The organism is Streptacidiphilus sp. EB129, assembly GCF_041262645.1.
In the GTDB taxonomy this organism is placed as follows: Bacteria; Actinomycetota; Actinomycetes; order Streptomycetales; family Streptomycetaceae; genus Streptacidiphilus.
Genome location: NZ_JBGCCS010000019.1, coordinates 56,718 through 113,426, shown reverse-complemented (window position 1 = coordinate 113,426; position 56,709 = coordinate 56,718). Strand labels below are relative to the sequence as shown.

General features: G+C 72.3%; 52 protein-coding genes and 1 pseudogene (2 of these 53 running past the window's edge). 27 read left to right on the top strand and 26 right to left on the bottom strand.

Going from position 1 to position 56,709, the window contains the following annotated elements:
• Positions 1-910, top strand: partial view of an LCP family protein gene (locus tag ABH925_RS23125; RefSeq protein ID WP_370150717.1) — the 3' portion only. The gene continues 470 nt to the left of window position 1, outside the view; the window shows 910 of its 1,380 coding nt (coding positions 471-1,380); its start codon lies off the left edge, out of view; its stop codon occupies positions 908-910.
• A gap of 5 nt (positions 911-915) precedes the next feature.
• Here ABH925_RS23125 and ABH925_RS23120 read toward each other — a convergent pair whose 3' ends face one another.
• Positions 916-1,653 (bottom strand): GntR family transcriptional regulator, encoded by a 738-nt coding sequence (locus ABH925_RS23120; protein WP_370150716.1) that lies wholly within the window; start codon positions 1,651-1,653, stop codon positions 916-918.
• Positions 1,654-1,951: 298 nt separating this feature from the next.
• On the opposite strand from ABH925_RS23120, the gene ABH925_RS23115 reads away from it, so the two are divergent.
• The 8 genes from ABH925_RS23115 to ABH925_RS23080 all read left to right on the top strand — a co-directional run bounded on the left by ABH925_RS23115 (position 1,952) and on the right by ABH925_RS23080 (position 10,429).
• The gene (locus ABH925_RS23115) at positions 1,952-3,115 is read left to right on the top strand and encodes an ABC transporter substrate-binding protein (protein WP_370150715.1); all 1,164 of its coding nucleotides are present in this window, start codon (positions 1,952-1,954) and stop codon (positions 3,113-3,115) included.
• Between the two features lie 65 nt (positions 3,116-3,180).
• Entirely contained in the window at positions 3,181-4,047 is an 867-nt protein-coding gene (locus ABH925_RS23110) for an ABC transporter permease (protein ID WP_370150754.1), read from the top strand.
• Positions 4,035-4,931: an ABC transporter permease gene (locus tag ABH925_RS23105; protein ID WP_370150714.1), complete on the top strand. Its 897-nt coding sequence runs from the start codon at positions 4,035-4,037 to the stop codon at positions 4,929-4,931. Before ABH925_RS23110 ends, ABH925_RS23105 begins: the two co-directional genes overlap by 13 nt.
• Before the next feature lie 96 nt (positions 4,932-5,027).
• Positions 5,028-6,140 carry an ABC transporter ATP-binding protein gene (locus ABH925_RS23100; protein ID WP_370150713.1) on the top strand — a complete coding sequence of 371 codons (1,113 nt, stop codon included), beginning with the start codon at positions 5,028-5,030 and terminating at the stop codon, positions 6,138-6,140.
• 181 nt (positions 6,141-6,321) lie between these two features.
• Entirely contained in the window at positions 6,322-7,083 is a 762-nt protein-coding gene (locus ABH925_RS23095) for an HAD family hydrolase (protein ID WP_370150712.1), read from the top strand.
• Positions 7,084-7,140: 57 nt separating this feature from the next.
• Positions 7,141-7,464, top strand: a complete 324-nt coding sequence (locus ABH925_RS23090) for a multidrug efflux SMR transporter (RefSeq protein WP_370150711.1) — start codon at positions 7,141-7,143, stop codon at positions 7,462-7,464.
• A gap of 148 nt (positions 7,465-7,612) precedes the next feature.
• Positions 7,613-8,740, top strand: coding sequence for a low temperature requirement protein A (locus ABH925_RS23085; protein WP_370150710.1), 1,128 nt, complete (start codon positions 7,613-7,615; stop codon positions 8,738-8,740).
• Between the two features lie 171 nt (positions 8,741-8,911).
• A complete protein-coding gene (locus tag ABH925_RS23080; RefSeq protein WP_370150709.1) occupies positions 8,912-10,429 on the top strand; it encodes an aromatic amino acid ammonia-lyase in 1,518 nt (505 codons plus the stop codon).
• A gap of 53 nt (positions 10,430-10,482) precedes the next feature.
• Here the strand turns inward: ABH925_RS23080 and ABH925_RS23075 are convergent, their stop codons facing one another.
• A complete protein-coding gene (locus tag ABH925_RS23075) occupies positions 10,483-10,671 on the bottom strand; it encodes a hypothetical protein (RefSeq protein ID WP_370150708.1) in 189 nt (62 codons plus the stop codon).
• Between the two features lie 92 nt (positions 10,672-10,763).
• Positions 10,764-12,155, bottom strand: a complete 1,392-nt coding sequence (locus ABH925_RS23070; RefSeq protein WP_370150707.1) for a lipase maturation factor family protein — start codon at positions 12,153-12,155, stop codon at positions 10,764-10,766.
• Between the two features lie 157 nt (positions 12,156-12,312).
• Here ABH925_RS23070 and ABH925_RS23065 point away from each other — a divergent pair, with 157 nt between their 5' ends.
• The 3 genes from ABH925_RS23065 to ABH925_RS23055 all read left to right on the top strand — a co-directional run bounded on the left by ABH925_RS23065 (position 12,313) and on the right by ABH925_RS23055 (position 13,966).
• Entirely contained in the window at positions 12,313-12,780 is a 468-nt protein-coding gene (locus tag ABH925_RS23065) for a MarR family winged helix-turn-helix transcriptional regulator (protein ID WP_370150706.1), read from the top strand.
• A gap of 2 nt (positions 12,781-12,782) precedes the next feature.
• Positions 12,783-13,271, top strand: coding sequence for a hypothetical protein (locus tag ABH925_RS23060; RefSeq protein ID WP_370150705.1), 489 nt, complete (start codon positions 12,783-12,785; stop codon positions 13,269-13,271).
• A 68-nt stretch (positions 13,272-13,339) separates the two neighbouring features.
• Positions 13,340-13,966 carry a GDSL-type esterase/lipase family protein gene (locus tag ABH925_RS23055; RefSeq protein WP_370150703.1) on the top strand — a complete coding sequence of 209 codons (627 nt, stop codon included), beginning with the start codon at positions 13,340-13,342 and terminating at the stop codon, positions 13,964-13,966.
• 65 nt (positions 13,967-14,031) lie between these two features.
• Here ABH925_RS23055 and ABH925_RS23050 read toward each other — a convergent pair whose 3' ends face one another.
• The gene (locus ABH925_RS23050) at positions 14,032-15,195 is read right to left on the bottom strand and encodes an acyl-CoA dehydrogenase family protein (protein WP_370150752.1); all 1,164 of its coding nucleotides are present in this window, start codon (positions 15,193-15,195) and stop codon (positions 14,032-14,034) included.
• A 172-nt stretch (positions 15,196-15,367) separates the two neighbouring features.
• Between ABH925_RS23050 and ABH925_RS23045 the strand changes: the two genes are divergently transcribed.
• From ABH925_RS23045 to ABH925_RS23025, 5 genes are all read left to right on the top strand, one after another.
• On the top strand, positions 15,368-16,699 hold the full coding sequence (locus ABH925_RS23045) for a UDP-glucose/GDP-mannose dehydrogenase family protein (RefSeq protein WP_370150701.1): 1,332 nt from the start codon (positions 15,368-15,370) through the stop codon (positions 16,697-16,699).
• 130 nt (positions 16,700-16,829) lie between these two features.
• Positions 16,830-17,252, top strand: a complete 423-nt coding sequence (locus ABH925_RS23040) for a CoA-binding protein (RefSeq protein WP_370150699.1) — start codon at positions 16,830-16,832, stop codon at positions 17,250-17,252.
• Between the two features lie 10 nt (positions 17,253-17,262).
• Positions 17,263-18,147, top strand: a complete 885-nt coding sequence (locus ABH925_RS23035) for an ATP-binding cassette domain-containing protein (RefSeq protein WP_370150698.1) — start codon at positions 17,263-17,265, stop codon at positions 18,145-18,147.
• Complete coding sequence (locus ABH925_RS23030; protein WP_370150697.1) at positions 18,144-18,815, top strand: ABC transporter; 672 nt, start codon at positions 18,144-18,146, stop codon at positions 18,813-18,815. The genes ABH925_RS23035 and ABH925_RS23030 overlap by 4 nt, the downstream gene beginning before the upstream one ends.
• Positions 18,816-18,930: 115 nt before the next feature.
• On the top strand, positions 18,931-20,310 hold the full coding sequence (locus ABH925_RS23025; protein WP_370150696.1) for a discoidin domain-containing protein: 1,380 nt from the start codon (positions 18,931-18,933) through the stop codon (positions 20,308-20,310).
• A 71-nt stretch (positions 20,311-20,381) separates the two neighbouring features.
• Here the strand turns inward: ABH925_RS23025 and ABH925_RS23020 are convergent, their stop codons facing one another.
• From ABH925_RS23020 to ABH925_RS23010, 3 genes are all read right to left on the bottom strand, one after another.
• Positions 20,382-21,647, bottom strand: a complete 1,266-nt coding sequence (locus ABH925_RS23020; RefSeq protein ID WP_370150695.1) for a dipeptidase — start codon at positions 21,645-21,647, stop codon at positions 20,382-20,384.
• 5 nt (positions 21,648-21,652) lie between these two features.
• Positions 21,653-22,180: a 5-(carboxyamino)imidazole ribonucleotide mutase gene (gene purE / locus ABH925_RS23015; RefSeq protein WP_370150694.1), complete on the bottom strand. Its 528-nt coding sequence runs from the start codon at positions 22,178-22,180 to the stop codon at positions 21,653-21,655.
• Between the two features lie 97 nt (positions 22,181-22,277).
• Complete coding sequence (locus ABH925_RS23010) at positions 22,278-23,420, bottom strand: 5-(carboxyamino)imidazole ribonucleotide synthase (protein ID WP_370150693.1); 1,143 nt, start codon at positions 23,418-23,420, stop codon at positions 22,278-22,280.
• A gap of 253 nt (positions 23,421-23,673) precedes the next feature.
• Between ABH925_RS23010 and ABH925_RS23005 the strand changes: the two genes are divergently transcribed.
• Entirely contained in the window at positions 23,674-24,237 is a 564-nt protein-coding gene (locus ABH925_RS23005; RefSeq protein ID WP_370150692.1) for a GtrA family protein, read from the top strand.
• 46 nt (positions 24,238-24,283) lie between these two features.
• Here ABH925_RS23005 and ABH925_RS23000 read toward each other — a convergent pair whose 3' ends face one another.
• On the bottom strand, positions 24,284-25,537 hold the full coding sequence (locus ABH925_RS23000) for an ATP-binding protein (protein WP_370150691.1): 1,254 nt from the start codon (positions 25,535-25,537) through the stop codon (positions 24,284-24,286).
• Between the two features lie 8 nt (positions 25,538-25,545).
• Positions 25,546-26,220 (bottom strand): response regulator transcription factor, encoded by a 675-nt coding sequence (locus ABH925_RS22995; RefSeq protein WP_370150689.1) that lies wholly within the window; start codon positions 26,218-26,220, stop codon positions 25,546-25,548.
• Between the two features lie 185 nt (positions 26,221-26,405).
• Between ABH925_RS22995 and ABH925_RS22990 the strand changes: the two genes are divergently transcribed.
• On the top strand, positions 26,406-27,905 hold the full coding sequence (locus tag ABH925_RS22990) for a peptide MFS transporter (RefSeq protein WP_370150688.1): 1,500 nt from the start codon (positions 26,406-26,408) through the stop codon (positions 27,903-27,905).
• A gap of 212 nt (positions 27,906-28,117) precedes the next feature.
• Positions 28,118-29,638 carry a peptide MFS transporter gene (locus ABH925_RS22985; RefSeq protein WP_370150687.1) on the top strand — a complete coding sequence of 507 codons (1,521 nt, stop codon included), beginning with the start codon at positions 28,118-28,120 and terminating at the stop codon, positions 29,636-29,638.
• Between the two features lie 87 nt (positions 29,639-29,725).
• Here ABH925_RS22985 and ABH925_RS22980 read toward each other — a convergent pair whose 3' ends face one another.
• The 12 genes from ABH925_RS22980 to hutH form a co-directional block, all read right to left on the bottom strand.
• Positions 29,726-31,252, bottom strand: a complete 1,527-nt coding sequence (locus tag ABH925_RS22980) for a hypothetical protein (protein ID WP_370150685.1) — start codon at positions 31,250-31,252, stop codon at positions 29,726-29,728.
• Between the two features lie 3 nt (positions 31,253-31,255).
• On the bottom strand, positions 31,256-32,470 hold the full coding sequence (locus ABH925_RS22975) for a hypothetical protein (protein WP_370150684.1): 1,215 nt from the start codon (positions 32,468-32,470) through the stop codon (positions 31,256-31,258).
• The gene (locus ABH925_RS22970) at positions 32,467-33,579 is read right to left on the bottom strand and encodes a WxL protein peptidoglycan domain-containing protein (RefSeq protein ID WP_370150682.1); all 1,113 of its coding nucleotides are present in this window, start codon (positions 33,577-33,579) and stop codon (positions 32,467-32,469) included. Before ABH925_RS22970 ends, ABH925_RS22975 begins: the two co-directional genes overlap by 4 nt.
• A gap of 141 nt (positions 33,580-33,720) precedes the next feature.
• On the bottom strand, positions 33,721-35,067 hold the full coding sequence (locus ABH925_RS22965; RefSeq protein WP_370150681.1) for a WxL domain-containing protein: 1,347 nt from the start codon (positions 35,065-35,067) through the stop codon (positions 33,721-33,723).
• A 293-nt stretch (positions 35,068-35,360) separates the two neighbouring features.
• Positions 35,361-36,077 (bottom strand): LPXTG cell wall anchor domain-containing protein, encoded by a 717-nt coding sequence (locus ABH925_RS22960; protein WP_370150680.1) that lies wholly within the window; start codon positions 36,075-36,077, stop codon positions 35,361-35,363.
• Positions 36,078-36,279: 202 nt separating this feature from the next.
• The gene (hutI, locus tag ABH925_RS22955; protein ID WP_370150679.1) at positions 36,280-37,449 is read right to left on the bottom strand and encodes an imidazolonepropionase; all 1,170 of its coding nucleotides are present in this window, start codon (positions 37,447-37,449) and stop codon (positions 36,280-36,282) included.
• A 67-nt stretch (positions 37,450-37,516) separates the two neighbouring features.
• Entirely contained in the window at positions 37,517-38,872 is a 1,356-nt protein-coding gene (locus tag ABH925_RS22950) for a formimidoylglutamate deiminase (RefSeq protein WP_370150678.1), read from the bottom strand.
• Positions 38,863-40,053 carry an allantoate amidohydrolase gene (locus ABH925_RS22945; protein ID WP_370150751.1) on the bottom strand — a complete coding sequence of 397 codons (1,191 nt, stop codon included), beginning with the start codon at positions 40,051-40,053 and terminating at the stop codon, positions 38,863-38,865. Before ABH925_RS22945 ends, ABH925_RS22950 begins: the two co-directional genes overlap by 10 nt.
• A 56-nt stretch (positions 40,054-40,109) precedes the next feature.
• Positions 40,110-41,780 carry a urocanate hydratase gene (hutU, locus tag ABH925_RS22940; RefSeq protein WP_370150677.1) on the bottom strand — a complete coding sequence of 557 codons (1,671 nt, stop codon included), beginning with the start codon at positions 41,778-41,780 and terminating at the stop codon, positions 40,110-40,112.
• 226 nt (positions 41,781-42,006) lie between these two features.
• Positions 42,007-42,570, bottom strand: coding sequence for a hypothetical protein (locus ABH925_RS22935; protein WP_370150676.1), 564 nt, complete (start codon positions 42,568-42,570; stop codon positions 42,007-42,009).
• A gap of 90 nt (positions 42,571-42,660) precedes the next feature.
• Positions 42,661-43,545: a MurR/RpiR family transcriptional regulator gene (locus ABH925_RS22930; RefSeq protein ID WP_370150675.1), complete on the bottom strand. Its 885-nt coding sequence runs from the start codon at positions 43,543-43,545 to the stop codon at positions 42,661-42,663.
• A 185-nt stretch (positions 43,546-43,730) separates the two neighbouring features.
• Positions 43,731-45,326 carry a histidine ammonia-lyase gene (hutH, locus tag ABH925_RS22925; RefSeq protein WP_370150674.1) on the bottom strand — a complete coding sequence of 532 codons (1,596 nt, stop codon included), beginning with the start codon at positions 45,324-45,326 and terminating at the stop codon, positions 43,731-43,733.
• A 96-nt stretch (positions 45,327-45,422) separates the two neighbouring features.
• On the opposite strand from hutH, the gene fdhD reads away from it, so the two are divergent.
• Positions 45,423-46,244: a formate dehydrogenase accessory sulfurtransferase FdhD gene (fdhD, locus tag ABH925_RS22920; protein WP_370150673.1), complete on the top strand. Its 822-nt coding sequence runs from the start codon at positions 45,423-45,425 to the stop codon at positions 46,242-46,244.
• A 48-nt stretch (positions 46,245-46,292) separates the two neighbouring features.
• Here the strand turns inward: fdhD and ABH925_RS22915 are convergent, their stop codons facing one another.
• The 4 genes and pseudogenes from ABH925_RS22915 to ABH925_RS22900 all read right to left on the bottom strand — a co-directional run bounded on the left by ABH925_RS22915 (position 46,293) and on the right by ABH925_RS22900 (position 52,289).
• Positions 46,293-48,044, bottom strand: a complete 1,752-nt coding sequence (locus ABH925_RS22915) for a hypothetical protein (RefSeq protein ID WP_370150672.1) — start codon at positions 48,042-48,044, stop codon at positions 46,293-46,295.
• Between the two features lie 777 nt (positions 48,045-48,821).
• Positions 48,822-49,931: pseudogene (locus ABH925_RS22910) on the bottom strand (diguanylate cyclase domain-containing protein); the annotation flags it as partial.
• A 226-nt stretch (positions 49,932-50,157) separates the two neighbouring features.
• Positions 50,158-51,345 (bottom strand): adenylate/guanylate cyclase domain-containing protein, encoded by a 1,188-nt coding sequence (locus ABH925_RS22905; RefSeq protein ID WP_370150750.1) that lies wholly within the window; start codon positions 51,343-51,345, stop codon positions 50,158-50,160.
• An 86-nt stretch (positions 51,346-51,431) separates the two neighbouring features.
• A complete protein-coding gene (locus ABH925_RS22900) occupies positions 51,432-52,289 on the bottom strand; it encodes a biotin--[acetyl-CoA-carboxylase] ligase (RefSeq protein WP_370150671.1) in 858 nt (285 codons plus the stop codon).
• A 148-nt stretch (positions 52,290-52,437) separates the two neighbouring features.
• Here ABH925_RS22900 and ABH925_RS22895 point away from each other — a divergent pair, with 148 nt between their 5' ends.
• The 5 genes from ABH925_RS22895 to ABH925_RS22875 all read left to right on the top strand — a co-directional run bounded on the left by ABH925_RS22895 (position 52,438) and on the right by ABH925_RS22875 (position 56,012).
• Entirely contained in the window at positions 52,438-54,033 is a 1,596-nt protein-coding gene (locus ABH925_RS22895) for an acyl-CoA carboxylase subunit beta (protein ID WP_370150670.1), read from the top strand.
• 29 nt (positions 54,034-54,062) lie between these two features.
• Positions 54,063-54,269, top strand: coding sequence for an acyl-CoA carboxylase subunit epsilon (locus ABH925_RS22890; RefSeq protein ID WP_370150669.1), 207 nt, complete (start codon positions 54,063-54,065; stop codon positions 54,267-54,269).
• A gap of 181 nt (positions 54,270-54,450) precedes the next feature.
• Complete coding sequence (mmpB, locus tag ABH925_RS22885) at positions 54,451-54,576, top strand: morphogenic membrane protein MmpB (RefSeq protein WP_370150668.1); 126 nt, start codon at positions 54,451-54,453, stop codon at positions 54,574-54,576.
• Positions 54,577-54,611: 35 nt separating this feature from the next.
• Entirely contained in the window at positions 54,612-55,205 is a 594-nt protein-coding gene (locus ABH925_RS22880) for a nucleoside triphosphate pyrophosphatase (protein WP_370150667.1), read from the top strand.
• A gap of 57 nt (positions 55,206-55,262) precedes the next feature.
• Positions 55,263-56,012 carry a hypothetical protein gene (locus ABH925_RS22875; RefSeq protein ID WP_370150666.1) on the top strand — a complete coding sequence of 250 codons (750 nt, stop codon included), beginning with the start codon at positions 55,263-55,265 and terminating at the stop codon, positions 56,010-56,012.
• Here ABH925_RS22875 and ABH925_RS22870 read toward each other — a convergent pair.
• Positions 55,951-56,382 carry a hypothetical protein gene (locus ABH925_RS22870; RefSeq protein ID WP_370150665.1) on the bottom strand — a complete coding sequence of 144 codons (432 nt, stop codon included), beginning with the start codon at positions 56,380-56,382 and terminating at the stop codon, positions 55,951-55,953. The genes ABH925_RS22875 and ABH925_RS22870 overlap by 62 nt on opposite strands.
• A gap of 185 nt (positions 56,383-56,567) precedes the next feature.
• Between ABH925_RS22870 and ABH925_RS22865 the strand changes: the two genes are divergently transcribed.
• On the top strand, positions 56,568-56,709 hold the 5' portion of the coding sequence (locus ABH925_RS22865; RefSeq protein ID WP_370150664.1) for a biotin carboxylase N-terminal domain-containing protein. The gene runs 1,604 nt beyond the window's last position; the window shows 142 of its 1,746 coding nt (coding positions 1-142); its start codon is at positions 56,568-56,570; its stop codon lies off the right edge, out of view.

Here is a 56,709-nt window from a genome sequence, read left to right as displayed (position 1 = left end):
CTTCTGGGCCGGTTCCAAGATCAACCACAACAACGTCCTGGTCGACTACGCGGGCCGCCCCCCGGCCGGCAAGGGCACCAACTGGCTGATCCTCGGCTCGGACAGCCGCCAGGGCCTGAGCCAGCAGCAGATGGACCAGCTGCACACCGGCTACGACACCGGCGCCCGTACCGACTCGATGATGCTGCTGCACACCGGCGGCAACGGGAACACGCTGATGAGCATCCCGCGCGACTCCTACGTCACCATCCCGGCCTGGACCGACAGCAAGGGCGTGTCGCACAGCGCGGCCAGGCACAAGATCAACGCCGCCTTCGCCGAGGGCGGCGGCCCGCTGCTGGTGCAGACCCTGGAGTACAACACCGGGATCCACATCGACCACTACGCCGAGATCGGCTTCTCCGGCTTCGTCAGCGTGGTCGACGACCTGGGCGGCGTCGACATGTGCCTGGACAAGCCGATCGTCGACCAGGCCTCCGGCGCGAACCTCAAGGCGGGCTGCCAGACGCTGAACGGTCAGCAGTCGCTGGCCTTCGTCCGCGAGCGGCACCAGGAGGCCACCCAGGACCTGGCCCGGATGCAGCACCAGCAGCAGTTCCTGGCGGCGCTGTCGCACAAGGCGACCTCGATGGGCACGCTGCTCGACCCGTTCGTCCTCTACCCGACCCTGGACAGCGGCCTGTCCATGCTGACGGTGGACAACAACACCGGGCTGACCGACCTGAGCTCGATGTTCTTCGCGATGAAGGACGTCAAGGGCGGGAACGGCAAGACCATCACCGTGCCGATCGCCACGGCCAACCTGCAGACCCCGGCCGACGGAGTCGCCGTCAAGTGGAACATGACGGAGGCTCAGCAGGTCTTCGACGCCTTCAAGAACGACACCGCCGTCCCCACCTTCTCCGGCTGACACCGCTACTCCGCGTGCCGCACCAGCGGGTTGGATCCGATCGAGTTCGAGACCGCGAAGCTCACCGAGCCCGAGCGGTAGCGGTCGTCGGACCACTCGATGGGGCGGCCCGCGTGCGTCGTGGTGGTCCGCCGGATCCGCAGCAGCGGGCCGCCACGACGGATGCCGAGCAGGTCGGCGTCCTGCGTTCCGGCGGCCACCGCGTCGATCACATGCTCGCCGTAGGCGAAGATGATCCCGATGTCCTCGTAGAGCGCCTGCACCACCGACTCGCAGTCCACCGGCAGCCGTTCCACCGCCTCGGCCACCCACAGCGGGTAGACGTTCCGCTCGACCAGCACCAGTTCGCCGTCGAGCCCGCGCACCCGCAGCACCTGCAGCACGTCGTCGCCGATGGCGATCTGCAGCCGTTCGGCGTCCTCCGCGGTCGCCGGCCGGCGGAACTGCTCCACCACCCGCCCGCTCGCGGTGCGGCCCATCGCACCCGCCCACTGGGCGAAGCTGCGCAGTTCGGCGAAGCTCTGGCTGCGCTTGTTGCCGAGGACGACCCTGCGGGCGCCCTGGCGGGAGCCGATCCGGCCCTCCGAGGTGAGGGCGGCGACGGCCTGACGGACCGTCCCGCGCGAGACCTGGTAGCGGGAGGCGAGATCACTCTCGGTGGGAAGGGTGCCGCCGACGGGGTACTCGCCGCGGTCGATGGCGTGACGCAGCTCCTCGGCGATCTCCTCGTGGCGTGCGGCCACAGTTCGGCGTCCTTCCATCGATCAGGCTTCCGGGGTCGGGCTGCGCACACCGGCACCCTGCGGGAGCGATGGAGTGCAGCCGGTACATACCAAGCGGCGTGATCGTACCGTTACCTGCACCATGAATGAAATTCCGGTCCGACAACCAGAATAACGACAGACAACGGCACGCGTCCGTATGTGTCCTGTTCACTATCCCGTCACCATTGTCGGGCGTACTGTCATCGACTTGTCCGAACAAGTCCCGCTGGACCCCCTGTTCTCACTCCCTTGCTCAGACGCCTCTTCAGGAGACATCGTGACCCCCTCCCGTGCCCGGGCCGCCGCCCTCACCGGCGTCCTGGTGGCCGCAGCGCTCACCATCAGCGCCTGTGGCTCCGCGACCTCCACCAAGACCGCCGGTAGCGGTTCCAGTGGCAGCACCAACGCCGCCACCGCTGCTTCTGCTGCCGCCTTCGGCGGGATGGACGCCCTGGTCAAGGCCGCGCAGCAGGAGGGCTCGCTGAACGCGATCACCCTGCCCCGCGACTGGGCCAACTACGGCGCGATCATGGACGGCTTCACCAAGAAGTACGGCATCAAGATCAACGACGAGAACCCCGAGGGTTCCAGCCAGGACGAGATCAACGCGGTCACCACCCGCAAGGGCCAGGGCCGCGCCCCCGACGTGCTCGACCTCGGTGGCGCCTTCGCGCTCAGCGGTGCCCAGCAGGGCCTGTTCGCGCCGTACAAGGTCGCCACCTTCGCCCAGATCCCGGCCGGCCAGGCCGCCACCGACGGCAGCTGGACCTACGACTACGGCGGCTACGTCTCCATCGGCTGCAACGCCACCAAGGTCACCACCTGCCCGAAGACCTTCGCTGACCTGCTCAAGCCCGCCTACCACGGCATGGTGGCGCTCAACGGCGACCCGACGCAGGCCGGTGCGGCGTTCGCCGGCGTCTACGCCGCCGCGCTCGCCAACGGTGGCAGCCTGGACAACATCCAGCCCGGTCTGGACTTCTTCAACAAGCTGAAGAAGGCCGGCAACTTCAACCCGGTGCAGGCCAAGCAGTCCACCGTCGAGTCGGGCGAGACCCCGATCACCATCGACTGGGACTACCTGAACGCCGGCTACTCGGCCGAGTTCAAGTCCAAGGGCATCAACTGGCAGGTCAACGTCCCCACGGACGGCCTCTACGCCAACTACTACAACCAGGCCATCAACAAGTGGGCGCCGCACCCGGCCGCCGCACGGCTCTGGGAGGAGTACCTCTACAGCGCTGAGGGCCAGAACCTCTTCCTCGGCGGCTTCGCCCGTCCGGTCGAGATGGGCGCCCTGCAGACCGCCGGCACCCTGGACACCACCGCCGCCGCGGCGCTGCCCGTGGTCAGCGGCACCCCGACCTTCCCGACCCAGGCGCAGATCACGACCGCCAAGGCCACCCTGGCCTCCGGTTGGGCGAAGGCCATCAACGGGTGAGCACCGTCGACCCCATCTCCACTGCTGGGGCCGACCGGCCCCGTCGCTCCCCGCGCAGCCGCCGGCTGCGCGGGGGCGCGGCGGGGCGCGCCGCCGTTTCCCTGCGCGGCAGCGCCACGGTCCTCCCCCTGATCCTCTTCGTCGTCGTGGCCTTCGGCGTGCCCGCCGTGGCCATGGCCTATGGCGCGTTCACGACCAACACCCCGGGAACGCCGGCCACCTACACCTCCGGCAACCTCAGCGCCTCGCTCTCCGGCGGCTACCTCACCGCGCTCCTGGGCAGCGTCAAGCTGTCCGCGACGTCGGCACTGGTCGCCACCGTGGTCGGGCTGCTGCTGGCCCAGGCCGTGGTCACCTCCCGGTTCAAGGTCCTGCGCAGCGTGGTGCTCAGCGCCTCGGGCGTGCTCGCCAACTTCGGCGGCGTGCCGCTGGCGTTCGCGTTCATCGCCACCCTCGGCAACGCCGGGGTGCTCACCACCCACCTGCACCTGGACAAGGCCGGCTGGAGCCTCTACACCTTCTGGGGCCTGACCCTGGTGTACCTCTACTTCCTGATCCCGCTGATGGTGCTCAGCGTCATCCCGGCGCTGGACGGCCTGCGCCGCCAGTGGCGTGAGGCCGCGCAGAACAACGGCGCGACCACCTGGCAGTACTGGCGCCACGTCGCCCTGCCGGTGCTCGCCCCGTCGCTGCTCGGCGGGTTCGTGCTGCTCTTCGGCACGGCCTTCGCCGCGTACGCCACCGCGGCCGCGATGGTCGGCGCGTCCGTGCCGCTGATCACCCTTCAGATCGCCAACGCCCTGAACGGCAACGTCTCCGCCGACGCCGGGAACGTCGCGTTGGCGATGAGCCTGGACATGGTGGTCATCGCCGCCCTGGTCATGGCCGTGTACCTGCCCCTGCAACGCCGGAGCGCCCGATGGCTGGTGTGACCACCGCCCTGTCCAACCTGACGGAACCCCAGCCCGCCGAGGTCCTCGCCGGTGCGGGCCGCCGCAAGCCGCGCCGCTTCGGCCGCGCGGCCGTACTGGTCATCTGCGGCGTGTACTTCGCCGTGCCGCTGCTCGCGACGCTGCTGTTCACCGTGGACAACGGCAACCAGGGCTTCTCGCTGAGCGCCTACAGCGACATCTTCAGCGTCGCCGGCCTGTGGCCCGCGCTGCAGCTGTCGCTGGAACTCGCCGCGGCGACCATCGTGGTGGTGTTCCTGCTGCTCATCCCGGCCGTGATCGCGGTACGGCTGGGCGGCCAGCGGCTGCGCATGGTGGTCGAGATCACCTGCACGCTGCCGCTGGTGGTGCCCTCGATCGCGCTGACCGCCGGCTTCAGCACGGTGCTCCGCTGGGGCGCCGACAACCTGGCCAGCACCCCGTTCTTCCAGACCCTGAACGACATCCAGGACCCCAACTTCCCGGTGGTGCTGCTGCTCGCCTACGTGGTGATGGCCCTGCCGCTGGCGTACCGCACCCTGGACGCCGGTATGCGGGTGCTGGACGTCCGCACCCTGCTGGAGGCCGCGCAGAACAACGGCGCGGGCCGGCTGCGTGCGATCGTCACGGTGATCCTGCCGAACCTGCGCGGCGCGCTGCTGAACACCGCGCTGCTCACCCTGGCCCTGGTGCTGGGCGAGTTCACGGTCGCCTCCATCCTCGGGTTCACCCCCTTCGCGGTGTGGATCGTCAACGGCAACTCCGCCGGGCAGGGCCCGGTCACCGTCGCCGTCTCCATCGTCAGCCTGCTGCTCACCTGGGCGCTGCTGCTGGTGGTCTCGATGACGGCCGGACGGCGCCGCGGCGCCCCCGCCGACCCCGCCTGACCAGCACGTCCGACCCGCACGCACGATCCGCACGCACGACCAGCCGAGAGACCCGCAGAACCCGCCATGCCTACCAGCTCAGAGGGAGCCACCCCCATGTCGAATGCGGCCCCCACCGTCGCCTCAGTCGTATCAGCCGGCACTGACACCAGCGCCAGCGCCACCGTCGAGTTCCGCTCGCTGCGCCGCAGCTTCGGTGCGACCACCGCCCTCGACGGCCTGGAGCTCACCGTCCAGCCCGGCGAGCTGCTCGCCCTGCTCGGCCCGTCCGGCTGTGGCAAGACCACCGCGCTGCGGATGGTCGCCGGCTTCGAGACGCCCGACTCCGGCGCGGTCCTGGTCGACGGCGAGGACATCACCCGGATCCCCGCGCACCGTCGCGACGCCGGCATGGTGTTCCAGTCCTACAGCCTCTTCCCGCACCTCAACGCCCGCGACAACGTCGCCTTCGGCATGCGGATGCGCAAGACGCCGACCGCCGAGCGCCGCAAGCGCGCCGACGAGCTGCTGGAACTGGTCGGCCTGCCCCAGTACGGCGACCGCTACCCGCACCAGCTGTCCGGTGGCCAGCAGCAGCGCATCGCGCTGGCCCGCGCGCTGGCGCTGCGCCCCCGGGTGCTGCTGCTGGACGAACCGCTGTCGGCGCTGGACGCCAAGGTCCGGCTGACGCTCCGTGAGGAGATCCGCCGGCTGCAGCAGGAGCTGCGGATCACCACCCTGTTCGTGACCCACGACCAGGAGGAGGCGCTGTCCATGGCCGACCGCGTCGCGGTGATGCACGCCGGACGGCTGGAGCAGTGCGCCACCCCGGCCGAGCTCTACGCCCGCCCGGCCACCGCGTTCGTCGCCGAGTTCGTCGGCACCATGAACCGCCTGGCCGGCCGGATCGGCGACGACACCGGCACGGTCGAGGTCCTCGGCCAGCGGGTCCCGGTGGACGGCTCGCCCGCCGCCGCGACCCCGCACACCGACGTGGACGTCCTGGTCCGCCCGGAGAACCTGGTGCTGGAGGCGCAGGGCGGTGGCGGAGCCATCGTCAGCGGCAGCACCTTCCTCGGCGCGGTCACCCGGCTCTCGGTCCAGCTCCCGGACGGCACCGTGCTCAAGGCGGACCTGTCCACCCACGACGCCGCCGCGCTGCCGGCCGGCACCGGTGTCACCGTGCGACTGCCGGAGCGCCCGGTCCTGGTGGACCGCCGCACCGTCTGACGGGTCCGGCCGACCGGACCGGCCGGCGTGCGGACCGGCCCAGTCGGTCCGCACCGGTGCGCCTACGATCGACCAGGCCGCACCGGGCCCGCACCGCGCCGTCCCGTTCCCCATCGTCCCGACCCCGGGCGACACCGTCCCGAGCCCTTCCCACTCCGAGCGACAGAGAGCAGCAACAACCGTGCCGACCCGCGTAACCCCCGCCTCAGGCGGCCCCCTGCACGCCGTCCTGTTCGACATGGACGGCACCCTCGTGGACACCGAAGGCCTGTGGTGGCAGGCGGCGGAGAGCGAGGCCAGACTGCTGGGGCTGGTACTCGGCGACGCGGACCAGCCGCACGTCCTCGGCCGTGCGGTGGACGACACCGCCGCTCACCTGTTCCGCTCGGCCCAGGGCACCACCACCCGGACCGAGGCCTCGGTCGCGTCCGCGCTGGACCGCCGCTTCACCGCGCTGGTCGAGGCCCAGGTCGTGCCGCTGCCCGGGGCGCTGGAGCTGCTGGACGAGCTCAAGGCGGCCGGCATCCCGACCGCCCTGGTCTCCGCGTCGCCCCGGCACGTCGTCGACATCGTGCTGGAGGCGCTGGGACGGCGCCGCTTCACCGTCACCTTCGCCGCCGGGGAGACCCCGCAGACCAAGCCGGCGCCGGACCCCTACCTCGCGGCGGCCGACGCGCTCGGCGTCCCGGCCGGGTCCTGCGTCGCGGTCGAGGACACCCCCACCGGGATCGCCTCCGCCGAGGCGGCCGGCTGTTCGGTGGTCGCCGTCCCGTCCGCGACGGTGATCGAGGCGGGCCCGGGACGGGTCGTCGTCGGCAGCCTGCTGGACGTGGACCTGCCGCTGCTGCGCGCACTGGCCGCGGCCGGCGCCGGGACTGCGCAGTCCAGGACGCCGCTGCCCACGACGCCGCAGGCCGAGAGCGTGCAGGCCGGGGAAGCCTGAGCGGTCGGAGACCGTTGCACCGTCGAACACCTCCACCGCTCGGAAGGCCGCTGGTCCATGCCCTACCTGTTCCTCACCTTCGCAATCGCGAGTGAGATCTGCGCGACGGTCTCGCTCAAGTTCACCGAAGGGTTCAGCAGGCTGGTCCCCAGCGTGATCGTGGTGGTCGGCTACATCCTGTCCTTCGTGCTGCTCTCCCAGGCGCTCAAGCAGGTGCCGGTGAGCACCGCGTACGCGATCTGGTCGGGTGTCGGCACGGCGGTGGTCGCGGCGATCGGCTTCGCCTTCCTGGGCGAGGGCGTGAACACCTGGAAGCTGACCGGCATCGCCCTGATCATCGGCGGCGTGGTGGCCCTCAACCTCGGCGACGCCGCGCACTGACACCTCAGCACTCACGCCTGCTCCGGCGTCAGCCGCACGGGCTGGCAGGACGGCTGACGTCCCGTCCGTCGGCGCGGGGCAGGCTCCGGGCAGTGGCAGGATCTCCCGCAGGGCTCCATCGGGACTCCAGCGACAGGGGGCAGACCACGTGAGTGAGCAGCCGGACGCCGACTCCGAGGAGGAGTCGGAGAAGCGGGTCACCAACGCCGAGCTCTTCTTCGACCTGGTGTTCGTGCTCTGTGTCACCGAGGTCTCGGTGATGCTGCACGCGCACCACACCGGGGCGGGCGTGTTCCGGGCCCTGGTCGTGTTCGTGCCGATGTACTGGACCTGGGTCGGCACCAGTGTCCAGGCCAGCACCCATGACGTGGACAACCACCAGGACCGGCTGGCCATCTTCGCCATCGCGCTCTGCGGCATGTTCATGGCCCTGGCCGTGCCGCAGGCGTTCGGCTCGCTGGGGTTGCTCTTCGGCGCCTCGTACCTCGCCGCCCGGATCGTGCTCGCGCTGCGGATGGTCCGGCTCGGCGGAGTGCTGATGGGGCCGTACGGCGCGGGCGCCCTGGTCACCGGCCCGCTGCTGACCGTCGGCGGTCTGCTCCACGGCGAGCTGCGGACCGTCCTGTGGGCGGTCGCCGCCGTGACCGACCTGTCGACCCCGGCGCTGGCCCGGCGGCGGCTGGAGGCGGTCCGGATCCACCCCACCCATCTGCCGGAACGTTTCAGCACCTTCGTGCTGATCGCGCTGGGCGAGACCATCGTCTCGGTGGGCGCACCGGTCGCCGCCAACGCGCGGGTGACGGCCGCTGAAGTCGTCGCCGTCGCCGTGTCGTTCGTGCTGATCACCGGCCTGTGGTGGGTGTACTTCGCGTACGCGGCGGACGCGATTCGGCATGCGCTGACCACCGCCGCGGTCCGCACCGACATCGTCCGGCAGGTGCTGTCCTACGGGCACCTGAGCCTGGTCGGCTCGATCATCGCGGTAGCCGTCGGACTCACCGAGTCGGTGCAGCACCCCGGCCGGGTGCTGTCCACCGGCGGCGGAGCCCTGCTGGTGGGCGGCTGCGCGCTCTACCTGGCGACCTTCGGCTACACCCGGTGGCGGATGTTCCGGGTGCACTCGACGACCCGGCTGATCGTCGCCGGCCTGATCCTGGCGACGCTGCCGCTGGTCCCGCTGCTTCCCGCACTGGCCATGCTGAGCCTGCTGGCCGCGCTGCTGGTCGGCCTGAGCCGCTGGGAGTACGTGCGCATCCGGCGCGACGGCAGGAACTGACCCGGCACGCGGCAGCAGCGTCGGCAAGTCGCCGCGGTGCGCGCGGTGAGCCACACCCCGGCGGGACCGTCAGGAACCCCGGCGCACAGAGTCCGGCCGCGACCCCCGCTGCACCGCGCGGGGCGTTCCGGCCCGAGAAGACCGCCACCCGCTCCGGAAGGCAGCCCGCCCGTGACACCGCTGGTCGCGATACCCGCGCTCACCCTCGACGGAACCGCACTCACCCCCGCCGAGGTGGCCGCCCTCGCCAGAGGCGAGGCCCGCGCGTCCGTCGCACCCGCCGCCAGGGCCCGGATGCTGCGGGCCCGCGCGGTCGCCGAGGACGTCGCCGGCCGCCGCCAGGTGTACGGGCACACCACCGGCGTCGGCGCCAACCGCACCGTCGCGGTCCCCATCGCCGCCGGCCCGGCCGCCCGGCCCGCCGCCCCCGAGGCCGCCCGACCCGCCGCCAACCACGGCATGCGCCTGCTGCGCAGCCACAGCGGCGGCATCGGCCCGCTGGTCCCCGCCGAACAGACCCGGGCCATGCTCGCGGTCCGGCTCAACCAGCTGCTCCGGGGCGGATCCGCGATCAGCGCCACCGTCGCCGACCGCCTCGCCGAGGCCCTCGGCTCCGGGCACATCCCCAGCGTGCACGCCTACGGCTCGGTCGGCACCGGCGACCTGTCCGCACTCGCCGAGCTGGGCCTCACCCTGGCCGGGGAGCAGCCCTGGCGCAGCGGCTTCGGCGCCGGCCGGCCGCCCGCACCGCTGGCGCTGGACCACTGGGACGCGCTGCCGCTGATGTCCAGCAGCGCCCTGACCATCGGTCAGACCGCGCTCGCCCACACCGACCTGGCCGCGCTGCTCGCCACCGTGCCGCTGATCGCGGCGCTCTCGCTGACCGCCGTCCACGGCTCCACCGAACCGTACGCGGCGGTGGTGCACGCGCTGCGCCCGCACGCCGGGGCGGGCCGGGTCGCGGCCCGGATGCGCGGGCTGCTGGACCCGGTGCCGTGGACCCCGGCGCTGGTCCAGGACCCGTTCGGCTTCCGCTGCCTGCCCCAGGTCCACGGCGCGGCCCTGGACGCGGCCGACGGTCTGGAGCAGGTGCTCCGGATAGAGATCAACTCGGCCTCGGAGAACCCGCTGCTCTCACTGGACCCCGCCGACTACCACCACCACGGCGGCTTCCACCAGGCCTCGCTGGCCCTCGCCCTGGACCAGCTCCGGCTGGCCCTGCTGGGCACCGCACAGCTCTCCACCGCCCGCTTCGGCGTGCTGGTCTCACCGTCCTTCACCGGCCTGCCCTCGTTCCTGGCCCAGGACGAGGACGGCAGCAGCGGCATCATGATCACCGAGTACGCGGCCCAGTCCGCCCTGGCCCGGCTCCGCGGCCTGGCACAGCCGGTCACCCTCGGCCACGCGGTGCTGTCCCGGGGCGTCGAGGAGCACGCCAGCTTCGCGGCGACCGGCGCCCACCAGTTGCTGGAGACGGTCACCACGCTGCGCCTGGTGCTGGCCTGCGAGCTCGTCGCGGCGGTGCGCGCCCTGAGGATGCGCGGCACCTCGCTGGATCCGGCCGGCGCGCTCGGCCGGTTCCAGCGGGACGCCGGGGCGCTGCTCAGTCCAGGCACCGTCGACCGCGACCTCACCCCCGACGTGGAGGCCGCCGCCGGGTTTCTGGCCCGGCACCCCTCGGCCGACTGAGCCGGCGCGCGCCCGGCGGTCAGCGCCGCCTGGCGATCAGCGCCGCCCGGCGATCAGCGCCGCCCGGCGATCAGCCACGCCCACCCCAGCAGCAGCACGCCGACCAGCACCGCGACCGCGCCCAGCGCGGCGTACTGGCTGTGCCCGGTCATCATCGAGCCCTTCATCGCCCCCGTGCCCTGCGCGATCCACACTCCGCCGACCACGACCAGCAACGCACCCAGCACACCCCGGATCCACACGACCGCGCCTCCGTCTCCACCGCGTCTCCGCCGCCACGGACGCCCGCTCCAGGTCGGCCCAGTGCAGATACGCGCGCGACCCCCCGTCCGGTTCACTCGTTCGCGGATCGCCTCAGCACCCGGTGGTACGGGCCGACGAGGTCGCGGTGCCACCAGGCCCCGGTGGCGTGACGTTCGACCGGGGTGGTGAAGCGGTAGCGGTAGAGCGTGGCCCTGACCTGCACCGGAGGCCGGTCCGGGAAGGGGTTTCCGCGCAGCAGCCGCAGCGTGTCCCGGTCACCGGCCAGCAGCTTGCGCAACAGCGGCGCCAGCCAGGGCCGGGCGTAGCCGGGGTTGATCGCGGCGAACCACATCAGCCAGTCCAGCCGGAGGTGGTACGGGGCGAACTGCCGGGGTCGCGCCCGCGGGTCGCCCGGCTTCCCCCGGAACTCGTAGCAGAGCCAGGTGTGCCCGTCGGCGCTGCCTTCGAGGACCACCTCGTGCCGCACCCGGGTCACGCTGCCGAAGGCGCCGTAGGTGTTGACCAGGTGCAGCGAGTCGAACGAACGGTTCATCACCTGGCGCGGCGACAGCAGGTTGGACGCGGGGCGGTAGCTGAGCAGCAGCACCAGTACGGTCCAGGCCAGCACACCGGCCAGGAACCAGTCGGGGGTGGCCGGGTAGGCCCGCTGCGAGCCGGTGCTCACGGCGCTGAGCGCGAGGGTGATGGTCAGCCAGTTCAGCCAGGCGAAGTTGCCCGACAGCACCAGCCACAGCTGGGTGAGCACCACCAGCCCCGCCGCCACGGTCGCCACCGGCTGTGGCAGGAACAGCGCGACCGGCGCGCCCAGCTGCACCAGGTGGTTCGCCGCCGCCTCGACCCGGTGCAACGGACGCGGCAGATGGTGGAACCACCAGCTGAACGGCCCGGGCATGGGCTGGGTCTCGTGGTGGTAGTACAGGCAGGTCAGCTCACGCCAGCAGCTGTCCCCGCGCAGCTTGATCAGCCCGGCGCCCACCTCCACCCGGAACAGCAGCCAGCGGACCAGCAGCAGCACCGGCCAGGGCGGTGCGGTGTGGGCGTTCCCGAGGAAGACGGCGAGCGCGCCCGTCTCCAGCAGCAGCGACTCCCAGCCGAAGGAGTACCAGGTCTGCCCGACGTTGACGATGGAGAGGTAGAGCGCCCACAACGCGATCCAGAGCAGCATGGCGCCCCACAGCGGCACCAGGTCGGCCAGTCCCGCCGCGACGGCCGCGGCCAGCAGGACACCGGTCCAGGCGACGGAGGCGAAGAACCGGTCGGAGTAGTGCAGCCGGAACAGCGTCGGCGTCCGCCGCGCGGACGTCCGGACGAGATGACCCGGCACCGGGAGCAGCCCGTGCTCCCCGATCAGCGGCCGGAACTGCCGTGCCGCGGCCAGGAACCCCACCAGGTACACGCCGGCCAGGGCGCGCTGGAAGAGCAGCCGACCGAGCCAGTACCCGGAAGCGTCGAACCACCGCATGCCCCCACTCTGCCGGACCCGGCCCACCCCGGCCCGCAGAGGCACGAGCCTCCTCCCCCGGCCCCGGCGGCCCGGCTCCCCGCCCGGCCAGGAAGCGAGAAGACAGTAGCCATGTACTTAGTAGCCATGTACTTAGTAGCCATGTACTGTATCTCTCATGAGCGAAACGCACCCGCAGCCCACGCCCGGCTTCCTGGTCTGGCGGCTGTCGATGAAGTGGCGAGTGGCGATGGATCGGACCCTCGCCTCCCTGGGCCTCACCCACGCCCAGTACTCACTGCTGGCGTCGCTCTTCGGCATGCAGGCCTCCGGGCTGCGGCCGAGCCAACGCCAACTCGCCGACCACACCGGGCTGGAACCGCTCTACGTCTCGAAGCTGGCCCGCACCCTGGAAACCGCCGGATTCATCGAGCGCACCCCGGACCCCGCCGACACCCGAGCGGTACAACTGTCGCTCACCGACCACGGCCGCGAGGTCACCGGACCCGCGATCGCGATGGTCCGCAGGCTCCACGACCAGCTTCTGGCTCCGCTGGGCGGCCTGGACGGCCCGCGTACCGAGGTGTTCGCCCGCGAGCTGGCGGCCCTGCTCGACGTACCAGTTGATCCCTCGACCAAGGAGTAGCCATGTCCACCACACCGACCGCGTCCATCACGCCCGCTACGCCCGCCGCACCCGCCCCGCCCACCGTCAACGGCCAGGTCGTCGGCCTCGCCCACCACGCCACACGGGCCGTCCTGGAGCGCCTGCTGGCCCGCACCGGCACCACGTTCCAGCAGTCGGTGGCGCTCAACGCCGTCGCGGGCAGCGGTGCGCCCATCGACCGCGACCAGCTCGTCGCCCGGATGACCGACGCCCTGAAGATCGACGACTCGGCGGTGCTTGCGGCCATCGCGGAGCTGACCGCCTCCGGGCTGCTGGAGACCCTGCCCACCGAGGACTCCCGCCTCCGGCTCACCGACGCGGGCCAGATGCTGAGCCAGGAGATCCGCACGGGTGGCGCCGAGATCGCCGCCCGGCTGTACCGCGACCTGCCCGCCGACGACCTGGCGGCCGCAGCCCGCGTGCTGACCACCGTCACCGCCCGCGCCAACGCCGAGTTGGCCGAGGCGTAACCACCGGCCCGCGCGCGGCCTCCCGGCCCCGCACCGGCCCGCTGCGACGCAACTGCGAAGATCACTCCATGACTCGTGACCTCCGCATCTGCTTCGTCGGGGACTCCTTCGTCGCCGGCGTCGGCGACCCCCTCTGTCTCGGCTGGGCCGGGCGTCTGACCGCGCGCGCCTTCGCCGACGGGCAGCCGGTGACCGCCTACAACCTCGGCGTGCGGCGCCAGACCTCCGCCGACATCCTGGCCCGCTGGCAGGACGAGTGCGCCCAGCGCCTGCAGGAGGGCGACGACCTGCGGGTGGTCCTGTCGTTCGGCGTCAACGACGCCACCGGCGAGCACGGACGCACCCGCGTACCCGCCGAGGAGTCGTCGGCCAACCTGGCCCGGATGCTCGACCAGGCCGGCGCCCGGGGGTGGTCCGTCCTGGTGGTCGCCCCTCCGCCCATCCACGACGTCGAGCACAACGCCCGTACCGCAGCGCTCGACGAGCGGTTCGCCGACATCTGCCGCACCGCGTCCGTCCCCTACGCCCCGGTCCACCACCCGCTGCGCGACAGCGCCGCATGGATGCACGAGGTACGCACCGGCGACGGCGCCCACCCGGCCGCCGCCGGCTACGACGCGATCACCACCCTCATCACCCCCCACTGGCAAACCTGGCTCACCCCCGCCCACTCGACGGAGAGGCCCTCGCGCTGACGACCCCAGCGAACACGAGAGGCACCCCGTGGGGTGCCTCTCCATCGGTGGTGTGGGGCTGGGGGTTACGGGAGGTTGCGGGCCATGACGATGCGCTGGACCTGGTTGGTGCCCTCGTAGATCTGGGTGATCTTGGCGTCGCGCATCATCCGCTCCAGCGGGTAGTCACGGGTGTAGCCGTACCCGCCCAGGAGCTGGACCGCGTCGGTGGTGATCTCCATCGCGGCGTCGGAGGCGAAGCACTTGGCCGCCGCACCGAAGAACGTCAGGTCACCGTCACCACGCTGGGAGCGGGCGGCGGCGGCATAGGTCAGCTGCCGGGCCGCCTCCAGCTTCATCGCCATGTCGGCCAGCATGAACTGGATGCCCTGGAACTCGGCGATGGCCCTGCCGAACTGCCTGCGCTCCTTGACGTACCCGGCCGCGTAGTCCAGCGCGCCCTGCGCGATACCCAGCGCCTGGGCCGCGATGGTGATCCGGGTGTGGTCCAGCGTCTTCATCGCGGTCGCGAACCCGGTGCCCTCCGCGCCGATCATCCGGTCCGCCGGAATCCGCACATTGTCCAGGTACACCTCACGCGTCGGCGAGCCCTTGATCCCCAGCTTCTTCTCCGGCGCCCCGAACGACACCCCCGCATCGCCCTTCTCCACCACGAACGCCGAGATCCCCCGGCTGCGCAGCTCCGGATCGGTGACCGCCATCACCGTGTAGAACTCGCTCACCCCGGCGTTGGTGATCCACCGCTTGACACCGTTGAGCACCCAGAAGTCCCCGTCGCGCACCGCGCGGGTCTTCATCCCCGCCGCGTCCGAACCCGCGTCCGGCTCCGACAGGCAGTACGAGAACATCCCCTCCCCGCGCGCCAACGGCGCCAGGTACTTCCGCTTCAGCGCCTCGTCCCCCGACAGGATCACCGGCAACGACCCCAGCTTGTTGACCGCCGGAATCAGCGAGGACGACGCACACACCCGCGCCACCTCCTCGATCACGATCACCGTCGCCAGCGCGTCCGCACCCGCACCCCCGTACTCCTCGGGCACATGCACCGCATGCAGATCATTCGCCGTCAGCGCGTCCAGCGCCTCCCGCGGAAACCGCGCCTGCTCATCCACCTCCGCCGCGAACGGCGCGATCTTGGACTCCGCCAGCGAACGCACCGCATCCCGAAGCATCTCGTGCTCCTCCGAGATCCGGAACAGGTCAAAATCTGCGGAACCGTCGGCCGCCATCACGCTCACCCCATGTTATCTACCGTTAAGTAACATCCAGCCCTCCCCAGAGTCTATGGCTTCGCCGTTCCCACCCCAGGCGTGACGTGCACAACAGCTCTCAGGACGTCTGGGTAGGATCGCCAGGCTTGGCCCGCTCCACCACCCATTCTCGGCGGAAAGGACGACAGCCGTGAGGATCACTGTCATCGGCACCGGCTACCTGGGGACCACCCACGCCGCCTGCATGGCCGAGCTGGGTTTCGAGGTGCTGGGTCTGGACATCGTGCCGGAGAAGATCGAGGCACTGTCCGCCGGACGGATCCCGATGTACGAGCCGGGCCTGGACGAGCTGCTGCGCAAGCACCTGGTCGGGATGCCCGGTTCCACCGGGCGGCTGCGCTTCACCACCTCCTGGGAGGAGGTCGGCGCCTTCGGCGACATGCACTTCGTCTGCACCAACACCCCGCAGCGGCGCGGCGAGTTCGCCTGCGACATGTCGTACGTGGAGTCGGCCTTCGACCTGCTGGCCCCGCACCTGGACCGGCCCACGCTGGTCGTCGGCAAGTCCACCGTCCCGGTCGGCAGCGCGGAGCGGCTGGCCGACCGGCTCGCCGAGCGTGCCCCGGCCGGCGCGGCCGCCGAGGTGGCCTGGAACCCTGAGTTCCTGCGCGAGGGCTACGCGGTGAACGACACCCTGCACCCGGACCGGATCGTCGTCGGCGTCCGCAGCGAGGCGGCCGAGGCCAGGATGCGCGAGGTGTACACGCCGCTGCTGGACGCCGGAACCCCGCTGGTGGTCACCGACTTCGCCACCGCCGAGCTGGTCAAGGCGGCCGCCAACTCCTTCCTGGCGACCAAGATCTCCTTCATCAACGCCATGGCCGAGGTCTGTGAGGCCTCCGGCGCCGACGTGGTCCAGCTGGCCGGCGCCCTCGCCTACGACGAGCGGATCGGCGGGAAGTTCCTCAACTCCGGCCTCGGCTTCGGCGGCGGCTGCCTGCCGAAGGACATCCGGGCCTTCATGGCCCGGGCCGGCGAACTGGGCGCGGACCAGGCGCTGACGTTCCTGCGCGAGGTCGACTCGATCAACATGCGGCGCCGGTCGCGCATGGTGGAGCTGGCCCGCGAGCAGTGCGGCGGCGGCTTCCTCGGCCGCCGGGTCGCCGTTCTCGGCGCGGCGTTCAAGCCCAACTCGGACGACGTCCGCGACTCCCCCGCACTCAACGTGGCCGGGCAGATCCAGCTCCAGGGCGCCCAGGTCACCGTCTACGACCCCAAGGCCATGGACAACGCCCGCAAGCTCTTCCCCGGGCTGAGCTTCGCCGAGTCGGCACTGGAGGCCGCCACCGGCGCCCATGTCGTCCTGCACCTGACGGAGTGGCAGGAGTTCCGCGAGATGGACCCCAGGGACCTCGCCGGAGTGGTCTCCGAGCGCCGGATCCTGGACGGCCGCAACGTACTCGACCCGCAGCGCTGGCGCGAGGCCGGCTGGACGTACCGCGCCCTGGGCCGCCCCAGCTGACGACGCCGTCCGGCACCCGGACCGACCAGGCGCGGAGCGGCCGCGCTCGGACCGCCCCGACCGGGGCCGGAATGACCGGACCACCGCCGGGGTTGGGATGGTCACCCGACCTTCCCCCGAGGAGTGCGCGATGTACGGCGACACCGAGACGGTCCGCAGGATCCTCACCGAACTCGGTGACACCTGGGCGGTGGTGGGTCTGTCCACCAACCAGCGCCGGGCCGCCTACGGCGTGGCCGGGGTGCTGCAGCGTTACGGCAAGCGGATCGTGCCGGTGCACCCGAAGGCGGAGACCGTCCTGGGCGAGCCCGGATACCCCTCGCTCGACGCGATCCCCTTCGACGTCGACGTGGTCGACGTGTTCGTCCGCAGTGACCTGGCCGGTGCGGTGGCCGACCAGGCCGTGGCGATCGGGGCCGGCGCGCTCTGGTTCCAGCTGGGCGTCATCGACGAGGACGCCTACGCCCGGGCCCGCGCCGCGGGCCTCGCCATGGTCATGGACCGCTGCCCCGCCATCGAGATCCCCCGCCTGCCCGGGGAGGCGGCCACGTAGGGTGGAGGGCATGCGGCTTGAGGGGGTCTGTGTGCGCTACGGGTGGCGCGAGCCGTGGGTGCTGCGGGACGTCACGCTGGAACTGCCCGAGGGGCGGCTGATCCGGGCGCGGGGAGGCAACGGCGGCGGGAAGTCGACGCTGCTGCGGGTGGCCGCCGGAGTCTGCGCGCCGACCAGGGGCGGCGTACGGGACCGCCCGGCGCGGCGGGCCTACGTCCCGGAGCGGTTCCCCGCCGCGCTGCCGTTCACCGCGCACGACTACCTCTGCCATCTGGGCCGGATCCACGGCCTGCGCGGCCAGGAGCCGGCCCGGCGGGCGACGGCCGCGCTGGAGCGGTTCGGCGCCGGCGCGTTCGCGGCCACCCCGCTGGCCCAGCTGTCCAAGGGCACCTGCCAGAAGGTCGCCGTCGCCCAGGCGCTGCTCGGGGAACCCGACCTGCTCGTCCTCGACGAGGCCTGGACCGGCCTCGACCAGGACGCCCGCGACGCCCTGGACGACGCCGTCGACGAGCGGCTGCGTCGCGACGGCACCGTGCTGTTCGTCGACCACGACCCGCTGCGGCTCGCCGGGGTCCCGGCCGTGCACTGGCAGGTCGGCGACGCCCGGGTCCGCGAGAGCGACACCGCACGTGCCACCGCCGCACTGCGGCTCACCTTCAGCAACTGGCAGGGCCGCCACGACCGGCCGCGCTCCGAGGACGGACCGCGTTCGGACGACGGACTGTGCTCGGACGACGGGCCGTCCGGACGGAAGCTCTCCGAACTGCCGGGAGTGCGCTCGGTACGGGAGCTGCCGGACCAGCGCTTCGAGGTCGAGGTCGACGCCGCCCACGGCGACGACCTGCTGCGTACCCTGCTCGCGGACCCGGCCGTGCACATCGAGTCGGTCCGGTGAGCGCACTGATCCGCTATCAGCTGGCCCTGCTGCTCCGCTCGCAGCGCTGGCTGCCGCCGCTGCTGATGTTCGCGATGCTGATCACCGCCGGGGCGTTCGGCGGCCAGCAGTACGGCGACTCGCTCGGCTGGTGCGCCGGCATGCTGGTGCCCGGCGCCGGCTGGTTGACCCGTACTGTCCTCACCGGCGAGCCGGCCGCGGCGCGTGCCTGCCTGGCCGCGCCGGTCGGGCCGCGCCGGGCCCATCTCTCCGCCCTGCTCGCGGCACTCGTCTGCGGCTGCGTGCTGGCGCTCGCCGGCGGGTCCGCCGAGTGGCTGCTGAGCAGCCCACCGCCGCATCTGCCGCATCCACCGCTGGCGGCCATCGCCCTGCACGGCTCGGCGGCGATCCTGGTCGGTCTGCTGGTGGGTACGGCGGTCGGCGCCCTCTGCGCGCCCCCGCTGCTGGGCCGCCCGGCCATCGGCGTACTCACCCTGGCCACCGCCTCGGTGCTGCTGCTGGTCGCGCCGGTGTCGCCGGTGAACCACGCCATCCGGGACGTCTTCACCTCCAGCTCGCCGACCGCCACGACCACGCTGCCGCTGCTGCCACTGCTCGCGTCCCTGGGGCTGCTGGCCGTCTCCGGAGCGGCGGTCGTTCAGCTGGCGGCACGCGGAGTGACCGACTAACCGTCACTTTCCCCTGCCCTGTGGACTCTTGTCACGGTCACGACTAGCCTCTGCTCTCAGCTTCTTCATGTACGTGTTCATCGTTCCTGTACGTGAACGACGAGAGGACCCCCACGTGTCCCACCGCCACGCCTCGCGCACGTCCCCCACACCCCCCACATCCCGCCCGTCCCGCCCGTCCCGGCGCCGGCTCGCCATCGGCGCGTTGGCGACGGCCTCGGTGCTGATCGCCACCGGCAGCGTCAGCCTGGCCATGGCCGGCACCGGCGGCATCCCCGGTGACCTCGCCTGCGGCGCCACCACCACCGCCACCAGCGGCGGCAACCCGTCGGCCGCGACCGACTGCGCCACCGGCACCGGCTGGCAGAGCAGCACCGCGCGCCCGCAGGAACTCTCCGTGGACCTGGGCTCCACCCAGGCGATCGACCATGTCACGGTGGCCTGGGGCGCCGGCTACGCCACCTCCTTCAAGGTCCGCACCTCGCCCGACGGCAGCAGCTGGCACACCCAGACCGCGGTGACCGGCGGTACCGGCGGGACACAGACGGTGGCCCTCCCGGCCGGGGTGAAGGCCCGTCATATCGAGCTCTACCTGCAACAGTTCACCGGGGGCAACGGCTTCTCGGTGAACGAGTTCGAGATCTTCGGCGGCTCCGCCACCGGCACGCCCACCCCGACGCCCACTCCGAGCGGGACCGGCACGCCGACCCCGACGCCCACCCCCACCCCGCCCGGAACGGCCTGGACCGGCCAGTTCACCGGCTTCAACTCCTCCGCCTGGAAGTCGGCCTGGGGCATGGCCTCAGCCGGCACCTGGGGCTTCTCGGACTTCCAGCAGATCAAGGACTCCAGCGCGCCGGGCGACGGCTCCGCGCTTCAAGTCACCTACGGGGCGGGCTCGTCCGCCAACTCCTGCGGCAACTGCCCCAACCCCGGCGGCGGACAGTTCTACACCGACCTCAACTCGCTGGGCCTGGGCCGCCTCACCACCGCCACCACGCTCGACCTGAAGTACCACCTCAAGCTCCCGGCCGGCTACGACTTCGGCAAGGCGGGCAAGCTCCCGGGCCTCTACGGCGGCCAGATCGGCCAGGAGTCGGGCGGCAACCACGGCAACGGCTGGTCCACCCGCTACATGTGGCGCGGCAACAGCTCCGCCGCCAACAACGGCGAGGTCTACCTCTACACCCCGACCAACTCCGGCCCCACCGGTTACGGCGTGGACCTGGGCCTGGGCGACTGGAAGTGGGCCGCCGACGGCAACTGGCACACCGTCGAGCAGATGGTGAACCGCAGCACCGGCAACGTCACCGTCTGGTACGACGGCGCCCAGGTCGCCTCGCTCAGCGGGGTGGCCTCCGGCATCGGCGGCATCCCCTTCAGCGGGGTGTTCTTCTCCACCTTCTACGGCGGCCACGACACCACCTGGGGGCCGAAGACCACCACCCACTCCTCCTTCGCCGACTTCTCCCTCTCCACGGGCCCGCAGCACTGACGCCCGCCACGGACCGGGCGCCGGGGTTGCGGAGGTGACACTGTGCTCCGCGGCCCCGGCACCGGCCGGGGTCAGGCGTCGAGTTGCGGGAGGGTGGCGATGGAGGGGGGCTTGTCGCGCATGTCCCGGGACACCGACTCCGCGTCGCGGAGCACCCGGACCGCGTTGCTCCAGGTCAGCTTGGAGAGATCGGCCTCCGACCAGCCCCGGCCGAGGAGTTCGGCGATCAGGTTGGGGTAGCCGGCGACGTCCTCCAGGCCGTCGGGCGTGAACGCCGTCCCGTCGAAGTCCCCGCCGATGCCGATGTGGTCGATGCCGGCCACCTCGCGCATGTGGTCCAGGTGGTCGGCGACCGTCGCCACCGTGGCGGCCGGACGCGGGTTCGCGGCCTCGAAGGCGCGCTGGACCGCCATCCCCTGGGGCGTGGTGTCCAGCGCGTGGAGGCCGTTGGCCTCCATGTTGGCGTCGGCGCGCAGGGTCCAGGCGATGGCCTCGGGCAGGATGAACTTCGGCACGAAGGTGGCCATCGCCACGCCCCCGTTGTCGGGGAGCTTCGCCAGCACGTCGTCGGGGATGTTGCGCGGGTGGTCGCAGACGGCGCGCGCGGAGGAGTGCGAGAACAGCACCGGCGCGCAGGTGACCCGGAGCGCGTCCCGCATGGTGTCCGCGGAGACGTGGGAGAGGTCGACCAGCATGCCGATCCGGTTCATCTCCCGGACGACCTCCTCGCCGAAGCAGGTGAGGCCGTTCGCGACCGGCTTGTCGGTGGCCGAGTCGGCCCAGGCCAGGTTGTCGTTGTGAGTGAGCGTCATATAGCGGACGCCCAGGGCGTGCAGGGCCCGCAGCGTGGCGAGCGAGTTGTTGATCGAGTGCCCGCCCTCGGCGCCCATGAGCGAGGCGATCCGGCCGCGCGAGCGGGCCGCCTCCATGTCGTCCGCGCTCAGCGCCAGCCGCAGCTGGTCCGGGTAGCGGTCGACCAGCGCGCGGACGCAGTCGATCTGCTCCAGCGTCGCGCTGACGGCCTGGTCCCCCGCGTAGTCGGTACGCACGTACACCGACCAGAACTGGCCGCCGACCCCGCCGGCCCGCAGCCGGGCCAGGTCGGTGTGCAGATGGTCCCGCTGGTCGGTGCCGATGTCGCGGCGGTCCAGGTCGTAGCCCACCTGCTGGCGCAGCGCCCAGGGCAGGTCGTTGTGGCCGTCCACCACGGGATACTCGGCCAGCAGCGCACGAGCGCGGCGCAGCAGGTCGTTCCGCGTCGCGGACGTCTCGCCCGCGGCGGGCGCGTCGACACGCGCACCGTCGACAGGGGGCTCCTGGACAGTCGGCTCGCTCATCGGGGTCAGCTCCCGAAGCCGAAGCTGCTGCTGCCGCTGACCTTGGCCCGCAGCTTCTTGCCCTTGTCCGTGGCCTGGCTGTTCAGCTCCTGCTGGAAGTCCCGCATCCGCTCGGCGAGGTCGGTGTCATAGGCGCCGAGGATCCGGACCGCGAGCAGGCCGGCGTTGCGCGCACCGCCGATGGAGACGGTGGCCACCGGGACGCCGGCCGGCATCTGCACGATGGACAGCAGCGAGTCCATGCCGTCCAGGTACTTCAGCGGCACCGGCACGCCGATGACCGGCAGCGTGGTGAGCGAGGCGAGCATTCCGGGCAGGTGGGCCGCGCCGCCCGCCCCGGCGACGATCGCCTTCAGGCCGCGCCCGGCGGCCTGCTCCCCGTACTCGACCATCTCGCGCGGCATCCGGTGCGCGGACAGGACGTCGACCTCGTAGGGGACCTCGAACTCGTCGAGGGCCTTGGCCGCCGCCTCCATCACCGCCCAGTCGGAGTCCGATCCCATCACGATCCCGACCAACGGCTGCTCGGTCATTCGCTGTCCCCTCATACCCACTCGAATGGTCTAACTGCACGGATGTCTCACGCCCGGACGGACGCCCGGGACAGCGCGGCCCGGTGCCCGTGCCGCGCTACTCGGTGATGTCGCCGCGCAGATACGCCGCCGCATGGCGGGCACGCTCGCGGACGTCGTCCAGGTCGTCACCGAAGACTGTGACGTGGCCCACCTTACGTCCGGGCTTCACGTCCTTCCCGTACATGTGCACACGCAGTCCTGGGTCACGGGCCATGCAGTGCAGGTACGCGCTGTACATGTCCGGATAGTCACCGCCCAGGACGTTGACCATCACGGTCCAGCGGGCGCGCGGGCGGGGGTCGCCCAGAGGCAGGTCCAGCACCGCCCGCAGGTGGTTCTCGAACTGCGAGGTGACCGCGCCGTCGATGGACCAGTGCCCGGAGTTGTGCGGACGCATGGCCAGCTCGTTGACCAGGATCCGCCCGTCCCGGGTCTGGAACAGCTCCACGGCCAGGTGGCCGGTGATGTCCAGCTCGCCGGCCACCCGCAGCGCCATGGCCTGGGCCTCCGCAGCGAGCTCGGCCGACAGGCCGGGCGCGGGGGCGATCACCTCGTGGCAGATGCCGTCCTTCTGCACCGACTCGACCACCGGGTACGCCACGGCCTGGCCGTGCGGGGAACGCACGACGTCCGCCGCCAGCTCGCGGACGAAGTCGACCTTCTCCTCGGCCAGCACCGGAACACCCGCCCGGAACGGCTCGGCGGCCTCGGCCTCACTGGCGACAACCCAGACGCCCTTGCCGTCGTAACCCCCACGGGTGGTCTTCAGGACCACCGGCCAGCCCTCGGGGCCCTCGGCGGCGAAGGCCGCCACATCGGCCGGGTCGCTGACCAGGCGGTGCCGGGGACAGGGCACGCCCAGGGCGTCCAGCCTGGCCCGCATCAGGCCCTTGTCCTGCGCGAACACCAGGGCGTCCGGGCCCGGGCGGACCGCCACACCCTCGGCCTCCAGCGCCCGCAGGTGCTCGGTGGGCACATGCTCGTGATCGAAGGTGATCACATCGCAGCCGGCCGCGAAACGCCGCAGCGTGTCCAGGTCGCGGTAGTCCCCCAGGACCACGTCGTTCACCACCAGGGACGCCGAGTCCTGCGGGGTGTCCGCGAGGAGCCTGAAGCGCACGCCGAGCGGGATTGCCGCCTGGTGCGCCATGCGGGCCAGCTGCCCGCCACCGATCATGCCGACTACCGGAAAAGTCACAAGAACGAGGATATCGGTGTCTACGGTTCCGCATTACCGCAGGCCAACGGACCCGGAGCGGAAGCGACTGAGGACCGGGGGCCTCGGTCGAACCAAGACCGGTATCGGAACGTCCTCTATCGTGGATAGTTGAGTGCGGTCCGGGGATGGCGCGTGAGAGTCGGATGAGGTTCGCTCTCCGGCCGGGCAGCGGAGCAGGTGTGCGACCTAGCATTGACCTGGCTCCTGAGTGACGACACAGAGACGGATCCCGATGACGACTACTCCAGACCCGAGCACTCCGGGAGCCGCGTCAGCGGCGACCGGCCTTCTGCGGCGGCTCGGGCAAGAGCTGGCGAAGTTCGGGATCGTGGGCATAGTCGGTGTCGCCGTCCAGCTGGCCTCGCTCACCGTGCTGCTGGACCTGATGCCGGGTGCCAGCGTCCGCGCCAACATCATCGCGACGCTGATCGCGATCGGCACGAACTACATCGGCTACCGCTACTGGGTGTATCGGGACACCGACAAGAAGACCCGAGCCCACGAGATCATGCTGTTCCTGGTGTTCAGCGGGATCGGCCTGGTGATCCAGAACGGCGTGCTGTTCGCCCTCACCTACGGGCTGGACATGCGGAGCAAGTCGGTCACCCTCGTGTTCACCATCTTCGGCATCGGCGTGGCCACCCTGTTCCGCTTCTGGGCCTACCGGACCTGGGTGTTCAGCGGGAAGCCCGGCAGCGACGGCCCGGCGGTCACCGCCGTCGAGCAGGCCGAGCAGATCCTCGCCGCGGAGCAGGTCAAAACCAGCAAGCGCGGCATCCGCAGCCTGCGGCCGTAACAGCCACCGGTCCTATCGGTCCTGGACCTCACGGCCCAGGCTTCCTCTATCGGTCCTGGACCTCACGGCCCAGGAACAAGGCAAACACCGGCGGGCGCTGGGACAGCAGGTCGAGCCGGCCGCCGTCCGCCTCGGCCAGGTCGCGGGCGACGGCGAGCCCGATGCCCGTCGAGTTGTGGCCGCTGACGGCCCGTTCGAAGACGCGTGCGCCGAGTTCGCTGGGGACACCGGCGCCCTCGTCCTGGACCTCCAGCACCACCGAGCTGCCGCGGACCCTGGTGCGGATGGTCACCGCGCCGTCCCCGTGCATCAGCGAGTTCTCGATCAGCGCCGCCAGTACCTGGGCCACCGCGCCCGGCGTGCCCACGGCGCGCAGCCCGGGCGGGCCCTCCAGGTGCAGCGTGCGGCCGGCCCGGCGCAGCGCCGGGCGCCACTCCTCGGCCTGCTGCTTGATCACGTCGTCCATCTCGAAGCCCACCGCGGAGGCGTTGCTGCGCTGGTCCCGGCTGTTGGTGAGCAGCCGTTGGACCACGTCGGTGAGCCGCTCGACCTGGCCCAGGGCGATGGCGGCCTCCTCCTTCACGGTCTCCAGGTCGTCCGTCTCGACGATCTCCTCCAGCCGCATCGAGAGCGCGGTCAGCGGCGTGCGCAGCTGGTGCGAGGCGTCGGCCGCGAGCCTGCGCTCGGCGGTGAGCATCCGGCCGATGCGTTCGGCGCTGCCGTCCAGCACCTCCGCGATCCGGTCCAGTTCGACCACGCCGTAGCGGCGCTGGCGGGGGCGCGGGTCGCCCGAGCCCAGCCGTTCCGCGGTCTCGACCAGGTCGACCAGGGGCTGGGCCAGCCGCCGGGCCTGCCAGAAGGCGAGCATCGCTGCGGCGGCCACGGTCAGCACCGCGACCAGGACGAGCAGCAGCAGCATGGTGCGGATGTCGTGCTGCACCGGGTCACGCGACTCCTGGACGGTGACCTTCTCGCCGTGCGGACCGCTCTCGGTGGCGCTGATCGGGTCGCCGCCGGCGGGCGGCGAGCCCAACGTGATCACGGCCTGGCCCGGCATCTGGACGACGGCGTAGCGCTGGGCGTCCTGGCTGGTCAGCCCGGTGAGCGCCTCGGTGTCGATCTGCTCCCCGGCGACCAGGCGGTTCTCGATCACGCCGAGCAGGTGCATGGCTTCCGTGGTGACCTGCTGCTGGGCGTTGGACTCGATGCTGCGCTTCTCGACCAGGGCCAGCGGGACGAGGAACAGCACCACCACCACGAGCACCACGGCCAGGGTGGAGTTGATCAGCCTGCGCTTCACGCCGTCGCTCAGCCCTTTTCGAAGCGGAAGCCGACGCCGCGCACGGTGGTGATGTAGCGGGGGCTGGCGGCGTCGTCGCCGAGCTTCTTGCGCAGCCAGGAGATGTGCATGTCCAGGGTCTTGGTGGAGGTCCACCAGGTGGTGTCCCAGACCTGTCGCATGATCTGCTCGCGGGTGACCACCCGACCGGCGTCCCGGACCAGGACCCGGAGCAGCTCGAACTCCTTGGCGGAGAGCTGCAGCTCCTCCTCGCCGATCCAGGCGCGGTGCGACTCGACGTCGATCTTCACGCCGTGCGCGCCGGTGGTGAGGTCGACGGTGCCGCGCCGCAGCAGGGCCCGGACCCGGGCCAGCAGTTCGGCCAGCCGGAACGGCTTGGTGACGTAGTCGTCGGCGCCGGCGTCCAGGCCGACGACGGTGTCCACCTCGTCCGCGCGGGCGGTGAGCACCAGCACCGGGAACCCGTGCCCGTCGGCGCGCAGCCGGCGGCAGACCTCCAGCCCGTCCATGCCGGGCAGGCCGAGGTCGAGCACCAGCAGGTCGATGTTGCCGCCCTCCAGGCCGGCCTCCAGCGCGGACGGTCCGTCCTCGCGCACCACCACCTCGTAGCCCTCACGGCGCAGCGCGCGGGCGAGCGGTTCCGAGATGGCGATGTCGTCCTCGGCGAGCAGAACACGGGTCATGCCCTGATCGTAGTCCGCGCCGGGGCCGACTCAGCCGAACAGCCCACGGGCGCACCGCTCCACGGGGCGAGGTCACGGTGTGTCACCTAGCGTCGGTCCAGAGACTTCCCGGTCCGGAGATCTCCCCGTCTGGAGACCTCCCGGTCCGGGGCAACTCGTCCAGGGCAACTCGGAGAGGCGGGCGGATGGCTCAGGGGACCATGGTCGGGCTGGGCGAGGGCCCGACCGGGCAGGACGAGGCGTTCCTCGGGCATCCGCGCGGACTGGCGACGCTGTTCATGACGGAGCTCTGGGAGCGGTTCAGCTTCTACGGGATGCGCGGGCTGCTGACGCTCTTCCTCGTCACGCCCGCCTCCCGGGGCGGGATGGGGCTGGACACGGCGACGGCGCTGGGCGTCTACAGCGTCTACAACTCCCTGATCTACATGCTGTCGATGCCGGGCGGATGGCTGGCGGACCGGCTGTGGGGGGCCCGCACGACGGTGCTGATCGGCGGGGTGGTGATCACCGCCGGGCACTTCGTGCTGGCGATCCCGCAGACCACGACCTTCTACCTCGGCCTGGCGCTGATCGCGGTGGGCACCGGGATGCTGAAGCCCAACGTCTCCAGCATCGTGGGCGCCCTGTACGCGAAGGACGACCTCCGCAGGGACGGCGGCTTCACGCTCTTCTACATGTCCATCAACCTCGGTGCGTTCCTCGCGCCGCTGGTCATCGGCACGGTGGGCCAGCGGGTGAACTGGCACCTGGGCTTCTCGCTGGCGGGGGTCGGGATGTGCCTGGGGCTGGCGCAGTACGTGCGGGGGGCGAGGCACCTGGGGGCGGCCGGGCTGCTGCCGGCCCGTCCGGCGGCGCCGGCCGAGCGGCGCCGGGCGCTGCGGCTGGCCGGGCTGTGGGGCGGCCTCGCGGTGTCGGCCTTCGGGGTGGACGCGGGCCTGGGGACGTTCTCGATCCACCAGGTGGTGAACCTGCTGGCGACGGTGGGGGTGCTGCTGCCGGTCCTCTACTTCGCGCGGATGCGCCGGGACCGGGGCCTGACGGCCCAGGACCGGGCCCGGATCGGCGCCTATGTGTGGTTCTTTGTCGCCGCCGCGGTGTTCTGGATGATCTACGACCAGACCGGGTCGACGCTGACCGTGTTCGCCACCACCCAGACCGACCTCAGCGCCTTCGGCTTCCGCTTCCCGTCCAGCTGGTTCCAGTCGGTGAACCCGCTGCTGATCGTCGTGCTGGCGCCGGTGTTCGCCTGGATCTGGCAGTCGCTGGCGCGGCGGGGGAGAGAACCGGGCACGCCGGGCAAGTTCGCCACCGGGCTGCTGCTGATCGGACTGTCCTTCGGGGTGATGGGCCTGGCCAGCATCGCGGCGCGAGGCGGCACCCTGGTGTCGCCGCTGTGGCTGGTGTCGGTGTACCTGATCCAGACCCTCGGCGAGCTGTTCCTCTCCCCCGTGGGGCTCTCGGTGACCACCAAGCTGGCACCGGCGAAGTTCGTCAGCCAGATGCTGGGGCTGTGGTTCCTGGCGTCGGCCACCGGCGACGCCGTGGCCGGCTGGACCACGCAGCTGACCAGGGTGATGAGCCAGAACGCGTACTTCTGCACCCAGGGCGGGCTGGCGGTGCTCTGCGCCGTCGCCTTCTCCCTGGCGGCGGGGCGGATCCGGGCGCTGATGCGCGGTGTGAACTAGTCCACAGCGCCCACCTCGGATGCAGCGCATGGTTCCATGGTCAAAAGTTACTATGGTCTTTGATCCAAGACCCAAGGGTGGGGATTTGGCTTTGATGGCCAGGTCGTGGTGATCAAAATGCCGCTATATCAGGCTATCGGCACGGATTTACGGCCATCTCCGAGCGTAGAGTGTGCCGACCCCCGCTCAGCCAGGCAAGGAAACGCTTTCGCATGCCGCCCATACCTGTCGATGCCGTCGTCGAGACGGCCGCAGTGCTGTCGAACACCCCCACGAAGAAGACCTTCCTCGGCCACCCCCGCGGACTGGCCACCCTCTTCATGACGGAGATGTGGGAGCGCTTCAGCTTCTACGGGATGCGCGCGCTGCTGGTGCTCTACATGGCCGCGCCCGCCGCCAAGGGCGGCCTGCACCTCAACCTGGGCACCGCGCTGGCGATCTACAGCGTCTACAACGCCCTGGTGTACCTGCTGGCGCTGCCCGGCGGCTGGGTGAGCGACCGGTTCTGGGGCCCCCGGCGGACCGTCCTCATCGGCGGACTGATCATCATGTGCGGCCACTTCCTGCTGGCCGTCCCCGCCGCGGGCTCGTTCTTCGCCGGGCTGGGCTTCATCGCGGTCGGCTCCGGACTGCTCAAGGCCAACATCTCGACGATGGTGGGCCACCTCTACCCGGACCGGAACGACCCGCGCCGGGACGGCGGCTTCACCCTCTTCTACATGGGCATCAACCTCGGCGCGTTCTTCGCGCCGCTGGTCATCGGCACCGTCGGCCAGGACGTCAACTGGCACCTGGGCTTCGCCCTGGCCGGTGTCGGCATGGCCCTGGGCCTCGGGCAGTACGTGCTCGGCAGCCGCCACCTCAGCAGCGAGAGCGACGTGGTCGGCTCCCCGATCAGCGCGCCCGAGCGTGCCTCGATCCTGCGCAAGACCGCCCTGTGGGCCGGCTTCGCGGCGCTCTGCTACGGCGTCCTCGTCGCCACCGGCAACTACAGCACGGGCTGGCTGGTGTGGCCGCTGACCGTGGTCGGGATCATCGTCCCGGTGCTGGTGCTGGTCCGGATGAAGAAGGACCGGGACGTCAGCCCCGAGGACCAGCGGAAGCTCTCCGGCTACCTGTGGTTCTTCGCCGCCGCGGCGGTCTTCTGGATGATCTACGACCAGTCCGGTTCCACGCTGAGCGTCTTCGCCTCCGACAGCACCGCCAACTCGCTGTTCGGGCTGAACTTCCCCTCCACCTGGTTCCAGTCGCTGAACCCGCTGTTCATCATGGCGCTGGCCCCGGTGCTCGCCTGGCTCTGGGTCTGGCTGGCGCGCCGCGACCGCAACCCCAGCACGGCGGTGAAGTTCGTCGGCGGCCTGGTGCTGATCGGCGCGTCCTTCGGCGTGATGATGCTGGCGATGGCCGCGGCCGGCGGCGGCACCAAGGTCACCCCGCTCTGGCTGGTCCTGGTCTACCTGGTGCAGACCGTCGGCGAGCTGTGCCTGTCCCCGGTCGGCCTCTCGGTGACGACGAAGCTCGCCCCGCAGAAGTACGCGAGCCAGATGATGGGCGTCTGGTTCCTCGCCGTCACCGTCGGCGACTCGGTCGCGGCGGTGCTGCAGCAGCTGCTCGGCAACGCCTTCCTGAGCACGGCGTCCTTCGCGGTGCAGGGCGCGGCGGCGCTGTTCGCCGGGTTCGCGGTGCTGATGTACCGCCGGCGGATCCGGGAACTCCTGGGCGACGTCCACTGACCGGCCCCGCCGCGCCGCAGCGGCGGCGTGACCTCCGACCCCGACACGGCGCCTGCCGTGCCGGGGTCGGCCCGTTGAGGCTCCGCGCTACGGGCGGCGCAGCCGGCGCCAGGGGGTGAGCACGAAGACGGCCGCACCCACGAGTACGACGGTGCCGCCGACCAGGCCGATGGCGGTGACGTCGGAGTTGTCGCTGCCGGTCTCGGCGAGGTTGCCACCGGTGCTGCCGGTACCGCCCGTGCTGGTGGTGCCGCCCGAACCTCCACCCACGCCACCGGACTTGGCGGTGACATTGAGCGTGAGCGAGGCGGCCGGGTGGTTGGTGGCGGTGCAGGTCGTCTTCGTGCTCAGCGCGTTGATCGTCAGCACGCCCGGCGTCAGTTGCACCTGGCCGGTGTGGGCCGGGGTGTAACTGCCGGTCATGTCACTGGGCTTGATCGGGGTGCTCGCCGGGATGACGGCCGCGTTGGCCGAACCGGTCAGGGTCAGCGTGGCGTTGTCCACGCCGGTGAGCAGGACGGTGGTGCTGGGCGTCATCGCACCGGCCGGAAGGTCGACCGGGGAGGAGGAGGCACCGGTGGCGAAGGACTCGGTCAGCGCGTAGACGCCGTTGGTCTCCTTGGCGCTGATGGTGATCGAGGGCGTGCTGGTCTTCTGGCCGATCGGGGTGGCACAGGTGTAGTCGAGGGTGACCGGCGTGCCGGGGAAGTCCCCGCTTCCACCGGGGGTACCTCCGGTGGTGGCTCCGCCGGTGGTGGCTCCGCCGGTGCTGGTCGTGCCGCCGGCGGTGCCGCCCGTCGTCGTGCCGCCGGTGGTGGTTGTGCCGCCAGTGGTCCCGCCGGTCGTGGTGCCGCCGGTGGTCCCGCCGGTCGTGGTGCCGCCGGTGGTGGTTGTCCCGCCCGTGGTCCCGCCGGTCGTGGTACCGCCCGTGGTGGTTGTGCCGCCGGTGGTTCCGCCCGTGGTGGTGGTCCCGCCGGTGGTGGTCGTACCGCCGGTGGTGGTGGTCCCGCCAGAGCTGCTGCCCGTGGTGCCGCCGGAGCCCCCGGAGCTGCTTCCGGTCACGGCGGTGACGTCGAGGGTCAGGGAGGCACCTGGATGGTTGGTGGCCGTGCAGGTCGTGGTCGTGCCCAGCGCGTTGATCGTCAGCACGCCCGGGGTCAGCTGGATCTGGCCGGTCGCGGTCGGGCTGTAACTGCCGGTCATGTCGCTGGGCTTGATCGGGGTGTTGGCCGGGATGACGGACGCGTTGGCCGGACCGGTCAGCTTCAGCGTGGTGGTGTCCACCCCGCTGAGCAGGACGGTGGTGCTGGGCGTCATCGCACCGGCCGGGAGGTCGACCGGCGAGGTGGAGGTGCCGCTGGCGAAGGACTCGGTCAGGGCGTAGACGCCGTTGGTCTCCTTGGCGCTGATGGTGACGGAGGGCGTGCTGGTCTTCTGGCCGATCGGGGTGGCACAGGTGTAGTCAAGGGTGACCGGGGTGCCCGGGAAGTCACCGTTCCCGCCGGTGGCGGCCGCGTAGCCGTTGCCCGCCGCCACTGCCTCCTGTGTTCCAAAGGCCAGGGTCGCGCCGGCGACCGCCAGCAGGGCCGCCCAGGCCAGCCTTTTCCTGTACACGTGTCAGGTTCCTTTTCTGGAGGTGGATTGCGAACCAGGGGTGCGGACCTGGGAGAGCGAGGGGATGGTGCCCGCCGGGAACCACGGCAGCACGGGCTGGCCGGCCGGCCGTCCCGGCTGCGACGGCGGCTGTGCGGACCAGCGCTCGGGCGGGGTGGCCGGTGGGTGGTTCGGCATCGGCGGCATGACCAGGGTGTCCTGCGCGGCGAAGGACGGCCCCTGGCCCGGCGCCGTGGGCACCGGCAGCGGGTCCCCGGCCCGGCGCCGGCCCAGCTCGGCGCGCTTGCGGTCGCGGCGCGCCCGGTACCGCTCGTCGCGGCGGGTGGCCAGGTCGGGGCGGAGCCGGTCGAGGATCGCCATCCCGATCCGGAACAGCCCGACCGGGATCACCACCCACAGCAGCAGCCAGAACAGGGTCACCCCCCAGGAGCGCGGCAGCGACACCGGCGAGAACGTCAGTTCCCGGTTGCCGTAGTCCAGTTGCAGCTTGTAGTCGCCGTGTGCCCCGGACCCGAAGTCGACCGGGACGTCGATCTCCTGCTTCGCGCCGGGCGCGATCACGCCGTTCCACTGGAAGTCCTGCCAGGTCGGCGCGTACACCGAGGAGGAGGTGCCGAGCCGGAACACCGGGTCGCTGACCGGGATGTTGCCCATGTTGGCGATGATCACCTTGAGCGTGCGGTGGGCCGGCGCGCCGAACCAGTTCATCAGGCCGCTGTCGCCGCTGACGTCCTGGTTCAGCGCCTGGAGCTCGGCGGCGGTGCTGGCGGCCGGGATCGGGACGACCGGCACGCCCGGCAGGATGATCGGCGTGTCCACGGTGAGGGTGGTCCCGAGCACCGTGGTGGCGTGGATGACGCACGGGCAGGGCTTGGGCGGGGCGACCACCTCCAGCGGGACGCTGAAGCTGCCGTCGGGCCGGGTGGTGGTGGCGTGCCCGGTGGCGTTGGCGCAGGAGTCGGTGCCGCTCAGCGCGTCCTGCCCGCAGAGCAGCAGGATGATCAGGGCGTTGCCGGGCCAGCCGCTGCCGGTGACCGTGGTCGTCGTCCCGAGCGTGGCGGGAGCGGTGGCCGCCTGGACGGTCGGGCTGGCGGCCCCGCTCGCGGAGGCGGCGGTGGGCAGCAGTACCAGGCCCGCCAGCAGCACCAGCCCCTGCAGCAGGACCGGGGGCAGCAGCGCCGACAGCGCGGCGAGGCGGCGGCGGAGCGGACGCGTCATACCCCCGCCTCCACCGGCTCGTGCTCGCGGGCCCGTCCGCGCCGGCTCCAGCTGCGGGGGTGTCGGCTCCAGCTCCAGGGCCCCCGGTGCGGGTGCCGCCGTTTGCGCCGGATCCACAGCAGCACCAGCGCCGCGCCCAGGGCCAGCAGGACCAGCCCGACCGGCAGCCAGGGGACGGCGGTGAAGCCCGCGCTCGCGGTCGCGGTCACGTCCAGGCCGACGCCGGTGGCGGTGAGGGTCAGCGTGACGTGGTCGAACTGCGGCGCGTTCGGCCAGGGCGCGGAGAGCTGCACCTGCTGGCCGGGCAGCAGGTCGATGCCGGCGTCACGGGCGGAGGTGCTGAGGACGGTTCCGCCGAGCCAGCCGGTGGCCTTCAGCGCGATCTTGGGATGGACGGTGACGTTGCCCCGGTTGACCAGGGTGTAGCGCACGGTGGCGGTGGATCCGCCCAGGCCGGGGATCAGCGGCGCGCTGCGGTCGATGTGGACGTTCTCCACGCTCAGCGCGGGCACGGTGGGACCGGAGACCCGCAGGTAGATCCGGGCTCCGACGGCCCGGTGCACCCCGACCGCGACATTGCCGCTGCTGGTGGTGGAGTCGGCGGTGGTGTCCAGGGCGACGATCGCGCCGGGGTGGTCCCCGGGGAGCGCGCCGGACGGGATGGACAGCGTGAAGGGGATGTCGGCGCGGGTGCGCGCCGGCACGGTGATGGTGCTCCGGGCGAGGTGGACCCAGGCGCCGACGCCGGTCTGCGCCTGGTCGGCGGAGCGCAGCGCGAAGCCGCCGTCGCGCGGGGTGTTGTAGGCGTCCGCCCCGTAGAGCTTGAAAGTGATCGGCTGGGTCGAGAGGTTGACGACGGAGACCTTGTCGCTGACCGTGGCGCCCTGCCCGGCCTCCAGGTAGTAGTACTGGCGGTCCGGGGTGGCGGGAGTGGCGGTGGTGCTCTCCGGGGTCGGGAAGACCGCCCAGGTGCCGTTGTCGGCGGCGGGGGCCGGGCCTGCGGCCAGGGTGACGGCGCAGAGGGCCAGCAGCAGCGCCGAGAGCAGGGCCGGCAGCAGCCGCAGCGGGCGCGGGGATCGCCGGGATCCCAGCGGCGGTCGGGGAAACATCGGCGGCCCTCCAGCGGACGGGTGCGGTGTCGTTGGTGGTGCGGGTGGTGCGGATGGTGCGGTGGAGCTGCACCGCCGGGGCGGATGCGGCCGGGTGCGGACGGCGGTGGTGGCCGCCGCCCGCACCCGGTCAGTGCGGACTCACGCCAGGGTCAGCGTGAGCGTGGAGCTGTAGGAGCCGGGCGCGGTGAACGCCGGGACGGTGAGCGAGAGGTTCGCGCCGGCGGCGAACTGACCACCGGTCAGCGTCGCGGCGGGAGCGCTCGCCAGGGTCGCGCCGGCGGTGCCGACGGCGCCCGCCGAACCGGCCGCGCAGGTGCTGGGGCTGCCTGCGGTGGTGGTGCAGGACGGCGTCCAGCTCAGGCCGGCGGCCGGGAGGGAACTCCCGCCCGGGCCGGTGAAGTTGGTGTTGCTCGCGGTCAGCGACCAGCCGCTCGACCCGCCTCGGAAGTCCTTGACGGTGATGGCGTTGAGCGCGCCGGTGGAGCTGCCGCCGGTACCGAAGTCGACCGGGGTCATGGTGACCGTGGATCCGGCCTGGGTCATGCTCAGCGTGCCGCCCTTGACCGAGCTGTTCAGGGTCTGGCTGGACCCGCCCGGCGGGACGACGGCGGTGACGCTGTAGGCGACCGGCGGCGACGCGGTCGCGGGGGTGTACGTGGCCCCCTCGAACGCGATGATGCCGGTGGTGGCCGCCGCGTTGACGGTCAGCGTGGCGGTGAGGTTGCCACTGGCGTCGGCGGTGGCCTGGGTGACGTCGGAGGTGGCGGTGGTGCCGCTGAAGCCGGCGACGGTCACTGTGGCACCGGCGGTGAAGCCGCTGCCGCTGATCGCGACCTTGGTGCCGGCCGGACCGGAGCTCGGACTGTCGGTGATGACCCGGTTGTTGGGCACCGTCGCCGGGCTGGCGGTGATGGTGTTGGACACGCCTGCGGGCGGGGTGTCGATGGTGCAGGGCGTGTCGAGGCTGATGATGTAGTTGGAGTTGATGTTGTAGTTGCCCGGGCTCAGGGTGATCGCACCCGGGTTGCTGACCACGAAGGAACCGGTCATCTGGAACGCCGGGAACGGCGCGTTGCCGGGGACCGGCGGGTTGGTGCGGGTGCCGGACACGGTGACCGTGCCGGTCTGCGCCCCGCCGAGGCTGACCACGCCGGTGGGCAGGATCACGTTCGCCGGCAGGGCGGTGGAGGTCGGGTTGCCGGAGGCCGGCTGGGTCACGTCGTAGGTGACGTTGACCGTGTCACCGACCTTGGGGGTCGCGTTGTCCACCGTGATCTCGGAGATCGTGGTGCCGTGGATCGCCGGGACCACGCCGGGGGTACAGGTGGTGGCGTAGGAGACGGAGGTCCCCGGAGTCGCTGCCTGCGCCTCGCCCGTGAGGGCGATCGGCGCCGCCACGAGCAGCGGGACGACCGCAGCCCAGAGGGCGGCGCGGCGTCGGCCGTGCGGGATGCTTCTGCGCTGTGGTGCTGTGGACTGGAACACGGTCCTGGTGCCCCTTTCGGTGGACGGACGGCAGAGCGCCACGCACGTCGCGTGACTGCCGTAACGGTCACCGGCCCCGATCTCCCGGCATGCCCCCACCAGGACTACTGTGTGATCGGCGCTTCGGTGCCGTGCGGGCCGGCCGCCCTGACTTCCTTGCCGTGGACGGGGCGGTCGGCCTGTGGTGCCCATAATTGACGACCCGTCAGATTTAGAAGTCAAGGCACACGACCGTGGCATCGGCTCCGTGCGGCCCCGGCCCGACGCCGGCCCCGCGCGGCCCGGCCCGTCCGTCAGACCCGGAGCCGCCGGCTGCGTCTGGTCAGCAGCAGCGCCCCGCCGACCCCGCCGAGCAGCACCGTCCCGCCGAACAGCCCGAACGCCACGGCGTCGTCGGCCGGACCGGTCTGCGGCAGCGTGCCGCCCGACCCGGCCGAGCCGGAGGAGTTGGAGGACCCCGAAGAGCCCGAGGAGCCGGACGACCCGGAGGAGCCGCCGGCCGCCGTCACGGTCAGGGTCAGTCCGACGCCGACCGACCCGCTCGCGGTGCAGGTGGTGGTGGTGCCCAGGGCGGAGATGGTCAGCGTGCCCGGGGTGAGCGTGACCGTCCCGCTGTGGCCCGGCGTGTAGGTCCCGGTCAGGCTGCCGATCTTGATCGGGGTGTTGGCCGGGATGGTCGCGGCGTTGCCGGGACCCGACACCTTGACCGTGCCCTGGTCGCTGCCACCCAGGACGAGCACCGCGCTCGGCTTCATCACCCCGGCCGCCAGGTCGACCGGGCTGGAGGAGACGCCGTTGGTGAAGGTCATGGTGACGGCATAGCCCGACCCGCTGGGGGTCGCGGTCACCTCGACGTTCGACACCGCGTCCTTGGGCCCGATGGGCGTCGCACAGTGGTAGTCCACCGGAACATCGGTCACCGCCCCGGCCACCCCGGCTCCCCCGAACACCGCGCCGCCGGTGACGGCCAGCACGGCAGCCGCCCCTCCCGCGAACCTGCTGACTCGCATTCTGGTCCCGCCCTTCGCCTCCGCCACACTTGTGCTGACGACCCGTCAGATCGTGGCCGACGGTACGCCCCTTGCGCACCGGAGGGAACCACCATGCACGGACCTTCTCAGTGGACGGTGGCAGCGACAGCGCGGCCGCCGTACCGGGACAGCAGAGCGCGGCGGGGCCGAAGCCCCGCCGCGCTCACCCATGACCCGGCCGTCAGACCTCGCGTACTCCGGCCCGCCAGACCGCCGTGACCAGCGGAACGCCCGGACGGTAGGCGAGGTGGACATGGGAGGGGGCGTCCAGCAGCACGAGGTCGGCGCGCGCTCCGGCCTTCACCACCCCCACATCGGTGCGCCGCAGCGCGGCCGCGCCACCGGCGGTGGCCGACCAGACCGCCTCGTCCGGGGTCATCCCCATCTCCCGCACCGCGACCGCGATGCAGAACGGCACGGACGTGGTGAAGCTGGACCCGGGGTTGCAGTCCGTGGACAGCGCCACGGTCGCGCCCGCGTCCAGCAGCCGGCGCGCGTCGGGGTACTGGGCGCGGGTGGAGAACTCCGCGCCGGGCAGCAGCGTGGCCACCGTGCCGGAGGAGCCGAGCGCGGCCACGTCGGCCTCGCTGAGGTGGGTGCAGTGGTCGGCCGAGGCCGCCCCCAGCTCCACCGCGAGCTGGACCCCGGGGCCCTCACCGAGCTGGTTGGCGTGCACCCGGGGGACCAGCCCGCGGGCGACGCCGGCGGTGAGCACCGCGCGGGCCTGGTCGCCGTCGAAGGCGCCGCGCTCGCAGAACACGTCCACCCAGCGGGCGTGCGGGGCGCAGGCGTCCAGCATCGGCCCGGTGACCAGGTCGACGTATCCGGCCGGGTCGTCGGCGTAGTCCGGGGAAACCACATGGGCGCCGAGGAAGGTGACCTCGTCGGTGTGCCGGCCGGCGATGCGCAGCGCGCGGGCCTCGTCCTCGACGGTGAGGCCGTAGCCGGACTTGCACTCCAGCACGGTGGTGCCCTGCCGCAGCGCCTCGCCGACCAGGCGGGCCACGTTGGCGTCCAGCGCCTCGTCGCTGGCCGCGCGGGTGGCCGCGACCGTGGTCCTGATACCGCCGGCGGTGTAGGCCTGGCCGGACATCCGGGCGTTGAACTCGGCCGTGCGGTCGCCCGCGAAGACCAGGTGCGCGTGCGAGTCCACGAAGCCGGGGATCACCGCCCGGCCGCCCGCGTCGACCACCGTGTCAGTACCCGAGGGCGCGGACGCGGCCGGACCGACCCAGGCGATCCGCTCCCCCTCGACCACCACGGCGGCGTCCGCCAGCAGCCCGAGCGGGCCCAGCCCCAGCTCGGGGTCGTTGGTGACCAGGCTGTGGATGCCGGTGATCAGCGTGCTCATACTGGGACCTCTCACGTCTTGGGGTCGTCACGTCTTTGGGTCGTCACTGCGTCAGATGGTCACTGCGTCAGGTGGTGACCGCGGCGATCGACGCGCGCAGCGCCGCGCCGACGTCCGGGACGGTCTGGTGGACGCCGTCGCGGACCACCGTGCGGCCGCCGACCACGACGTCGCGGACGTCGGACGCCCCGGCCGCGAACACCGCCGTCTCCGCGCCGAGGCGCGGGTTCGCGCCGGCCGTGCGCGGGGTGTCCAGGGCGATGGTGCAGAAGTCGGCGAGCGCCCCGCGCTCGATCCGGCCCGCCTCGGACCAGCCGAGCGACGCGTGGCCGTCCTCGGTTGCGGCGCGCAGCAGCGCCGCCGCGGTCCAGTGGCCGCGCTGGTGGCTGGCCAGCCGCTCGTTCAGCTCCATCGCCCGCGCCTCTTCGAACGGGTCGATCACGGCGTGGCTGTCGCTGCCGAGTGACAGCCGGCTGCCGGCCGTGGCCAGCCGGCGGGCCGGGCCGATGCCGTCGGCCAGGTCCCGCTCGGTGGTCGGGCACATGCAGACCACGGTCGAGGTCGAGCTCAGCAGCTTGATGTCGGTGTCGGTCAGGTGCGTGGCGTGCACCGCCGAGGTGCGCGGGCCCAGCGCGCCGTGCTGGTGCAGCAGCTGGGTGGGCGTCAGCCCGTGTGCGGCCAGACAGGCGTCGTTCTCGGCGGTCTGCTCCGAGAGGTGCACGTGCAGCGGGGCCTTGCGCTCGGAGGCCCACCCGGCCACGGTGCCGATCTGGTCGGCCGGGACGGCCCGGACCGAGTGCACCGCCGCGCCGATCCTGGCGTGCTCCCGGGGCCGGAGCGCGCTCACCCGGTCCGCCCAGGCGGTCGCGTCGCCGTCACTGAAGCGCTGCTGGTGGCGGTTGGGGGCCTCGCCGAAGCCGGCCGAGAGGTAGCAGGTGTCCAGCAGGGTGATCCGGATGCCGGCCCGGGCGGCGGCCTCGATCAGCGCCTCGCCCATCGCGTTGGGGTCGTCGTAGCGGGCGCCGCCGGGGGCGTGGTGCAGGTAGTGGAACTCGCCCACCGCGGTGATCCCGGCCAGCGCCATCTCCGCGTAGACGGCGGTGGCCAGCGCCAGGTAGCTGTCCGGGTCCAGCGCGTCGGCGGTCCGGTACATGGTATCGCGCCAGGTCCAGAACGTCCCGGAGCCGACCTGCACGGTGCCGCGCAGGGCGCGGTGGAAGGCGTGCGAGTGGGCGTTCGCCATGCCGGGCAGGGTGAGTCCGGCGAGGACCGTCGCACCGGCCGGGGCCGGGCCGCTGTCGGGGGTGACCGCGGTGATCCGGCCCTCGGTGGCGGTACCTTCGGCCCCGACAGTGATCAGAACATCGGACTCCACGACCGGGTCGATCCAGGCGTAGGGAGCCCAGAACTGAGTCACTGACATGTGAGGTCCTCCAGAACGTCGGCGAGTGCGGCGGCCCCGGCCAGGCAGTCGGTCTCGTCCGCGTGCTCGCTGGGCGAGTGGGAGACGCCGGTCGGGTTGCGGACGAAGAGCATCGCCGTCGGGATGACGGCGGACAGGATGCCCGCGTCATGGCCGGCGCCGGTCGGCAGCACCGGGGTTCCCGGGCCGAGACGGGCGGCGAGCCGGTCCCGCAGCGGTGCGTCGAAGTCGACAACGGGAGTGTAGGACTCGCGTACCACCTCGGCGCGGACGCCGTCCCGCTCGGCCCGCTCGCGCGCCGCGACGGCGATCTCCTCGACCAGCGCGGTCAGCGTCGCCTCGTCGGCGGCCCGCGAGTCCAGCCAGCCGCGCACCAGCGAGGCGATGGCGTTGGTGCCGTTGGGCTCCACCATGACCTTGCCGAAGGTGGCCAGCGCGCCGTGCAGCCTGGCCTTCTTCCGGGCCGCCAGCACGGTGTTGGCGTAGCTGAGCATCGGGTCCCGGCGGTCCTCCAGGCGGGTGGTGCCCGCGTGGTTGGCCTCGCCGTGGAAGTCGAAGCGCCAGCGCCCGTGCGGCCAGATCGCCGAGGCGACGCCGACCGCGTGCGGAGTGTCCGACAGGAACCTGCCCTGCTCGACGTGCAGCTCGACGTAGGCGGCGACCCGGGACAGCCGCTCGCTGTCCTTGCCGATGGCGGCGGGGTCCTGGCCCGCGGCCTCCATGGCGTCCGGCAGCCGGACCCCGGCGGCGTCGCGCAGGTCGTACGCCTGATCCCGGGTCAGCACGCCGGCGCTGAGCCGGGAGCCGACGCAGGCGACGCCGAAGCGCGCGCCCTCCTCGTCCACGAAGTTGGTGATCGCCAGCGGACGGGTCGGGACGACCCCGCGCTCGCGCAGCGCGTCCAGCGCCGCGAAGGCGGAGACCACGCCCAGCGGGCCGTCGTAGGCGCCGCCGTCCGGGACCGAGTCCAGGTGGGAGCCGGTGACCACGGCCCCCTCCCCCTCGGGGTCGCCGTACCAGGCCCACTGGTTGCCGTTGCGGTCCAGCTCGTAGGTGAGGCCGCGGGCGGCGGCCTGCTCCGCGAACCAGGCGCGGCACTCCGCGTCCGCCGCCGTCCAGGCATGCCGCCGGTAGCCGCCGGACGCGTCGAAGCGTCCGACGGGGAGCAGCTCGGACCACATCCGGCGGTAGCCGTCGGTCGCGCTGCCGAGCCGCTCTTCCCAGTCAGTCACGGTGACTACTCGCCCTCACGCATCGGGATGCGGACGCCGCGCTCGTCGGCGACGTCCACGGCGATGTCGTAGCCGGCGTCCACGTGCCGGATGACGCCCATGCCGGGGTCGTTGGTGAGCACCCGGCGGATCTTCTCGCCGGCGAGCTTGGTGCCGTCCGCGACCGTGACCTGGCCGGCGTGGATGCTGCGGCCGATGCCGACGCCGCCGCCGTGGTGGATCGAGACCCAGGACGCGCCGGAGGCGACGTTGACCATGGCGTTGAGCAGCGGCCAGTCGGCGATGGCGTCCGAGCCGTCCAGCATCGCCTCGGTCTCCCGGTAGGGGGAGGCGACGGAGCCGCAGTCCAGGTGGTCGCGGCCGATGACCAGCGGCGCGGAGACGGTGCCGTCGGCGACCATCTCGTTGAAGCGCTCGCCGGCCTTGTCGCGCTCGCCGTAGCCGAGCCAGCAGATCCGGGCGGGCAGGCCCTGGAAGTGGACCCGCTCGCCGGCCATCTTCATCCAGCGGGCCAGGGACTCGTTCTCGGGGAACAGGTCGAGGACGGCCTTGTCGGTGGCGGCGATGTCCTTGGGGTCACCGGAGAGCGCGGCCCAGCGGAACGGGCCCTTGCCCTCGCAGAACAGCGGCCGGATGTAGGCGGGCACGAAGCCGGGGAAGTCGAAGGCCCTGGTGTAGCCGGCGAGCTGGGCCTCGCCGCGGATCGAGTTGCCGTAGTCGAAGACCTCGGCGCCCTTGTCCTGGAAGCCGACCATCGCCTCGACGTGCTTGGCCATGGCCTCGCGGGCGCGGGTGGTGAACTCGGCGGGCTTCTCGGCGGCGTAGCTCGCCATGTCGTGGCAGTCCACGCCGATGGGGAGGTAGGCCAGCGGGTCGTGCGCGCTGGTCTGGTCGGTGACGATGTCGATCGGCGCGTCCATCGCGAGCATTTGCGGGACCAGCTCGGCGGCGTTGCCGAGCAGGCCGATGCTCAGCGGCCTGCGCTGGTCGCGGGCCTCGACGGCGAGTTCGAGGGCGTGCTTGAGGTTCTTCGCCTCGACGTCCAGGTACTTGTGCTCGATCCGGCGGGTGATCCGGGACTGGTCGCAGTCGATGCAGATGGCGACGCCGTCGTTCATGGTGACGGCCAGCGGCTGGGCGCCGCCCATGCCGCCGAGGCCGGCGGTGAGGGTGATGGTCCCGGCGAGCGTTCCGTTGAACTTCTTGGCGGCGACGGCGGCGAAGGTCTCGTAGGTGCCCTGGAGGATGCCCTGGGTGCCGATGTAGATCCACGAACCGGCGGTCATCTGCCCGTACATGGTGAGGCCGAGGTGCTCCAGGCGGCGGAACTCCTCCCAGTTGGCCCAGTCGCCGACCAGGTTGGAGTTGGCCAGCAGCACGCGCGGGGCCCACTCGTGGGTCTGCATCACGCCGACCGGACGGCCGGACTGGACCAGCATGGTCTCGTCCTGCTTGAGCGTCTGCAGGGTGCGCACCATGGCGTCGAAGGAGCGCCAGTCGCGGGCCGCCTTGCCGGTGCCGCCGTAGACGACGAGCTTGTCGGGGTGCTCGGCGACCTCGGGGTCGAGGTTGTTCATGAGCATCCGCAGGGCGGCTTCCTGCTGCCAGCCCTGCGTGGTCAGCGCGCTGCCACGGGCCGCTCGTACGGTTCGCGGACCGCTCTGGTGCTGGGTCATGGCTCTCCCGGCCTCTCGATGGATACATCCATTCAGGATTGTCGTCTCTGAAGATAGCCAATCATTCAGCGCGGCACCAGGGGCATCATGCCCCTTATGTCCCTTTGATATCCGTTTAGGCCGGATAGCGGTGCGGGGCCCTGCTTGATCAACTGATCAGACAGGGCCCCGCGGGTGTGCTCGTACCGCTCTTGTTCGTACCGCTCTTGTCGTACTGCTGTAGGGGTCAGGCGCGGGCCGCGCCACGGACGACCGGGCGGACCTGGCCCGCGGCGGGGCCGGTGGAGGCGAAGGCGCCGATGCGGCTGCGTCGGGCCAGCAGCCGGCCGTCGTCGGTACGGGCCCAGAAGAGCGTCTCGGTCCTGCGCTCCCGCCGGGCGAGCAGGGCGACCGCCAGCAGCATCCCGGCGCCGTAGCCCAGCACCGCCAGCCCGGCCGCCGGACCGCCGAGCAGGCCGAGGGCGCAGACCGCGCCCGATCCGACCAGCAGCCACAGCGCGTTGTCGCGGGCCAGCCGGTGCCGGGTCGCCTGCGGCGGCTCCAGCGTGATCGCGAACGCGGCCTTCTCGGCCGACCGCGCCTTCGCGGCGTACCAGCGGCGGCGCTGCAGCAGCCCGGCCAGGGCGGCCAGGACGAAGAGTCCCGCCCCCAGCAGCAGGCCGTGCGTCCGCCCGGTCAGGCTGGGGACGAGCAGTCCCGCCAGCACGCCGACCGTACCGATCCACAGCAGTGTGCGCGCCACCGCGCCACGGATGACCACCACCCGGGCCAGGGCATAGGTACCCCTCATGGCTACCCTCCCAACGAAGCCGAAAGACTTGGCGGGACCATAACGCCTGTGCGTGAGGAACGGCTGAAAAACGGTGGGCTCCCGCAGGATTCAGCCCACGAACAGGCCGCGTACCGCCGCCGCCTGCTCGAACTCCTCCAGCCGGCCCACCGCCCCCGGCAGCTCGTCGCACATCGCCTGGAGCAGCACCCGGCCCAGCATCATCGGCGCGCAGGCGGTGTCGAAGATCAGGCTGGAGCCGACCGCGGCCGGCAGCATCAGGTCGGTGAGCCCGGCGACCGGCGCGAAGGCGCTGTCGGCGACGGTGATCACGGTCAGCCCGCACTGCTTCGCGGCGGTCAGCGCGTCCAGCAGCTCGCGCGGGTGGCGCGGCAGCGCGAAGCAGATCAGCGTGGTCGCACCGGCGGCGGCGCCCCGTTCGATCCGGTCCAGCATCATGCTGCCGCCCTCGTCCAGCAGCCGGACGTCGGGGTGCACCTTGGCCGCGAAGTAGGCGAAGCCGGCCGCCTGGGCGGACCCGGCCCGCAGGCCCAGCACCAGCAGCGGACGCGAGGCGGCCAGCAGCCTGGCTGCCTCCAGCACCGGCTCCGGGTCGGCCAGCACGGCCGCGAGGTGCTGGAGGTTGGCGATCTCGGAGAGCACCGCCTGCTGCTGCTCGTTGCGGACCACGTCCTGCGCGGTCTCCCGGCCGGCTCCGCGCTGGCCCGGTTCACCCAGGCCCAGCTCGCGCAGCTGCCGGCGCAGCGCCGGATAGCCGTCGAAGCCGAGCGCGACGGCGAACCGGGTCACCGAGGGCTGGCTCACCCCGGCCAGCTCGGCGACCTCGACGCTGGACAGGAACGGCGCCTCGGCGGCGTTGCGCACCAGGCAGTGGGCGATCCGGCGCTGGGTGGGCGTCAGCCGGTGGCCGTCGAACAGCCGCAGCAGCCTGCCGGAAGGACCGGCGGCGACGGCCTCAGGTGTCCCGGTGCTCATCCGGCTGCCTCCTTGATTCAGTAGGCCAAGACTCTGCATGAACCCATACAGGGTGGGCAAGTACCGTCTCGCCCGCCGGACCCCCACCGCAATCCCCGGGAGCCCGGGAACGGACGTGGCGGACGCCTCAGGGGGCGTCCGCCAGATCGGACCTCGGTAGGCCCGACCTGGCGGACGGGTCGGGCTCAGGCCAGCGGGCCGGTCACCTTCTCGACCGCGGTGACCAGGCCGCCGGTGGCCACGAAGACATGCGCCGCGTCCAGGTCGGGGGCCAGGAAACGGTCCGTGCCGGGGCCGCCGACACCGGCCGCACGGGCGCCCGCGAGGGCGGCGGCGGTGGCCGGGGCGAGCGGGCCGTCGACCGTACTGACGCCGGCCATCAGGCAGCGCAGCTCCAGGGCGCGGGCGGAGGCGGTCAGCTCCACCGCGAGCACCCGGGCCAGGTTGTCCACGGCCTGGCGCAGCTTGCGGGCGGCGGACCAGCCCATGGAGACGTGGTCCTCCTGCATCGCCGAGGACGGGATGGAGTCCACCGAGGCCGGGACCGCCAGCCGCTTGTTCTCGCTGACCAGGGCGGCCTGGGTGTACTGGGCGATCATCAGGCCGGAGTCCAGGCCCGGGTCGTCGGCGAGGAACGGCGGCAGGCCGTGCGAGCGGTTCTTGTCCAGCAGCCGGTCGGTGCGGCGCTCGGCGATCGAGGCCAGGTCGGCGGCGGCGATGGCGAGGAAGTCCAGCACGTAGGCGACCGGGGCGCCGTGGAAGTTGCCGTTGGACTCGACCCGGCCGTCCGGCAGCACGACCGGGTTGTCGACCGAGGAGGCCAGCTCGCGGTCGGCGACCAGCTGGGCGTGGGCCAGGGTGTCCCGGCCGGCGCCGGCCACCTGGGGGGCGCAGCGGATCGAGTAGGCGTCCTGGACCCGCGGCGCGTCATCCTGGTGGTGCCCGGTCAGGGCGGAGCCCTGCAGCACGGCGAGCATGTTGGCGGCGCTGGCGGCCTGGCCCGGGTGCGGGCGGATCGCGTGCAGCTCCGGCTGCAGCACCTTCTCGGTGCCGAGCAGGGCCTCCAGCGACATCGCGGCGGTGATGTCGGCGGTGGTGAACAGCCGCTGCATGTCGGCGATCGCCATCACCAGCATGCCCAGCATGCCGTCGGTGCCGTTGATGAGGGCCAGGCCCTCCTTCTCGTGCAGCTCGATCGGGGTGACCCCGGCCTCGGACAGCAGCTCGCCGGCCGGGCGGACCTCGCCGTCGGGCCCGTAGGCCTCGCCCTCGCCCATCAGGGTCAGCGCGCAGTGCGACAGCGGCGCGAGGTCGCCGGAGCAGCCGAGCGAGCCGAACTCGCGGACCACCGGGGTGATCCCGGCGTTGAGGATCGCGGCCATGGTCTCGGCCACCAGCGGCCGGACCCCGGTGCGACCGGAGGCAAGGGTCTTCAGCCGCAGGAACATCAGCGCGCGGGTGACCTCGCGCTCGACCTGCGGGCCCATCCCGGCGGCGTGCGAGCGCACCAGCGAGCGCTGCAGCTGGGCGCGGAGCGGGCGCTCGATGTGGCGTACGGCGAGTGCGCCGAAGCCGGTGGAGACGCCGTACACCGGGCGGGGCTCGGCGGCGAGGGCGTCGATGCGGGCGCGCGAGCCCGCCATCTCCGCGAGCGCGTCGGCGGAGAGTTCGATGCGGGCGTTCCCGCGGGCGACGGCGATGACATCCGCCGGAGCGACGTTTGCCTTGCCGACGACGACCACGTCCTGGGTCCGGCCGTCCACCACGTTGTGCATATCCATATGCGGAATCTCATCAGGTGAATGGCAATATGACAACTAGGCGAGGCCAGGCATCTCACGTGGCGGTACCGTGGGGCCCGACGGAGGAGGAAGACCGTGAACCGGGTGACCGAGCGCCGCCGGGTGGTGCGGCTGCGCGAGCAGCAGCGGAGCGTCCGGCCGGACACGCTGGCGGCGGAGGAACCACTGGAGATCCGGGTCAACGGCGAGCCGCTCACGGTCACCATGCGCACCCCGGGCCATGACTTCGACCTGGTCGCGGGCTTCCTGGTGTCCGAGGGACTGGTCGCGCGGACCTCGGAGCTGAGCGCGCTGCGGTACTGCGCGGGCACCGACGCGGAGGGCCGGAACACCTACAACGTCATCGACGCCGCCCTGCCAGGGCAGCGCGCGCTGCCGGTCTCGGCGCACCGCAACCTGCTCACCTCCAGCGCCTGCGGCCTGTGCGGCCGGGAGACGATCGACGCGATCCGCAACCGGGTGCCGTACCCGGTCGGCGAGGACCCGCTGCGGGTGAGCGCGGAGACCCTCTACGCGCTGCCGGACGCGCTGCGCGCCGCGCAGAAGGTCTTCGACTCCACCGGCGGGCTGCACGCGGCCGGGCTCTTCAGCGCCGACGGCGAGCTGCGCTGTCTGCGCGAGGACGTGGGCCGGCACAACACGGTGGACAAGGTCGTCGGCTGGGCCCTGCGCGAGGGCGAACTGCCGCTGCGGGGGCAGCTGCTGCTGGTCAGCGGCCGGGCCTCGTTCGAGCTGACCCAGAAGGCGGCGATGGCGGGGCTGCCGCTGCTGGCCGCGGTCTCCGCCCCCTCCTCGCTCGCCGTCGACCTGGCCGAGGAGCTCGGCCTGACCCTGGTCGGCTTCCTGCGCGGCCGCGGCGCCAACGTCTACGCCGCCCCCGACCGCATAACCGACTGACCGGACGCGCGGACCGACCCGACCACCAGGCCGGGGCGGCCGGGGCCGCTAGCGGGTGCCGAGGTGGGGCTGGGGCACGGTGCGGGAGAGCGGCTGGGGCGCGTTGCGGACGGCGTGGGCGATGTTGACCTTCACCGCGGCGGTCTCCAGCTGCGCGGTGTCGTAGCCCGCGAGCTTCAGCTCGGCCACCAGCGCGGTCAGCACCCGCAGCGCCACCGCGTCGAACAGCCGCTCGACGTCCAGCTCCTGGAGCAGGTGCTCGAAGTTCCTGGACGCGCCCAGCTCCCGGACGCTGACCCGGGGCGAGTGGTCGGCGGGACGGCCGACCCGGAGCATCTCCGCGTAGTGCACCTGGTTCATCCAGCCGCGCAGCACCGACCGGAGCACCAGCCCCGGCTCCAGCAGGAACCCGGACAGGTCCCGGCCGATGTTCACCAGCCCGCGCCACAGGTGGACCGCCAGGTCCAGCACGTTCGGCCGCAGCGTGCGGTCGATCAGCCGGTACTCCTCGGACACCGGCGGCAGCACGAACGGCAGGCCCTCCAGCCGCAGGATCTGGCCCTGGACCTGCACCCGCAGGAAGAACGAGGCGACCACCTGACGCTCCCACAGCTCCGCGCGCACCTCCACGTAGCGGCGGATCCGCTCGTGCGCGGCCCGGTCGAACAGCTCCGCCCAGGACGCGTTGAGCCGCCGCTGACCGGTGCTCAGCTCCTGCTCGGACAGCTGCCCGTGCCAGTTCTCGACCCGGTCGGCGCGCAGCCCGGAGCGGACCAGCCGGTCCCGGACGGTGAGGCGGTGCAGCAGGTCGCCCGGGTACTCGGTGCCGCCGGCGAGATGGGCGACCGAGGCGGCGATCCGGGCGTGCAGCTGCGGCACCGACAGCGGCTCGGCGTCCTGCCCCGGCACCGCCGGCAGCAGCGGGATCTGCAGCGACCAGACCGGGTCCGGCAGGCCCGCCCCGACGAACGGGCGAAACGCGCCGTAGACCGTCTCGGCGTCGGCCTGGTTCTCCCGGATCCGGGTGAAGACGTCGGTGAGCGACGGCGGCGCGCCGACCGGGAGCCGGCCGCCGCCGGGCTCGGCGAGCACCGCCAGCCGCTGGTGCACCCGGACCCGCATCCCCACGCCGATGGCCAGCAGCAGGAACGCCAGTACCAGGAAGGCCAGCCAGGAGAAGGCCGCGCCGCTGTCCAGGCCGCTGGAGGTCGGGTAGTAGCCGCCGCCCCCGTCCGAGGAGGACGAGCCGAAGGGGTCGAGCGAGTTGCCGGACCCGCTGGAGTCGGTGGCCGACACGATCGCCGCCAGCAGCGAGCCGACCAGTCCGGTCGCCAGCAGGAAGAAGAAGAACGAGAGCACCCGGCGGCTCAGCACCGCGTGCGGGCTGCCGGCGTCGCCGCCGGTCCGCGCGGACCAGTACGAGACGACGGCCCGCGACACCGACCCGCCGAGCCGCAGCGCCAGCGCGCCGCCGAGCACGAACAGCGCCGTGGAGAACGACAGCAGCAGCCCGGCCAGCACCACCAGCGCGACCGCGACGCCCGCCAGCGCCGTCTCCCGGCGCGCCCGCAGGCACTCCGCCAGCACCAGTGCGGTGTCCGCACCCGGAGACGGCGCGGCGACCCGGTGCCGGTTCTCGACCAGTTCCTCGATGGTCTGGTCCCGGAACCGGCGCGAGAGGTACGCCGCCGCCCGCAGGTACGCGGTGACGTCGCCGCCGGGCGGGCCGGCGTGGAACTCCACCGGATCCACGACCGGTGCGCCCGGCGCAGGGGTCTGCCCGGGTACGAAGGTGGTCATCTGCTGCTCCCCCGAGGGTCCTTCACGATCCGTCCTGCACGGTCCGGCCTGCACGGTCCGTCCCGCAGGGTCTGGCCGAGCAGCATGGTCCCATCGTTGACGCACACTCAGCTGCCGAATCAGGAAACCCCGTTGGCCGGATGGCCGGGTGGTCCACCGCCCGCCGTGTCGCGGGCCCGTGCGGGCCCGTACGGGCCGACTTCAGTACGGCCTTCAGTACGGCGGCGAGGCCGGTCCGGACAGCGCGACCGCGACCAGCGCCCGCAGGGTCGGACCGAGGGCGGCGAAGGAGAGCGTGGACTCGTCGGCGAAGAGCTCGACCAGCCAGCCGCCGGCCGCGTTGGCGCCGCCCGCCGCGAGCAGCGCGCGGTAGCCGCCGACCAGCAGCACCGCCTCCTCGCCGGCGTCGTTGCCGGGGACGCCGGCCCGCATGCTGAACGCGTAGCCCCGCACCGCACGGGCCGTCATGGGGTAGGCACGCAGGTCGAACACCGCGTCGGGGGCCTCGTTCACCGCCCGCTGCACCTGGGCCCTGGCGCTGCCGGGGCCCCTGGTCATCCGGCGGACGCCGTAGTGCGCGGTGCGCATCTGCAGCGAGCCGGGCGGGACGTAGGAGATCCACCAGGCCACCGCGTCCAGCAGCCGGGCGGCCGTCTCGGCGACGATGTCCAGCCGGCCCAGGGTGTCGGCGGGATGGACCTGACGGGTCGGCTGCTCCTCGTCGAGGGCAGTGGTCACATGCGCGAGCAGCAGTCCGGGATCGGCGCTGTAGCGGGCGCCGCGGAAGCGCCGCCGCTCCGCCTTGCGGCCGCCGCGCAGCCCCTCCCCGGTCTCGGCGAGCCGCACCGTCGGGTCCGGCTGCTCGCCCCGGCCCGCCACCACCGGGTGCGCGGCATGGCCGGACTTGGCCCGGTACTGGGCCGCGTCCGCCAGCCGGAACAGCCGGTCCGCCGTGGTGACCGGCCCGATCGGGTCGCCGGTGGAGGCCACCCCGCAGGCGACGCCCTCGCCCTGGTCCAGGGTCAGCGCCCGGGCGCACAGCTCCTCGGCCACCCGTACCACCTCGTCGGCCGGCGAGCCCACCGCGACCAGGCAGAACTCGTCGCCACCGAGACGTCCCGCGACACTGCCCGGCAGCATCGCGCCGCAGACCGAGAGCTGGTTGGCGAATCGTTCCAGCAGCTGGTCGCCGACCTCGTGCCCCTTCTCGTCGTTCACCCGCTTGAGGCCGTTGACATCGCAGACCACCAGCGTCACCACGGTGCCGTCCTGCCGGTGCGCCTCCAGGCCGGCCTCCAGCCGGGCGTCCACCGCGCGGCGGTTGGCCAGGCCGGTCAGCGGATCGGTGAAGGCCAGTCGGCGGACCTCCTCCAGTTCCTCGCTGGCCGCCAGCCCGGCCGAGATCTGCGCCGCCAGGACGGTCGCGAACTCGGCGTCCCCGGCCGAGAACACCGGCTCCCCGACGGTACGGGCGAGGTAGAGCTCACCCCAGGCCCGGCCGCGCAGCACGATCGGCGCGACCAGGCAGCAGCCCCGCCCGCGCCGCCGCAGCGCCGCCGCGCGCTGGCGGCAGGCCGGGCCGTTGTCGCTGGAGTCGTCGTCCACGCTCTGCACCCAGGCGCGGGGCAGGCCGTCCACGGTCCAGGGCTCGCCCAGGCCGCGCTGCTCCAGGAACCGGGCGATCTCCGGATAGTCGGCGACCGGGTAGGACTCGTCCTCCGGCAGTTCCTCCTCGCCGGGCGCCAGCAGCCCGTTGTTGACCAGCACCCGCAGCCTGCCGGTGTCGCGGTCCCACCTCGACACCGCCGCCATGTCGGCGCCGAGCGCCTCCCGGGTGCGCAGCGCGGCCATCTGCAGCGCGGTGATCCGCGACGGGGCGGCCACCATCGCCTGGGTCAGCCCGACCACCGCCCGCAACCGGGCGTCCGCCTCGGCCTCGACCGCTCCGCCACCGCCCGACACGCCCTCCGCCTTCCCGCTGCTCCGCCCCCACTGACCCGCGTGCCTCGATCATAGGGACAATTCCGACATACCGATGCACGCCTGCGCACCCGCGGCGTGCCAGCGGGGGCCCGCGTCCGGGCGCGCGGCGTGGCGGGGCCGGAGCCCGCGGCTAGAGCTCGGGCGGGCGGGCGGTGTGGCGGCTGAGCAGCCAGGGCTCGACCAGGCCGAGGCCGCGGACCGGGCGGCGCCACATCGGCTGGAGGTGGTAGTGGTACGCGGCCTCCGCGCCGTCCACCTCGGCCGGCCGGTCCGACGGGGCGATGCCCACCGACGCCACCGCCGACAGCGCGTCGGCCGCCCCCGGCGGCAGCCCGAGCACCCCGCCCGCGCCGGACGGCGCCACCGCGCCCTCGCGTTCCAGCGCCGCCGCCATCTCGCCGTCAACCAGCACCGCGTCCCGTGGCGCGATCGAGGTAAGCCGGCTCGCCAGGTTGACGGTGGTGCCGAAGACGTCGCCCATCCGGGTGGTGACCGTGCCGAAGGCCATGCCGACCCGCAGCGCCGGCATCGAGTCGTCCTTGCCCAGGGTCTCCACCAGGGCGAGGCCGATCTCGGCCGCCGTGGTCGCGTCCTCGGAGACGTAGAGGATCTCGTCGCCCAGGGTCTTCACCAGCCGCCCGCCCCGGCCGGCGACCAGGTCCGCACAGGTGATCTCGAAGTTCTCGACCAGCTCGCCCAGTTCCTCGTCCTCCAGCCGGCGCGACAGCCGGGTGAAGCCGACCAGGTCGGCGAAGCCCACCGCGAGCCGTCCGCTGGACATGTCCACGTCCTCGGCGGCCTGGACCACCCGGCCGGTGACCGCGGCGAGCTGCCGCCGCCAGACGTAGACCAGGAACTGCTCCAGCTCCGGCAGCAGCAGCTCGACCAGCGGGTAGGCGACCTCGGCCCGGGTCAGCCCGGGCTCGGAGGAGGAGGTGAGGTGCTCCAGGAAGGTGTCGATCTGCCACTCGGCCAGGCGCGCGGTGGTCTGGCCGGTCGACCGGGCCACCTGGATCGCCATCGGTTCGCTCAGCAGCCCGGCCTCGACCAGCCCGGCCAGCCGCCGCAGCGCGATCACGTCGGCGTCGGTGAGCGCCCGCGACTGGCCGATGTCGGCGAAGCCCATGGCCCGCCAGAAGCGGGACGCCAGTTCCATCGACACCCCGGCGGTGCGGGCCGCCTGGAACGGGGTGTACTGCCGCTCGGAGTCCAGGATCAGCTGTTCCAGCTGCTGCGGGACCGAGGTCTCCTCGTCCTCGGCCTCGGGGTGGACATCGCCCTCGGGGTCGGCGCTCTCGTGACCGTTCGGCTCGGTCATCCGGAAGTCGTCGGCCACCTGTCCACCCTCGCGCTCACGCCCTGTGTCCTTGCTCACACTCCGCCCGCACGAATCCTCGCATGGATTCACCCGATCCGGGGCATCCCCCCAGGTCGAACGTGAACGACATCGCCCGCGCCGACGGCCTCCTCGGTCCCGTCGGCGCGCCGCACCACCAGCCGGCCCTGGGGGTCCACCGACACCGCCTCGCCCACCAGGTCCAGTCCGCCCGGCAGTTCGACCCTGACCTGGCGGCCGAGCGTCGCACACTGCGCGTTGTACGCGGCGTGCAGGCCGCTGGTCTCCGGATCGCCGTCCACCGACGCCCACTCCCGGTACAGCTCCTCGAAGGTCCGCAGCAGCACCCGTACCAGCGTCTCCCGGTCGGTGACCTTCGCGCCCGCCAGCTCCAGCGAGCCGGCCGTGGGCACCGGCAGCTCGTCCTCGCGCAGGCTCACGTTGATGCCGATCCCGACCACCACCGCCTCGCTGTCCGGGGTCAGCTCGGCGAGGATCCCGCCGAGCTTGCGCTCCTCCCCGTCCACCGTCACCAGCAGGTCGTTCGGCCACTTCAGCCGGACGTCGACCTCGGCCGCGCGGCTCAGCGCGGAGCCCGCCGACACGCCCACCAGCAGCGGCAGCCAGCTCCAGTGCACCCGCGGCACCTCCGGGCGCAGCAGCACCGACAGGAACACCCCGGACCGGGCCGGGGCGGTCCAGGCCCGCTCCAGCCGTCCGCGTCCCGCGGTCTGCTCCTCGGCGATCAGCACCGCCTCGCCCGGCGCGCCCGCCGCGGCCTCCGCCATCAGGTCACTGTTGGTCGACCCGGTCTCGGCCACCACCCGGACCGAGGTCCACAGCCCACCGGGACGCACCAGCGCCCGCTCCAGCGCCTCGCCGCGCAACGGCGGCCGGTCCAGGTCACTCCACTGCGAAGAGCTCATGGATTCACCTTATGACCCCGGTCACTCGCCATATCCGCCACGCTCCCGTCATCGCTACGCTACGACACGGAAACCTCACCCGTTCGTGCTGCTGGGAGCCGTCACGGCCCTGGACCGCACTACCCCCTCCTGACGGGAGTCGAGCCGGATGTCCCAAGCCGAAATCGCCAACGAAGGCGCGGCCGCCCACACCACCGCCGGGAAGATCGCGGATCTCAAGCGACGGCTGGACGAGGCCACGCACTCCGGCTCCGCCCGCGCCATCGAGAAGCAGCACGCCAAGGGCAAGCTGACCGCCCGCGAGCGGGTCGCACTGCTGCTCGACGAGGGCTCCTTCGTCGAGTTCGACGAGTTCGCCCGGCACCGCTCCACCAACTTCGGGCAGGCCGCGACCCGCCCCTACGGCGACGGCGTGGTCACCGGCTACGGCACCGTGGACGGCCGCCCGGTCGCGGTCTTCGCCCAGGACTTCACCGTCTTCGGCGGCTCCCTCGGCGAGGTCTTCGGCGAGAAGATCGTCAAGGTGATGGACTTCGCCCTGAAGACCGGCTGCCCGATGATCGGCATCAACGACTCCGGCGGCGCCCGGATCCAGGAGGGCGTGGCCTCGCTGGGCCTGTACGGCGAGATCTTCCGCCGCAACGTCCTGGCCTCCGGGGTGATCCCGCAGATCTCGCTGATCATGGGCCCCTGCGCCGGCGGCGCGGTCTACTCCCCCGCGATCACCGACTTCGTGGTGATGGCCGACCAGACCTCGCACATGTTCATCACCGGCCCCGACGTCATCAAGACGGTCACGGGCGAGGACGTCGGCATGGAGGAGCTGGGCGGCGCGCGCACCCACAACTCCAAGTCCGGCAACGCGCACCACCTGGCCTCGGACGAGAAGGAGGCCGTCGACTACGTCAAGGCGCTGCTCTCCTACCTGCCCTCCAACAACCTGGAGGAGCCGCCCGCCTTCCCGGAGGAGGCGGACCTCAGCACCACCGAGCTGGACCTGGAGCTGGACGCCATCGTCCCGGACTCCGCGAACCAGCCCTACGACATGCACACGGTCATCGCGCACGTCCTGGACGAGGGCGAGTTCCTGGAGACCCAGTCGCTGTTCGCGCCCAACATGATCACCGGCTTCGGCCGGGTCGAGGGCCACGCGGTGGGCATCGTCGCCAACCAGCCGATGCAGTTCGCCGGCTGCCTGGACATCGACGCCTCCGAGAAGGCCGCCCGCTTCGTCCGCACCTGCGACGCGTTCAACGTCCCGGTGCTGACCTTCGTGGACGTCCCCGGCTTCCTGCCCGGCACCGGCCAGGAGTGGAACGGCATCATCCGCCGCGGCGCCAAGCTGATCTACGCCTACGCCGAGGCCACCGTCCCGCTGATCACGGTGATCACCCGCAAGGCCTACGGCGGCGCGTATGACGTCATGGGCTCCAAGCACCTCGGCGCCGACCTCAACCTGGCCTGGCCCACCGCGCAGATCGCGGTGATGGGCGCCCAGGGCGCGGTCAACATCCTGCACCGCGCGGACCTGGCCGCCGCCGAGGATCCGGACAGCCGCCGGGTGGAGCTGATGGAGGCCTACGAGGACACCCTGCTCAACCCGTACGTCGCCGCCGAACGCGGCTACGTGGACGCGGTGGTGCTGCCCTCCGAGACCCGCCAGCACATCGTCAAGGGGCTGCGCGCGCTGCGCAACAAGCGCGAGGTACTGCCGCCCAAGAAGCACGGCAACATCCCGCTGTAGGGCATCCCGCCGCCGAGAGGAGAGAGCCGATGGCCCCGATCAGGGTGCTGCACGGACAGCCCAGCCCCGAGGAGCTCGCCGCCGTCCTGGCGGTGGTCTCCGCCCGGGCGGCCGCGAACGCCGCCCGGGCCGCCGACGCACCCGCCGCGAGCGTCTGGTCCGACCGGGCCCGCGCCATGCGGCGCACGGGCCGTCCCGGCCCCACAGCCTGGCGCACCAGTGCCTGGGCGCACTGACGCGCGCTTACGCGCGATGAGTAACCACTTACTACCTTGAGGGGCGCGGGGAACTGCGCTGCCAACCATGCACCTACGTAGATGGCTGGCAGCGCAGTTCCCCGCGCCCCCTTGGTTGCTCTCGGCTAATTGAGTACGGCTACTCAGGCGCGGAGCGCCTCGCCCCTGCAGAGTGAGGGGTGTGCTGTGGGCGGATCCGAGGGACGACACCGCGCGGGAGCGGCGGCGACTCGCCGCACACCTGCGCCGCGTCGGCCTGCTCATCGCCTTCCTCGCGGTGCTGCTCATCGCCCTCGCCTGGATCTGATCCGACGTCAGTCGCGCTGCCCCTACGCTGGCCCCATGACCGTGCCACTCGTCCTCGCCTCCGCCTCCCCCGCCCGCCTCGGCCTGCTGCGCCAGGCCGGGCTCGACCCGCAGGTGATCGTCAGCGGGGTCGACGAGGACGCCCTCTCCGCGCCCACCCCCGCCGAGCTCGCGCTCGTCCTCGCCGAGGCCAAGGCGACCGCGGTCGCGGCCACTCTCACCGGGCCCGCCCTGGTCGTCGGCTGCGACTCCGTGCTGGAGCTCGACGGGCAGGCCCTGGGCAAGCCCGCCGACGCCGAGGAGGCGCTGGCCCGCTGGCAGGCGATGCGCGGCCGCAGCGGCGTGCTGCAGACCGGCCACTGCGTGATCGACACCCGCACCGGTGCCCGCGCGGCGGCCACCGCCTCCACCACGGTCCGCTTCGGCACCCCCTCCGACCAGGAGATCGCGGCCTACGTGGCCTCCGGCGAACCCCTGCACGTGGCCGGGGCGTTCACCCTGGACGGCAGGTCCGCCCCCTTCGTCGACGGCATCGACGGCGACCCGGGCAATGTCATCGGGCTCTCGCTCCCGCTGCTGCGCACCCTGCTGCTGAAGCTGGACGTCCGGATCACCGACCTCTGGACCTGACGCCCGGTCCCGGCCAACGCTACGGTGGTCCCCGTACCAGCTACGGAGGGGGAGCCGGTGGGCGACAGCGTGCTCAACATCGTCCTGGGCGTGGTCTCCAGCGTGTTCAGCGCCGGCCTCGCCTGGGCTCTGCAGGCCGTGCTGCGCCGCCGGAAGCTGGACCGCAGGCGCCGCTTCTTCGGCCTCTACCCCGGCACCGAGTCGCGGCTGGTGGTGCCCCGCAAGGCGGGCAGCAGCGTCAGCCAGCGGGTGATCGCCCAGCGTGACGTCTACGCCCTGATGGAGCTGGCCGCACTGGTCCGCGACTGCGGGGCCGAGGCCGAGATCGTGTCCCACGACGAGGTCCAGCAAGGGCTGGGCGACAAGGCCGAGTTCTGCATCGGCGGCCCGGTCGCGAACGAGCGGACCGCCGCGCACCTGCGCTGGAAGCTGCCCGGGATCGCGGTCACCGCCGAGTGGGAGGCCGGGATCAACGAGCTGACCGTCGGCGACCGGTCCTACGTCCGCGAGATCGGCAAGGCCGACCACGCGGTGCTCGGCCGGATAGCCGCCGGCGAGGGCGAGCGCCCGACCTTCCTGATCTGCGGTCAGACCGCGACCGCGAACCTGGCCGCGGTCCGCTACCTGACCCGGCACCACCGCGACCTGATCCGCCGCTACTCCCCCGAGGACAGCTTCTGCCTGCTGCTGCGGGTGATCCAGCCGGACGCCTACGGCGCGGACGTGGTCGAGCTGCTCGGCGACGTCACAGAGCAGGCGTCAACTCCCCGCCCGGCGCCGAATCCTTCGGCGTCTCCGGCGGCGTAGCGAGCAGCAGCACCAGCAGCGCCACGATCACCAGCATCACCAGGAACGCCCCGACTCCGGACAGCGCCAGCAGCACCGTCGCGAGCACCGCGTGCAGTACGGCACAGACAATCAGCAGAATCCTTGTGGGGCGCCCCATGGCACCACCCCGCAGTGCCATGCGAGCAACCAGCGCGGCGACTACCAGGACAAAGAAGGCGAGGACCCCCAAACCGACCCAGGCGCCCACCGCCATCGCGGTCGGCGCGAGGCCGCCCATCGACATCTTCTGCTGCTCAACTGCCAGGCCGAGCACGACCGCCACCACGCCCACGACCAGCGCTTCCAGCGTCAGCAGTACAGCCGTCGCGACGGCGGTCCAGATCCTCATGACCGCACCTTACTGACCAGTAGTCACCTCCGGAAGGGGTGCGCCGAAAGACCCGCCCGGGAGGCCCGGCGTACCGTGGGAGACGAAGAATCACCCTCCGTGTGGGCAAGCTCACCACCGGACCGGACTCACCATCAGTGCCCGGTTGTCCATAAACTCATCCACGGTTCAAGAAGGGAGCCATTGTGCGCAAGGTGCTCATCGCCAACCGCGGAGAGATCGCAGTCCGCGTCGCCCGGGCCTGTCGGGACGCAGGTATCGCCAGCGTCGCCGTGTACGCCGAGCCGGACCGGGACGCGCTGCATGTCCGCGCGGCCGACGAGGCCT

Excerpts from the sequence above, each read along its gene's own strand:
- hutU (WP_370150677.1), bottom strand. The coding sequence starts at position 41,780 with ATGACCCAGCACCAGAGCGGTCCGCGAACCGTACGAGCGGCCCGTGGC.
- ABH925_RS23040 (WP_370150699.1), top strand. The coding sequence starts at position 16,830 with ATGTACGGCGACACCGAGACGGTCCGCAGGATCCTCACCGAACTCGGT.
- ABH925_RS22905 (WP_370150750.1), bottom strand. The coding sequence starts at position 51,345 with ATGACCGAGCCGAACGGTCACGAGAGCGCCGACCCCGAGGGCGATGTC.
- ABH925_RS23050 (WP_370150752.1), bottom strand. The coding sequence starts at position 15,195 with ATGGCGGCCGACGGTTCCGCAGATTTTGACCTGTTCCGGATCTCGGAG.
- ABH925_RS23065 (WP_370150706.1), top strand. The coding sequence starts at position 12,313 with ATGAGCGAAACGCACCCGCAGCCCACGCCCGGCTTCCTGGTCTGGCGG.
- ABH925_RS22930 (WP_370150675.1), bottom strand. The coding sequence starts at position 43,545 with ATGAGCACCGGGACACCTGAGGCCGTCGCCGCCGGTCCTTCCGGCAGG.
- ABH925_RS23060 (WP_370150705.1), top strand. The coding sequence starts at position 12,783 with ATGTCCACCACACCGACCGCGTCCATCACGCCCGCTACGCCCGCCGCA.
- ABH925_RS23100 (WP_370150713.1), top strand. The coding sequence starts at position 5,028 with ATGTCGAATGCGGCCCCCACCGTCGCCTCAGTCGTATCAGCCGGCACT.
- ABH925_RS23070 (WP_370150707.1), bottom strand. The coding sequence starts at position 12,155 with ATGCGGTGGTTCGACGCTTCCGGGTACTGGCTCGGTCGGCTGCTCTTC.
- ABH925_RS22890 (WP_370150669.1), top strand. The coding sequence starts at position 54,063 with ATGGCCCCGATCAGGGTGCTGCACGGACAGCCCAGCCCCGAGGAGCTC.
- ABH925_RS23105 (WP_370150714.1), top strand. The coding sequence starts at position 4,035 with ATGGCTGGTGTGACCACCGCCCTGTCCAACCTGACGGAACCCCAGCCC.
- ABH925_RS22975 (WP_370150684.1), bottom strand. The coding sequence starts at position 32,470 with ATGACGCGTCCGCTCCGCCGCCGCCTCGCCGCGCTGTCGGCGCTGCTG.
- hutI (WP_370150679.1), bottom strand. The coding sequence starts at position 37,449 with ATGAGCACGCTGATCACCGGCATCCACAGCCTGGTCACCAACGACCCC.
- ABH925_RS22945 (WP_370150751.1), bottom strand. The coding sequence starts at position 40,053 with ATGTGGTCCGAGCTGCTCCCCGTCGGACGCTTCGACGCGTCCGGCGGC.
- ABH925_RS22895 (WP_370150670.1), top strand. The coding sequence starts at position 52,438 with ATGTCCCAAGCCGAAATCGCCAACGAAGGCGCGGCCGCCCACACCACC.
- ABH925_RS22995 (WP_370150689.1), bottom strand. The coding sequence starts at position 26,220 with ATGACCCGTGTTCTGCTCGCCGAGGACGACATCGCCATCTCGGAACCG.
- ABH925_RS23020 (WP_370150695.1), bottom strand. The coding sequence starts at position 21,647 with ATGAGCGAGCCGACTGTCCAGGAGCCCCCTGTCGACGGTGCGCGTGTC.
- ABH925_RS23055 (WP_370150703.1), top strand. The coding sequence starts at position 13,340 with ATGACTCGTGACCTCCGCATCTGCTTCGTCGGGGACTCCTTCGTCGCC.
- purE (WP_370150694.1), bottom strand. The coding sequence starts at position 22,180 with ATGACCGAGCAGCCGTTGGTCGGGATCGTGATGGGATCGGACTCCGAC.
- ABH925_RS22970 (WP_370150682.1), bottom strand. The coding sequence starts at position 33,579 with ATGTTTCCCCGACCGCCGCTGGGATCCCGGCGATCCCCGCGCCCGCTG.
- ABH925_RS23035 (WP_370150698.1), top strand. The coding sequence starts at position 17,263 with ATGCGGCTTGAGGGGGTCTGTGTGCGCTACGGGTGGCGCGAGCCGTGG.
- ABH925_RS22915 (WP_370150672.1), bottom strand. The coding sequence starts at position 48,044 with ATGACCACCTTCGTACCCGGGCAGACCCCTGCGCCGGGCGCACCGGTC.
- ABH925_RS23005 (WP_370150692.1), top strand. The coding sequence starts at position 23,674 with ATGACGACTACTCCAGACCCGAGCACTCCGGGAGCCGCGTCAGCGGCG.
- ABH925_RS22990 (WP_370150688.1), top strand. The coding sequence starts at position 26,406 with ATGGCTCAGGGGACCATGGTCGGGCTGGGCGAGGGCCCGACCGGGCAG.
- ABH925_RS22985 (WP_370150687.1), top strand. The coding sequence starts at position 28,118 with ATGCCGCCCATACCTGTCGATGCCGTCGTCGAGACGGCCGCAGTGCTG.
- ABH925_RS22960 (WP_370150680.1), bottom strand. The coding sequence starts at position 36,077 with ATGCGAGTCAGCAGGTTCGCGGGAGGGGCGGCTGCCGTGCTGGCCGTC.
- ABH925_RS22935 (WP_370150676.1), bottom strand. The coding sequence starts at position 42,570 with ATGAGGGGTACCTATGCCCTGGCCCGGGTGGTGGTCATCCGTGGCGCG.
- ABH925_RS22870 (WP_370150665.1), bottom strand. The coding sequence starts at position 56,382 with ATGAGGATCTGGACCGCCGTCGCGACGGCTGTACTGCTGACGCTGGAA.
- ABH925_RS22880 (WP_370150667.1), top strand. The coding sequence starts at position 54,612 with ATGACCGTGCCACTCGTCCTCGCCTCCGCCTCCCCCGCCCGCCTCGGC.
- hutH (WP_370150674.1), bottom strand. The coding sequence starts at position 45,326 with ATGGATATGCACAACGTGGTGGACGGCCGGACCCAGGACGTGGTCGTC.
- ABH925_RS23090 (WP_370150711.1), top strand. The coding sequence starts at position 7,141 with ATGCCCTACCTGTTCCTCACCTTCGCAATCGCGAGTGAGATCTGCGCG.
- ABH925_RS22950 (WP_370150678.1), bottom strand. The coding sequence starts at position 38,872 with ATGTCAGTGACTCAGTTCTGGGCTCCCTACGCCTGGATCGACCCGGTC.
- ABH925_RS22900 (WP_370150671.1), bottom strand. The coding sequence starts at position 52,289 with ATGAGCTCTTCGCAGTGGAGTGACCTGGACCGGCCGCCGTTGCGCGGC.